The organism is Nocardia aegles, from assembly GCF_052545135.1.
Genome location: NZ_JBQWRI010000009.1, coordinates 57027 through 114252, shown reverse-complemented (window position 1 = coordinate 114252; position 57226 = coordinate 57027). Strand labels below are relative to the sequence as shown.

Genomic DNA, 57226 nt, shown 5'->3' with positions numbered 1-57226 from the left:
TCCGCAGGAACTGGGCGACTATCGACTCCCCCCGCCGGCGTTCGAACGCCGCGTGACCGGTCAACAAACAGAACAGGGTCGCGCCCAACCCGTAGATATCCGCGACCGGTGTCGGGTCCGCGCCCCGGAGCACCTCCGGGGCGGTGAACGCCGGGGTCCCCGCCACCAACCCGGCGCTGGTCTGGAAGGCGCCGCCGATACGGGCGATGCCGAAATCGCCGAGCTGCGGCTCACCATAGTCGGAGAGCAGGATATTCGATGGATTCACGTCCCGGTGCACGATCCCCGCGGCATGCGCTACCGCCAGCGCGCCCGCGATCTTCACGCCGACCGACAGCACCTCCTGCCATGGCATCGGGCCGTTATCGCAGACCCTCGACCGCAACGACCCGCACGCGTAGAACGGCATCACCAGGTAGGGCTTGCCGGTGGCGGTGATGTCGGCGCGCAACACCTGCACGATATGCGGATGTCCGGCGAAGCGACCCATCGCCCGCTGTTCCCGCAGGAACCGAGCCCGCTCGTCCGCGCCGCTGTCGGACTCCAGGACCTTCACCGCTACTGTGCGCTCGAGGGCGTGCTCGACACAGCGGTAGACGACGCCGAACCCACCACGCCCGATTTCCTGCGCATCATCGAACCCCGCCGCGGCCAGTTCCGCGGCGACGTTCAAGCTCAGGTCGCGCTGTGTTCCTTCTAGGTCCTGATCGGCCATCGCCCGCTCATCCGCTCGCCGCGAGAATAGGCCCCGACACCTCGATCGTAACCCCGGACAAAACGTGGAGCAGAAACTTCGCCCGCCGCACTCGGGTGCGGATCGTCCGCCGATCTCGGCACGGTGCCGCACAGCGCGGACAACCTGGATCTCCACCTGCGACGGGCTACCTACTCGACGCGCACCCCGCGTCGCCGTCGACCGGTCGCGGCGGCCGGTAGCCGCCGCGGGCGGCGCTCATCGCAGGCTGTTGCGATACTCGCGGGGCGGTACGCCGAACTCTTCCTTGAAGATCTTCGAGAAATGCGAGGAGTCGGCGAGTCCGTGCCGAGCGCAGATGGCGCCGATACTCAGGTGCGCGAGCCGGCCGTCGGCGAGGTCGTGACGACATCTCTCCAGCCGACGCCGCCGAATCCAGCCGGCCACCGTCGCGCCATCTTCCTCGAAGAGCCGCTGCAGATAACGTGGGGAAATATGGTGCCGATCGGCGATCATCCGGGTATTCAGTTCGATGTTGCTGAGGTGCGCGTCGATGAACGACTTCGCACTCGCCAGCAAGACATCCCCGGAATGCCGCTTGTCATCCGAATTGCTGTCTTCCAACACTGCCGAAGCCAAATCGAAGACCGCACTCTCGAGCAGCGGGGAGTCCCTGACTGCATCGTCGACCAGACTTCGGCGCAGACCGCGCAGGAATGGGGACACGACGCCGCCGATCCCCTGCTCACTGTGCATCCCGCGGGCGACACCCGCAGCCAGATCTCTTTCACTGGCACGGATTTCCGCCCGCGGGAACATCACGACGAACATGGTGAACGGCCCGTCGAATTCGAGCCGATACGGCTTGGCCGTGTCATAGATGGCGAAATCGCCGGGCATGAGCACTGCCGTACGGCCCGATTGGTGGACGACGCCCCGTCCCTTCACCTGCATGCCGAGCTTGATCAGTCCCGGATCTGATCGGCGGATGGTCGCGGCTGTGCGCCGGACCACGACCTCGTCACCGGACACCTCACTCAGCTGGACACTGCCGATGGTGCGTGATCGCAGCCCACCGCTGAATTCCGTGCCCACTGCACGCCTCATCGGTACGGCGGTGAGCGGTAGGAAGCCGGCGGTGATGGCTGTGCACCACGGATCGAACGCGAGCTTGTTCAGCTGGTAATTGCCCGTTACCGCGGGCACCGCGTCGACAATGTCAAGGCTGGTTCGGGACATCGCGCACCTCAGGGCCGCCGGTTGTCGATCAGCCGCTTGGCCTTGCCGATGGACCGTTCGAGTGCACCCGGCGCGAGCACCTCCACATCGACCGACACGCCGATCCGGTTCTTGATCCTGGAACGCAACTCCGCCCCCGCCGCATCCCGCTGCTCGGGAAGGGTGTCGGAGCGAGCCTCTACCCGGACGGTCAGCGTGTCCATGCGCGACGGACGGTCCAAGACGCACTGGAACTGCGGTGCCAGAGCGGGCACAGTCAGGATGAGCTCCTCGATCTGGGTCGGGAAGAGGTTCACACCACGCAGGATGATCATGTCGTCGCTGCGACCGGTGATCTTCCGCATCCGCCGCATCGACCGCGCGGTACCCGGCAGCAGGCGAGTCAAATCGCGGGTGCGATACCTGATGACCGGCATCGCCTCCTTCGTGAGAGAGGTGAACACGAGTTCTCCTTCTTCGCCGTCGGGCAGAACCGCACCGGTCTCCGGGTCGATGATCTCCGGGTAGAAGTGATCTTCCCAGATGTGCAGACCATCCTTGGTCTCGGCGCACTCCATGGCCACACCCGGCCCGATGACCTCTGACAATCCGTAGATGTCGACCGCGTCGATCGCCAACTGCTGTTCCAGTTCGGTTCGCATCTGCTCGGTCCACGGCTCGGCGCCGAAGATCCCCACCCGCAGCGAGGTGGCCGCGGGGTCGATGCCCTTGCTGATCATGGCGTCGAGGATGGTGAGCATGTACGAGGGGGTCACCATGATGGCGTTCGGACGGAAGTCCTGGATGAGCTGGACCTGGCGGTCGGTCATCCCCCCGGACATGGGGATCACCGTGCAGCCGAGCCGTTCGGCGCCGTAGTGCGCGCCGAGGCCACCGGTGAACAGGCCGTACCCGTAGGCGATGTGCACTATGTCGGAGGGACGCACACCGCTCGCACGCAGGCTACGCGCGATCAGGTCGGCCCAGTTGTTCAGATCGTTCGCCGTGTATCCGACGACGGTCGGCTGTCCGGTGGTACCGGACGACGCGTGCACTCGGGAAACCTGTTCCCGCGGGACGGCGAGCATCCCGAAGGGGTAATTGGCACGCAACTCCGCTTTGGTGGTGAACGGGAACTTGGCCAGATCCGACAGCTCCACCAGATCGGACGGATGCACACCGGCCTTGTCGAATGCCTCGCGGTAGTGTGCAACATTTTCGTAGGCGTGCCGGAGCGACCATTTGAGCCGGTCCAGCTGCAATGTCGATATCTCGTCGCGGGAAGCGAATTCGATATCCGTGTTCGGCGTCTGCGGGGAGGCGGGGGCAACGCTGCTCATCATGGCTCCGATAGGGTGGATCAGGCGTCGAAGTCGATTGTGACCGACTCGCTGAGTGGATAAGTTTGACAGGTCAGGACGAAACCTTCGGCGATCTCGGCTTCCTCCAATGCGTAATTGCGCCGCATATCCACCTCACCGGAGGTGACCTTGGCGCGACAGGTACCACAGACGCCGCCCTTGCAAGCGAAGGGAAGATCGGAGCGAATCTGCTCTGCCGCGTCGAGAACATTCTGGTCCCGCGGCAGTTCTCCGGTGGTGCTGCGTCCGTCGAGGGTGATGGTGACGGTGCTCGTCGGACCGGTTGCGCCCGGCTCCTGGTGGGTCTGCTGCGCGGGCGGCGCGTCCTCGACGAAGAACAATTCGTGGTGGATGCGCTTCTTGTCGACACCGAGCTCCGTCAACACGGTCTGCGCGTCGGTCACCATCCCGAACGGGCCGCACAGCCAGACGTCGTCGATGTCGTCGATGGGCACCAGCGCGGTCAGGATGGCGCGCAGCCGCGCGGCGTCGAGCCGTCCGCTGAACAACTCGACATCCCGCGGTTCCCGCGAGAGCACATTCACGACATCGAGTCGCGCCCCGAACCGGTCCTTCAGATCGGCGATCTCATCGGCGAACATCACCGAGCGCACCCGCCGGTTTCCATACAGGAGAACGACTTCCGCGTCGGAGTGGGCCAGCAATGACGAGGCGATGGACAGCATCGGTGTGATGCCGGATCCCGCCGCGATCAGCAGGTGTCGGCCGCCGGCCGCCGGATCCGCGACGAAGGTGCCCGAGGGGCCTTGCACCTCGATGCGATCGCCGACCTTGACGTCATGGACCAGCCAGGTCGAGAACAGTCCGCCAGGCACCTCCCGCACGCCCACGCGCGGCGCGGCGCCCACCGGCGCACAGATCGAATACGAGCGCCGGTGTTCCACGCCCGCCACGGCACGCCGCATGGTCAGCGACTGTCCCGGCTCGAAGGCGAACTCCTCGACGAGGTCGTCGGGGATCTCGAAGGTGACCGCCACCGCGTCGTCGCACAACTGCTCGACGTCGGCGACGACCAGGGACCGGAACGGCCGGTTGCGGGCCGCCGCACGCGTCCGGTCACCGCGAACAGGTGCACTCACGTCAGATTTCCTTCACATGGTCGAACGGTTCGAGGCAGGAGCGGCAACGGTACTGGGCTTTGCACAGGGTCGCGCCGAACTCGGACACCAGCTGCGTCTCCCGGGATCCGCAGTTCGGGCAGGCCAGATCGCGCGGACGGGCGCTGAGAGTCAGCGGGATCGGCCCGGCGTCGCGGCGAGGCGCGGGGCCCGGCAGGGAATAACCGGCATCCCGCAATTTGCGGCGCCCGTCCTCGGTGATCCAGTCGCTGCTCCAGGCGGGCGACAGACTCGTGTCGACCCGGACCTCTCGGAAGCCGTGCTGACGCAAGGTCCTGGTGATGTCGTCCCGCATCGTCGCGACGGCCGGACAGCCGGAGTACGTAGGTGTGATGGTGACCGTCACCCGGTTGTCCGCAGCCACCGCGACCGCACGCACGATGCCCAGGTCGGCAAGGGTCAACAGCGGCATTTCCGGGTCGGGCACCACCTCGACCAGGGCGCGTGCGTTCGCCTCGGCGGGGGCCGCCACGGTCACCACTTCCCTTCCGGATGCGCTCGCGCCACGCACTGCATCTCGGTCAGCAACGGCCCCAGGGCCTCCGTGTGAACGCCGTGGCGGCCGGACCGGCCGCCGACCGCACCGATCGATCGGCCGGTCGGGGCAGTCAGTTCCGCGGCGCGCAGCACCTGCTCGAGCACACCGTCGAATTCGGCGCGGAGCGTACGGGGATCGACACCGACCCCCACGGCGGCCAAGGCCAGCTCTTCCTCGGTCGGGACGAACAGCTCGGGGACGAAGGGCCAGACGAATTCCAGCGCCTCGACCATCCGCCGTCGCGATTCCGCCGTGCCGCACCCGAGTGTCACCGCCCAGCGCGCCGCGTAGTCGCGGTGGTAGGTCAGCTCTTTGACGCCTTTGCGAGCCACCGCCGCGAGCACGGGATCTCGCGAATCACGCAGCCGGTCGAACAGTGCCAGGCGCCACGTCGAGAAGACCAGCGACCGGACGATGGTGCGGGCGAAATCGCCGTTGCCGACCTCGACCAATCGCACGCAGCGGAACCCATCCTCGGCACGGAAGAACGCCAGCGCGTCTTCGGCGGGCACCGGCGAGGTGTCCGAGATGCCGGGAACGATCGTCGGATCCGCCGCGGCGGCCCGCGCCAGCAACAGTCTGGCCTGGCCGAGGAGGTCCAGGCCGATATTCATCAGCGCCACCTCCTCCTCCAACTCCGGCGCGCGCGTGCTCCACTCGGCGAGTCGCTGGGCCGAGATCAAAGCGTCGTCACCCAGCATCAGGCAGTAGCGAGCCAGCGCGGGCAGATCGACATCGGCGGGGACGGTGGTGTCGACACCGGCGAGCGGATCGTCGAAACTCGTTCCGAATGCCCACTGGCCGTGGCCGTCGCCTTCGAGGAGTCCACTGAAGGCGTTGTCGTGATCGATCATGGCTTCGCCTTCACATATGCGGGACGTTGTCGGGGATGTCGTAGAACGTCGGATGCCGGTACACCTTGTCGCCGCTCGGCGCGAAGAACGGATCCTTCTCCGACGGGCTGGACGCGACGATCGATGCGGACGGGACCACCCAGATACTGACGCCCTCGTTACGCCTGGTGTACACATCGCGTGCGTGCCGCAGTGCCATTTCGTCGTCGGCGGCGTGCAACGATCCGACGTGGACATGGTTGAGGCCGCGCTTGCCGCGTACGAACACCTCGTACAGGGGCCATTGCGCCCGCACGCGCACCGGCTCTGCCGCGGACTGTGTGTCGGTCATAGTTGCGTGCTCTCTCGTTCTCGCGCCGCGAAAACCATCGCGGCTTCGCGCACCCAGGCGCCGTTGTCGTGTGCTGCGCGGCGATTGGTGATCCGTTCGACATTGCACGGTCCGTTGCCGCTGACGACCTCGGCGAATTCGCGCCAGTTCGGCTCGCCGAAATCGTGGGCTCGACGCTCCTCGTTCCATGCCAGATCCGGATCGGGCAGCGTCACGCCCAATGCCTGCGCCTGCGGCACGGACATGTCCACGAATCGCTGGCGTAGTTCGTCGTTGGTGTGCCGCTTGACGCGCCAGGCCATGGACTGCTCGGTGTTGGGCGACTGGTCGTCGGGCGGGCCGAACATCATCAGCGCGGGCCACCACCACCGATCGACCGCGTCCTGCACCATCCGGCGCTGGTCCTCGGTGCCGCTCATCATGGTCATCAGCAGTTCGTAACCCTGGCGCTGGTGGAAGGACTCTTCCTTGCAGACGCGGATCATGGCGCGGGCGTATGGGCCGAAACTGCTGCGGCACAGCGGAACCTGATTGCAGATCGCGGCGCCGTCGACCAGCCAGCCGATGACGCCGACATCGGCGTAGGTCAGCGTCGGGTAGTTGAAGATCGAGGAGTACTTCTGCTTTCCCTCGATCAGCTTGTCGGTCAGGTCGTCGCGGTCGGCGCCGAGTGTCTCGGCCGCCGAGTACAGATAGAGGCCGTGGCCTGCCTCGTCCTGCACTTTGGCCATCAAGATGGCCTTGCGGCGCAGGGACGGCGCCCTGGTCAGCCAGTTCCCTTCCGGCTGCATGCCGATGATCTCGGAATGCGCGTGCTGGGCGATCTGCCGGATCAGCGTCTTGCGGTAGCCGTCGGGCATCCAGTCCCGCGGCTCGATGCGCTGGTCCTTGGTGATCGTCTCCTCGAATGCCTGCTGAAGTTGCGGCACTGGGCTTGCCGTTGTCATTTCGCCCTCTCTTCGGATCGAAGTGTTGGTGCGCTGCGACGGTCGATGTACTGCATCCGGCTCACCGCCCCTGGAAGACCGGCTGCGTCTTGGTCAGGAATGCTTCGACCGCCGCCCGGTGGTCGCCGGTCGCTCCCAGCGCCTCCTGCGCGAGCCGCTCGCGTTCGAGGGCATCGGGCAAACCCGATGCCTCGGCTCGCAGGAGCTCCTTGACTCGCCGATACGCCTCGGTCGGTCCCTGAGCGAGGGACCGCGCGAGTTCGCGCGCGGTGGTCTCCACCTCGTCGTCACCGACTACGCGGTGGACCAGACCCCACGCGTGGGCTTCTGCCGCCGTGAACCGGTCGCCCAGCAGCATCAGCCCCGCCGCACGGCTGTAGCCGAGCGCATGTACCAGCGCATAGCTGAGCCCGGAGTCGGCGGCGAGGCCGATTCCGGTGAAGGCGGTCGCGAATTTGGCCCCGGTGCCCGCCACCCGGATATCGCCGGCCAGCGCGATGCCCAGTCCCGCGCCGACACACGCACCACGAATCGCGACGACGACGGGAACCGGGATCTCGCTCAACGCCTGGATGAGCGGGTTGTAGTGCTCGCCCACGGTCCGCATCGCCGTACTGGGGTCGGCCCGCAACGCCGCTACGTGTTCGGCCAAATCCTGTCCGACGCAGAAGTTCTTGCCTTCGGAGGTGAGTAGCACCGCGCGTACCGCGGTGTCCGAGCCGACGGCGCGGACCGCCTCCCCGAGCTCCCGCTTGGTCTGCACATCGAGAGCGTTCGACGCCGCGGGGCGCGCCAGGGTGATGGTGGCCAGGCCGTCTGCTACGGCCGTGCCGACGGTGCTGCCGGTCGTGGTCACGATTGTCCTCCTGTCGGTGTGGTGTCCCAGCTGAAGAACCCCTGCCCGGTCTTGCGTCCCAATTCGCCGCGGGCGACCTTCTCGCGCAGCAGCCGGGGCGGCTCGAATCGCGGTCCCAGCGTCGCCGCGAGGTGTTCGGCGATCGCGAGCCGGACGTCGAGACCGACCAGGTCGGTGGACCGCAAGGGGCCCATCGGATGGCGGTATCCGAGCTCCATGGCGCGGTCGATCGCATCGGCGTCCGCCACGCCCTCCTCGAGCATGCGGATCGCTTCGAGTCCGAGGGTTACGCCCAGGCGGCTGGTGGCGAATCCCGGCGAATCGTTGACCAGGATCTCGGCCTTGCCGAGCCCGGCGACCCAAGCCCGCACGCGCTCGACGACCGCATCCGCGGTGGCCGGGGCCCGGACGATCTCCACCAGCACGGACGCCGGAACCGGATTGAAGAAGTGCATCCCGACGAACCGGCTCGGATCCTGCAGCGCGGCGCCGAGTTCGGCGATCGACAGCGAACTGGTGTTGCTGGCGATCACCGCCTCGGGGCGGACGATTTTGTCGACCGCCGTCAGCACGTCGACCTTGAGCGCCGGGTTCTCCGGAACCGCTTCGATCACCAGATCGAGGTCGACGGGCAACTCGGTGGGCGCCGCGACGGTGGAGACCCGCGCCAGGATGTCGGTGGGCTGCGCCGCGCCGAGCTTTCCGCGCGCCTGGGCATGGTCGAGACCACGTGCGACGCGGTTCAAGGCCGCCGTCTGGTCGGCCGCCTCGGCGATGACGACGCTGCTGCCGAGCGTCGCGAACACCTGCGCGATGCCCGCGCCCATCCGGCCGCCGCCTACCACGGCGATCCGGGCCGGAGTCTGTGTTTCGGTCATGCCTTCTTCTCCAGGAATGCGGTCATGCGGGAGTGTTTGTCCTCGGTCTCGAACAGCACCGCCTGGGCGATGTCGTCGGCGAACGGATGCGATCCCGGCGCGTCGACGATGGTCTTCGTCAATCGCAGCGCCAGCGGCGCGGAGCGGGCGATGCGGTCGAGGAGGCGATGCGCGGCGGTCAGGTGCTCGCCGGGTTCGGTGACTTCCAGGACCAGTCCCGCGCTGAGGGCGGTCGTCGCGTCGAGGATGTGTCCACCGAGCAGCACCTGTTTCGCGATGGAGACGCCCACCAGCAGCGGCAGGCGATAACTCGCACCGGCGGCGGCCATGATGCCCAGGCCCGGTTCCGGGTTGCCGAACTTCGCGGTACTCGTCGCGATCCGGATGTCGCAGGCATAGGTCAGTTCCGCGCCGCCGCCCAGTGCGTAGCCGCTGACAGCGGCCACCGTGGGCAACGGAAGGCGGCCGATCCGGTCGAACAGGTTGCGATTGATCCCGGCCAGCGCGTCGTCCCTGGTCCGGGCGCGCAGCTGGGCGATATCGGCGCCGCCGGCGAAGTGCTCGCCCCGGCCGGTGAGCAGCAACAGCTTCGGTGTCCGCTCCAACCGATCACAGACCTCGTGCAGCTCGGCGATCATTTCGGCGTTGATGGCGTTGCGCTGCGCCGGGCGATCGAGCGTCACGACCATGCGGTCGTCGCGCTCCTCGACGTCCAGCGTGGTGTAGGTGCTCATGGCGCCTCGATCAACATCGCGACACCTTGCCCGACACCGACACACAGGGTGGCCAAACCACGCCGCGCGCCCTCACGCTCCATCCGGCCCACCAGGGTGAGCAGGATGCGCGCACCCGAACAGCCGAGCGGGTGCCCCAGCGCGATGGCGCCGCCATCGGCATTGACAATGCTCTCATCGAGCTTCAATTGCCGCATCACCGCGAGGGACTGGGCGGCGAACGCCTCGTTCAGCTCGACCGCGCCCACATCATTGATCGACCACTTCGCACGTGCCAATGCCTTGTTGGTGGCCGGCACCGGACCCAGGCCCATGACATTCGGAGCCACGCCCGCGCTCGCGCTCGTCACGATCCGGGCGCGCACTCGCAACCCGTAACGCTCGACTGCTTGCGCACTGGCGACGACCAGTGCGCTCGCACCGTCCGACAGCGGTGACGACGATCCGGCGGTGACGATGCCGCCCGCACGAAAGACCGGTGTCAGTTTCGCCAGCTTCTCCAAGGTGGTACCGCGCCGCGGCACCTCGTCGACGTCGAGAATCCCGTCCTTGACCGGCACCCCCACGATCTCGCGATCGAAGTGCCCGGCGTCGGCGGCCGCGACGGCACGCTGCTGGCTGCGCAGCGCGAAGGCGTCGCTCTCGGCTCGGGTGATGCCTTCCAGCGCGGCGACTTCCTCGGCGGTCTCCCCCATCGTCAGGGTGATCTTGCGCGTCCGCGGGTCGGCACCCACCGGGATCGCCTGGTCCGCGGCGGCGAATTTCGGATTGGTGAAGCGCCAGCCCAACGAGGTATCGGCGACCTCGCCGGGACGCGCCCACGGGGTGCCGGGCTTGGCCATCACCCAGGGTGCACGAGTCATCGACTCGACACCACCGGCCACGATCACCTCGGCCTCGCCGCCACGAATCGTCGCGGCGGCGGACGCGACAGCCGTCAGCCCACTCGCGCACAAGCGGTTGACCGTGTAGCCGGGGACGCTGTCGGGCAGCCCGGCCAGTAGCACCGCCATCCGAGCGACATTCCGGTTGTCCTCACCGGCTTGATTGGCCGCACCCAGCACGACCTCGTCGACGGCTTCGACCGGCACACCGGCTCGGCGCACCGCTTCGGCCACGACCAGACCCGCCATGTCGTCGGGCCGGATACCGGCCAGGGCACCTCCATACCTGCCCTGCGGTGTCCGCGCACCGTCTACGAGGAAGACTTCGCCCATCCCTGCTCCTTGTCCGCTTGTCCCCTGAATTATTAACCGAACATTCGGTCAGTATCAAGCCCCGGGACGGCACCTGTGGCCGATGGGTCAAGATGGACGAATGACAACGGCACGAGTGGTTCACCGAACGGGTCGCCCCGGCAGACCCGGATACGACCTCGACTCCCTCCTGGCGGTCGCGGTCAAGGTGTTCAACGACAAGGGCTATGACGGCACCAGCATGGAGGTTCTCGCCAAGCGCCTCGGCATCACCAAATCCGCCATCTACCACCATGTTTCGAGCAAATCAGAGCTGCTCGACCTGGCACTGGCACGCGCGCTGAACGGACTGTTCGCCGCCACCACGGAGGAGCGGGCGATCACGGGACGCCACATCGACCGGCTCGAATACGTGGTCCGCCGCAGTGTCGAAGTCCTGGTCGCGGAACTTCCCTACGTAACCTTGCTGCTGCGGGTGCGTGGGAATACTCCGGTCGAGAAGCGCGCACTGGCGCGCCGTCGCGAGTTCGACGCGTTCGTCAGCGAGCTGGTCCGCGCCGCCGCGGACGAGGGCGATCTCCAGGCAGGCATCAATCCAGGCCTGATCAGCCGCTTGATCTGGGGCATGATCAATTCGATCGTGGAGTGGTACCGCCCCCGCAACGACGGCTCGGCCGACGATCTGGCCGACACGGTGGTCACGATCGTCTTCACCGGACTGCGCCGCGCCGAATCAAACGCTTCCTAGCCTCGGCCCTTGACACACGCCACACTCTCGCGGATCGTGATTACTGACCGAATGTTCAGTTGAACGGAGAGTTGATGAGCGAACTGCTGCAGAGCTATGTGGGTGGGCGCTGGTACACGGCGCCCGATGCGGGCACGCCGTTGCTCAGTGCCGTGGACGGCAGCGAGGTGGCTCGGATCTCGGCTACCGGCCTCGACCTCGCCCACATGGTCGACTACGCGCGCACCGTCGGCGGCCCCGCGCTGGCCGAGCTGACCTTCCACGAACGCGGCGCCGCGCTGAAGGCGCTGGCTTTGGCACTGATGGAGGGCAAGGACGAGTTCTACGCGCTCTCGTCCGCCACCGGCGCGACCGCGCGGGATTCCGCCGTGGACATCGACGGCGGTTTCGGCACCCTGCTCAGCTACGCCAGCAAGGCCCGACGCGAGCTGCCCAACGACACCGTCTACCTCGACGGCGCCCAGGAGCAGCTCGGCAAGAAGGGCACGTTCTTCGGCCAGCACATCTACACCTCCCGCCGCGGTGTGGCCGTGCAGATCAACGCCTTCAACTTCCCCGTATGGGGCTTTCTGGAAAAGCTGGCGCCGGCGTTCATCGCGGGCGTGCCGTCGATCGTGAAGCCGGCCAGCCAGACCGCCTATCTCACCGAACTGGTCGTGCGAAGGATCATCGAATCGGGCCTGCTGCCGGAAGGGTCGCTGCAGCTGCTGTGCGGCAGTGCGAACGGCCTGCTCGATCACCTGTCCGGCCAGGATTCCGTCGCGTTCACCGGTTCGGCCGACACCGCGGCCACCCTGCGCGCCCACCCGAAGGTCGTCACCGAGGGTGTGCATTTCAACGCCGAAGCCGATTCGCTGAACGCTTCGATCCTCGGCATCGACGTGGCCGTCGGCAGCACGGAGTTCGACCTCTACATCAAGCAGCTCGTCACCGAGATGACCGCGAAAGCCGGTCAGAAGTGCACCGCGATTCGCCGCGCGTTGGTGCCCGAGGCACTGGTCGACGATGTCGTTGCGGCCGCATCGGCCCGGTTGTCGAAGGTGGTCGTCGGCGATCCCGGCGCCGAAGGAGTGACCATGGGCGCTCTGGCCGGCCTGGAACAGCGCGAAGAGGTGCGCAAGGCGGTCCGCGGCCTGACCAAGTCCGCCCGCATCGTCTTCGGCGATCCCGACAGCGTCGACGTCGTCGGCGCGGATGCCGCGACCGGCGCGTTCCTGTCGCCGATTCTGCTGCGCTGCGACGACCGCGACGCCGTCGAACCGCATGAGATCGAGGCTTTCGGACCGGTCAGTACCGTCATCGGCTACCGGGACACCACCGACGTCATCGAACTGGCCGCGCGGGGCAAAGGCAGCCTGGTCGCCTCGCTGGTCACCGCCGATTCGGCCATCGCCCGCGCGATCGTTCTCGGCATAGCCTCCCACCACGGCCGGATCCTGGTACTCGACAGCGAGGACGCCAAGGAGTCGACCGGACACGGCTCCCCGCTGCCGGTGCTGGTGCACGGAGGCCCCGGGCGCGCCGGCGGCGGCGAGGAACTCGGCGGCATCCGCGGCGTACTGCACCACATGCAGCGCACGGCCGTGCAGGGCACTCCGAATGTACTGACCGCGGTCGGGCGACGGTGGGTGACCGGCGCGGACCGGTCCTCCGGCGAAGTCCACCCGTTCCGGAAGAACCTCGCCGAACTCCGTCTGGGCGACACCATCGTCGGTGGACCACGCCGCGTGACCCACGCCGATATCGCCCACTTCGCGGAATTCACCGGGGACACCTTCTACGCCCATACCGATCCGGAGGCCGCGGCCGCCAACCCGCTCTTCGGCGGCATCGTCGCACACGGCTACCTGGTGGTATCCCTGGCGGCCGGATTGTTCGTCGACCCCGCGCCCGGACCGGTCCTGGCCAATTTCGGCGTGGACAACCTGCGTTTCCTCACCCCGGTCAAGCCCGACGACGAGCTGACGGTGACCCTCACCGCCAAGCAGATCACTCCGCGCACCAGCGTGGACTACGGCGAAGTCCGCTGGGACGCGATCGTCACCAACCAGGGCGGCGACGCAGTGGCCACCTACGACGTGCTGACCCTGGTCGCCAAGCCGAAGGAAGACGCCGAATGACCTACCAGATCGCGGTCTGCTACGGGCGGCCGACCGACACCGCCGCGTTCGACGAGTACTACCGCACGACTCATGTCCCGATCGCTGACAAAGTGCCCGGTCTGACCGGCTTCACCTTCGCCAAATGCCGGTCCTTGGACGGCACCGAGCCCGCGTACTACGCCGTCGCGCAGCTGCAGTTCGACACCGAAGAAGATCTGCAGAATGCCCTGTCCTCGGCAGAGATGAGGGCGGCGGGCAAGGATGTGCGTAACTTCGCCACCGGCGGGGTCACCATGTACATCCAGAACGTCGAATCGGTTCGGTCGTAGCGCTTACCGGCCGCGGGCTCGAAGCAGCCCGCGGCCGCAGTGCTGCGCCCGGCACAGAGAATCCAGGAAAGTGGAGATGACCGCGATCGACGCAGATTCGTTCGAACTTGCCCGTCGGATGTTCGCCGACGACATCGCCTCCCGCGCCGCGGGCATCGAGATCACCGATCTCGGCAAAGGGCATGCGACAGCCACGATGACCGTGACCGAAAGAATGGTGAACGGTCATGGCATCACCCACGGTGGGTACATATTCCTGCTGGCCGACACCACATTCGCCATGGCCTGCAACAGCCACGGCCAGCGCGCTGTGGCGGCCCGGGCAGACATCCGCTACGTGCGCCCGACCCGACTCGGGGAAACCCTGACCGCTGTCGCGCGAGAACGTACTCGCTTCGGCCGCAACGGGATCTACGACGTCACGGTCGTGGACGACCAGCAGCACATCGTCGCCGAATTCCGTGGCGACAGCCGTGTCGCTCCGGTGGGGTAGGTTTCGCCAGCGTATTCACCATCTTGTCGTAGGGGAACGCCGGCCCGCACGGAGAGTGCGCTATCGACCAAGCGACTGTGCGCGCAGCGACAAGTAATTCCGGAGGCGAGTCATCAAAGTTATGACCCAGGTCACTACGTGTGGCCTGGCTCATACGTAGCCACCGGACCGGCGCGGCCGGCCCCAGCGAAGACAAGGAGCATCATGAGCACGTTGCCCGAGCCGACGATCGCCTCGGCACTGCCGGACGGGACCGCGACATCGCTGTTCATCGCAGGCAAGTGGCGTGACGCCGCCGACGGCGGAACCTTCGTCGACATCAACCCCGCCACGGAGGCCGAACTCGTGACGGTGGCGGCGGCGACCGCGGAGGACGTCGACCAGGCGGTTGCGGCGGCACGGACCCAGCTCGAGGGGGAATGGGGCGCCCTGCCGGGCGTGACCAGGGGCCGAATCCTCAACAGGATCGCCGACCTCATCGAACGCGACGCGGATATCCTGGCCCGGTTGGAGGCCCTGGACATCGGCAAGCCGATCGGTCAGCCCAGCGTGCTCGACATCCCCAACGCCGCGGCGACGTTCCGGCACTTCGCGGGCTGGGCCGACAAGGTGACCGGAACGGTCATCCCCACAGCGGGAAGCATGGGCAGGCCGACGCACTCGTTCACGGTGCGCGAACCGATCGGTGTCATCGGCGCGATCATCCCGTGGAACACGCCACTGATGATCGCGGCCTGGAAGATCGCGCCGGCTCTCGCGACGGGCAACACCATGGTCGTCAAACCGCCGGAGGACGCGCCGCTGTCGATCCTGCACCTGGCCAAGCTGGCGCAGGAGGCCGGACTGCCCGACGGTGTCCTGAACGTCGTGCCCGGATTGGGTGAGGTGGCCGGTGACGCCCTGGCTCGCCACGCTGGCGTGGACAAGATCAGCTTCACCGGCAGCCCGCGGGTCGGACGGCTGATCGCCAAGCTGGCCGCCGACACCTTCAAGCGGGTCACCCTCGAACTGGGCGGAAAGTCCCCGCAGATCATCCTGGCCGATGCCGACGTCGAGGCCGCGATCAACGGCACCGCCATGGGGCTGTTCTTCAACCAGGGCGAGGTGTGCGCGGCGGGCACCCGCGTGTTCGTGCATCGTTCGCTGTATGCACAGGTAGTGGACGGACTGGCCGCGGCGGCCACCGCGCAGGTACTCGGCGACCCGCTGGACCCGGCCACCACCATGGGCGCACTCGTCAACGCCAAACAGCGGGAGAGCGTGCTCGGCTACATTCAGAAGGGCCGCGACGAAGGCGCCCGACTCGTGGCGGGCGGCGCGGCCGGCGGCAACCGCGGCTATTTCGTCCAGCCCACGATCTTCGCCGACGCGACCAACGAGATGACCATCGCCCGCGAGGAGATCTTCGGCCCGGTCGGCACTGTGATCCCGTTCGATGATGTCGACGAGGCCATCCGCATGGCCAACGACACCGACTACGGGCTCGCTGCGAGCATCTGGACCCGGGACGTCTCCTACGCCCATACCCTCGCGCGCAAGGTCCGCGCCGGTGCGGTTTGGGTGAACGGCTGGGCGGCCATCGATCCGGCGCTGCCCTGGGGTGGCATGAAGACCAGCGGGATCGGCCGGGAACTCGGCTGGGCGGGCATCGAAGCCAACACCGAGGAAAAGGTAGTCACCGTCATCCTGTGACCGGCCGCCGGGAGCCCCGTGAACTCGCTTGCGTCCCGGCGTCCGAGTACGCCGGACGCAAGCGAGGCCTCCCGATTCCGGACAGTCCGATCAGTATTCGAACCATTCGTTCAATTACTTTACGATGTCTTTTACTTTTTTGTAACTGATTTCGTATGTTTCCGATCCGTTCATGAACTAGCCTCTGTCTCGCGCGACGGCACTGCCGAACCCCCACGCCACCACGTCCGTAGCCGGTGTGAACGCTGCCGGGTCGCGCCAGAGCCATCGCGGATACGACTTCTCCATACGCTCGACGAAAGAAGAAACACCATGTCCTCGTACACCGGCACCACCGACCCCCACCAGCTCTCCGTACTGTTCGTCGAATACTTCGACGCCGGCGATGTCGACGGGCTGGTCTCGTTGTACGAGGACGACGCCATTCTCGTTGTCCCGGGCGTGACGGCGAACGAGCCCGACGCCCGCCGGAAGACGTTCGAACAGTTCTGCGCGATCGGGGCAAAGGTGCGGGTCGTCAACAAGACGTTGCTGGTCGGCGACGATCTGGCACTCTCGCACGGGCACCTCGTCATCGAAGCGGCGGGGCAGGACCCGCTGGAAATTCGGACCGCCGAGATCCTGCGGCGCCAGGCGGACGGCACCTGGAAGTACAGCATCGACAACGCGATCGGTTCGGCGATCCTCGACTAGGACCCAGGTCACCGAGCCCGCGCAGACGTTCCGTTCCCACCCTGGAAGTGCTCATGTCCCAGATCACCCGAAGCCCGAGTTGGGTGCAGCGCGGCGTGGACCGCGCCGTAGCCGCGGCCCTGAAGTTGCCCGCCGCCTCAGGCGGCTACACAGTCACCGAGGATATCCCGGTCGAGATGCGCGACGGCGCGAAGCTGCTCGTCGACCACTACGCACCTGTCGGAGCCGCGCAGGGGACGATCCTGGTGCGTTCCCCGTACGGGCGCAACCAGATGCAGACCGCGCTCTACACCCGCCCGTACGCTGCACGCGGATACCACGTCGTGCTGGCTCGGTGCCGGGGCACATTCGGTTCCGGCGGTACCTGGGAGCCCATGGCCGACGAGGTCGAGGACGGCGCGGACACCGTCGCATGGTTGCGCCGACAGCCCTGGTTCGACGGCCGATTCGCCACCCTCGGCGCTTCGTATCTGGGATTCACGCAGTGGGCCTTGCTGCAGGACCCGCCACCGGAACTGGTGACGGCGATCGTTCAGGTGGGTCCGCACGATTTCGCCCGCGTCGCGTACCAGGGCGGCGCTTTCGCGCTCAACGACCTGCTCGGCTGGGCCGAGGTCGTCGCGCACCAGGAGGAATACGGGCTTGTTCGCGGTGCGCTGCGCATGGTCACGACCGCCAAACGCATCGAACAGCCGCTGCACAGCCTGCCCATCGCCGACTGCGGCGCCGACGTGCTCGGCGATCTCGACGGGTGGTTCAGGAAGTGGGTCGGCAACCGCGATATCACCGGCGGCCACTGGCCGAAGGTCCGGCTGACTGACGCACTCGACCGAGTCGAGGTCCCCGTGCTGATCCATACCGGTTGGCAGGACATTTTCTTCCAGCAGGCCATGGAGCAGTATCACCACTTGCGGGAGCGCGGCGTGGACGTGGCCATGACCGTCGGCCCGTGGGAGCATCTCGACATCGAGGGCAACGCCTCCCCGACGCTGATGGCAGAGAGTCTCGACTGGTTGAAGGCGCACTTCACCGGTGCTGCGCTGCAACGATCGGCAGCGGTGAAGGTCTTCGTGTCGGGTGCGGGGCAATGGCAAGACCATGCGAGCTGGCCGCCCGCGACGTCGTCGGAAACCCTCCACCTGCACCCGGCCGACGGGCTGCGGGAGCAACCCTGCGAAGCACCGGCTTCGGCGTCGTTCACCTATGATCCGAACGATCCCACGCCGAGCGTCGGTGGGCGTCTGATGTTCTCCCGGGGCGGTTACCAGGACGACCGGGAACTCGCCGCGCGCGAGGACACCCTCGTCTTCACCGGTTCCGCGCTGGAGGCCCCGCTCGAGATCGCCGGGGCGCCGGTGGTGCACCTCGCGCACGACAGCGACAATCCGCACGCCGACGTCTTCGTTCGCCTGTCGGATGTCGATCCCAAGGGACGATCCACCAACGTCAGCGAGGGCTTCGTTCGCCTCGGGCCGTCCACCGGCAGCGGTGCGCTTCGACTGGAACTGGACCCGGTAGCACATCGGTTCGCGGCCGGGCATCGGATCAGACTCATCATCGCCGGCGGCTCGCATCCACGCTTCGAGCGCAATCTCGGTACCGGCGCGGACCCTGCCACTTCTACCGAAATGGCTCCCTCGCATCGGACGATAGACCTCACCCAGTCGCATGTCGTCCTCCCGGTCATCTCCTGAGCACAGCCTCCGACGGCTCCGGATTCGGGGCACCGCGCCGAGCGGGTGATGCGCGCCGCACCAGCACGCCTCCCGCGCGTCCTCAGTTCGCCCAGAAGACTCGAAAGGAGAGATACCGTTGGAGGCGACCATCCTGGCCGTAGGGACCTCCGCCGAAGTCGACCGTGTCGAGCGCGAACTTCCCTCGGCCCGGCCAGGCGGCAACGGAGCACATCGGATCGCTCGCCGTCGGCAAAAAGCCGACCTGATCACGGTGCCGATCAACGACTTCCGCTATGTCGGATTGCGACGCCCACTGCAAGCGTTCCTTTCCGCCGGCAGCAGCGGGGACATCAATATAGTCATCGCCGACGGTCGTGTCTTGGTCGAGGACCGGAAAATCACCTTCGTCGACGAGCGGGAACTCGCGGAGGCATTCCTGGCGGCTTCGTCCGATTTCGCCCGTCGCGCTGGGCGCCGATATCCCACAAACCAGATGACCCACGGCTGCCCCACTAGTGGGCCGATGCACAGTAAGCGTTACTGATATGTAAACAAATGAACGTATCGTTAAATACGCGTCCGTTCAGTATTGACTGCAATCTATCCGCCTGCGTAGATTGCAGAGGCAACCCACTGCATGAGCACCCGCGAAGCCCGGTAGTGGATTCCTGCCGCAAGTCGCAGAGAGAGGGCAATACAGCATCATGATTTCCGATATCGATTCCGCGGCCCGAGTCGCACGCCGTGCGCTGCACAACTATGCCGCTGCGGATGATGCTGTGCTCACGTTTGTCAAATACCGCGAGAACTATGTGTTCAAAGTGGAAATGGCGAGCGGAACTTGCGCCCTGCGAATCCACCGCTCGGGTTACCGCAGCGACGACGAGATCGCCGAAGAACTCGACCTGCTCGGCGCCCTGGAAAATGCCGGTGTCGCCGTGCCACGGGTCCGCGCGTCCGCCAATGGCGCTCCCCTCTGCCTGGTCGCCGACGACGACGGCGAGCTGCATCAGGTGGATATGCTGGACTGGGTGGAAGAAGCCGAACCGCTCGGCGACATCGGCACAGCGTTCTTCGGCGAAGCGCCGGTCGACGAGAGCCAGTTCCAAGCCCTCGGCGCGCTGATCGGGGAATTCCACAATGCGGTGTCCTCGATCGAGGGGACCGGGCGATCCACCCGGCCGGCCTGGGACGCACACGGCCTGGTCGGCGACCGGGCGGTGTGGGGCGACCCGCGACGCGCTTTCACCGGCGAAACCCGCGAGAGCGCAATCGTCGAGAAGGCTATTCCACTGCTGATCGCCACGCTGGAGGAGTACGGCCGGCTGCCCGGACGGTACGGTCAGATCCACGCGGACTTCACGCCGGAGAATGTCCTGGTCGACACGCAGCGGATGACCATCATCGATTTCGACGACAGCGGCTACGGATACTACTTGTTCGACCTCGCGACCGCGTTCTTCTTTTACCAGCCGCATCCCCGGGCCGACGCCGTCCTCGACGCACTGTGCGAAGGCTACCGGAGCGTGCGGGAACTGGACTCCTCCGACTGTTCGGCACTGCGCCCGATGCTTCTCGCTCGTGGTCTGACCTATCTGGGCTGGGCCGCGGACCGTCCCGGCGACGAGACCTCCGATTTCATCCTCGAGCATATCCGCCCCCTGGTCGTGGACCTCGCGGCAGAATTGCTCCAACGGCCGGTTCCGCGGTAGGACGCGGTCGCCGACCATTTCCCGGCGGTGGCGGTCCGAGCGCCGTCCGGCGAGCCATCCGCACCATTCGTCGAGTCAACAGGTTGTCCAGCGGTGATCCGCTGGAGCCGACGTCCACACATCTCTCAACCAGGAGCGCAAGAATGATCACCCTTGGACTCGAAGGACGAAATGTCCTCATCACCGGCGGAACGTCGGGGATCGGCCTGGCGGTCGCGGACCTGTTCGCCGGCGAGCAGGCGCGCGTAGGAATTGTCGGCCGCTCCCCCGAACGGATGGACGCGGCTCTGAAGACGCTGCGCGCCGCGCACCCGGAGGCGACGATCGTCGGAGTCGTGGCCGACGTAGCCGACGAGGATTCGCTGCAGAGCGCGGTCACCTCGATCGCCTCCGAACTCGGCGGACTCGACCATGTCGTCAACAGCGCCGGTATCGCGGGGGCCCTCGGCGAAACCGTCGATGAGATCCAGGCGGACGACTTCCTCGAAGTCCAGCGAATCAACGTCCTGGGTGCGTTCTTGACGGCCAAAACTACACTGCCGTATCTGAAGGAGGGCGTCGACCCGACGTACACCCTGGTCGGAAGCGACTCCGGCTTCGTCACCGCGCCCGGTATGCTCGCCTACAACGCGTCCAAAGGCGCGGTCGTCCAACTTACCCGGGCACTGTCCGTGGAATTGCACGAGCCGCATGGCATTCGAGTCAACAGCGTATGCCCGTCGATCGTCGACACACCGATGTCGCGTGATGGGATGGGGATCGAATCCTTCGCCGGGGTGGACTATCCGGTGAGCACACCGGAGAACATCGCGTGGCTCGTGCTCAGCTTGGCTTCACCGAAATCCGTTGCCGTCAATGGTGTTTCGCTTCTCGCGGACTACGGCTACCACGCCCGCTCCTCCTTTCCCGCCTGACCCCGGCACCCGACGCGCCGTTTTCGCTCTGCCGTAGGCGGGATCGGCTCATCGTCGCCTGTGCACCGGCTCCGAGCGGGGCCGGTGCAGAGCGCACCGAAGATACCGCCCACTGCCCATTGGGATCCGGAGTAGCTGTATACCGCCGCGCGACCGGTTCGTGGTTGGGGTAGGGTCGGCGCCGACTGATCGCCGACCTGGTAGCGCTCGCGGCAGTTGTCAAGGCACCCGAAGGCGGCCCGCGCGATCGCGTAGCTCACCGAGAATCACGCGATCGCGCGGGAAACCGCGCGGACGCTGCGGTTCGGCCCGCAATGTCGATCGTCGCGTCGAATCCAGGGGACCTGCGACGATCTCGACTCGGGTCAATAGCGCACGTGCAATCCGTCGATGTCGGGTACGTATCCGGGCAACTCCCATGCACCCGACAGCACGTTCTTGACCATCGCTTCATAGGCCTGCACTTGCTGCGCGAGCCGTCGCCATAGACGTTGTAGCCGCGCCGGAGCTGTCCGCGCCTGCGTCGCTTCGGTTCGGTCCGCCGGCGGGGACCAATCCCCCAGTTCCTGTAACGCCAGAACATCCGCCTTGGCCAGCTTCGCTATCACCAATCCCAGCGACTCGAGCGCCATCTCACGGCCACGGTTGGGTAGCGCGTAGACCGCCCAGTCATCGATCTCGCCGATCACCGCGTCTATGCGGCTACTCAGCTCCGTCGGCTCCAAGGTGTGGCGGCTGCAGAACAATCTGCCCAATTCATGCGCCAGTCGTGCCAACTTCGGCCATGTCGTATCCACGTCGCTGCTACGGATGGCACACTGAAGCACTGTGACCGCCGGGAACAAGCATTCCGATCGTGGCCGCACGCTCGACGGGGAGTCAGCTGTCCATACGTCCTCGCGCAGCACGATGTCGGAGAACTCGATATCGGGATTTTCCAGGTACACCGTGCCAGCCACCTCCATGTCCATTCTGATCGGGGCAGCTCGAGCACGGCGACAATGCCGAACGGTCGCAACACTCCCAGATGGTCTGTGCCGACAGCCGCTCACCCAGAGAGCGACCTACGGCTTATACTAGCGATTAGCTATTTGTACTATCCGTTCACTATTCTGTCAATGGCATTCCGGCTGGTCGCGGCGTTCTTTTCCCTCTCGGGGGTCGAGCAGGTGTGTGCATTTGTCATCATCAGGGCTCGAAGAAGTTCAGTAGCGCCTCGGCGGTCCGACCAGGAGCCTCTTCCGCCGGGAAGTGCCCAGATGGCAGGGCGCAACCACGAACATCGGCCGCTACTTCCCGCCAGGTCCCGAGCGGATCATAGTGGCGACCGACGAAGCTACGCTCACCCCACAGAACCAAGAGCGGACAGCCGATCCTGCGATCGAGGTCGGCGGCATCGTGATCGAGATCGATCCCTGCCGCGGCTCGGTAGTCCTCGCACGTGGCGTGGATCGTCTTCGGATCCCGGAAGCAGCGCCGGTACTCGGCGATCGCCTCGACATCGAAGAAGTCGTCCTCGGCACCGACATTCATCAGCCGGTCGAGCCACAGGTCGGATTCGGCCCCGATGAGCCGCTCCGGTAGGTCGTAGGGCTGGATGAGGAAAAACCAATGGAAATACGTCGCGGCCATGACCTTGTCGACCGTACGGTAGGCGTGTCGCGTCGGGACGATATCCAGCACGGCGGCTTGCTCGATCCGGTCGGGATGATCGAGGCACAGGCGATGCACCACACGGCCACCTCGGTCGTGCCCCGCGACGCGGAAACGCGGATACCCCAGGGCGCGCATCACCTGCACTTGATCGGCTGCCAGCACGCGCTTGGAATAGGCGAGGTGGGTGGCGTCACCGGGCGGCTTTCCGCTGTCGCCACAGCCACGCAGGTCAGGTATCACCAGGGTGAAGTGCTCGCTGAGAATCGGAGCCACTCGGTGCCATGCGACATGTGTCTGGGGGTAGCCGTGCACAAGCAGCAGAGGTGGACCGCTGCCTCCCGTCCGGAGATTGATCTCGACGCCATCGACTTCGATCCGGTGATGGCCGAAGCCTTCGAACATCACCGCCGCGGTCGCGCGGTCGCCACGGCGAAGCCGGCGATCCACGCCGGAATGGCCTCGTAGAAACGATAATTCAAGTCGTAGCGCCCGGTTGCGGCGAGTGAGGCGAAGGCGGCGATCCAGGTGCGCACCTCGTGCGCGGAGCCACCGCCCTGCTGCCCCATCCATTCGACAGTCCACGTATCGAATTCCGCCAGATCGTTCTCGGCGAGCAGGTCGAGCAGCTGGTTGTCCCAGGCGGTGTTGATCGGGGTCATCGAGCTGGTTCCGCTGACGTAGTCGCGTCCCGCCTGCACGACTCGCTCCTCTCCGCGAGCGCGCTGTTGCGGTGTCGGTGGATGTCCCTCGATGAGCGCATCGGCCACGCGCGGCGGAGCCCCCTGCAGCACCGGCACCGGCGGATCATGCGACAGTCCACCGGAGGCCAGATACAGCACCCGCAGGTCCAGCTCGCCTGCCGCTTCTCCGATCGCGGTGCCCAGCGCGCGGATGCGGCTCATCGGGCCGAGCGGTGTCGCGACTCCGTTCACGAACACCGGGACGACCGGCACCTGGTCGATGCCGCCGAACAGCACTTCGAGCGGCTGGGCGAAGCCGTGGTCGACGGTCATGCGCGCGGAGATGGTCAAGTCCACGCCGCGGTCGAGAACGCCTCGCGCGATCGCTGTCGCGGCGGCGCTGTCGACCGACAGCGCGCCTGCGACGGTGCCGAAGTCGCCCACCGCGTGCGCCTCGGTGGCCAGGCAGAACGGTGGCATCTCCTTATAGAAGAAGCCGTTGTAGTGGTCGGGGGCGTAGAGCACGACCAGCTCGGGATCGAAATCGCGGATGAAGTCCCGCGCGATCGTCACGGCTTCGTCCACCCGCGCGAGAACCTCCGGCGCCGGGTCGTTCTTGCCGATGAGCGGTGAGTGGGACAGGCCGACTGCTGCTGCTGTCATGAGAGTTGATCCTCGAAGTCGTTCAGTGGGCGGGGGCGGGCGGATGAATGACGAGCTTGCCGGTCAGGCCTCCGTCGATCATGAGCTGGAATCCCTTGTGGATGTCGGTGAGCGGCACTGTGCGATCGATCGCCGGGCGCACCCCCGTCGACTCCAGCATCCGCAGCAGCCCGACGAGTTCGGCACGGGTGCAGCCGGTGGAGCCGAGGATGCGCTGCTGCAGGTAGAAGATGCGGTTCAGGTCGGCCGAGGGGTCCGCGCCGCTGGTGGCGCCGGCGACGACGATCGCGCCGCCGGGGCGCAGCGATTTCAGCGAGTGCTGCCAGGTCGCCGCCCCGACCGTTTCGATGACGACATCGACCCGCTCGGGTAGCCGCTCGCCGGTCGGCACGGCGGCATGAGCGCCCCAGGCCAGCGCTTCGGCTCGCTTGTCGGCGCTGCGGCTGCTGGCGTAGACCACCGCGCCCGCGGCCGAGGCCAGCTTGATCGCGGCCGAGGCGACCCCGCCTCCGGCGCCTTGCACGAGGACGCGGTCACCGGGGCGGATCCCGGCCTTGGTGAACAGCATCCGGTAGGCCGTGGTCCAGGCCACCGGCAGGCACGCGGCCTCGTCGAAAGACAGCCACGCCGGCTTCGGCAGTACGTTACGAGCAGGGACGGCCACGTACTCGGCGAAGGTGCCATCGTATTGTTCGGACATCAGCGCCCGATTCGGATCGAGGGTCTCGTCGCCGCCGCCGGCGTCCGGGTCGGCGATGACCGGGTGGACGATCACTTCGGTGCCGTCCTCGTCGTAGCCGGCGGCGTCACAACCCAGGATGATCGGCAGTCGCTCCGGCGGATGCCCGACCCCGCGCAGCGTCCACAGATCGTGCATGTTCAGCGACGAGGCCACGACGCGAACCAGGGTCCAGCCCGGTTTCGGTGACGGCACGGGGACGTCGTGTACCACCAGACCGGCCAGCGGGTCGGTCGGACTCTGAGATACGGCCTGTGCAGCGAGCATGGCCTCACACTCGTGGGCGTCCGGGTGCCGTTCCAGCTGTCGTGCCGCCCTGCGGAACACGCGGTGGCTGTCGGCCCTCGATCACGGGTTCTGTAGGTGCCATGACCTCCACCATCGAACCTGCCGGTTCCGAGAGCGCGACGGCCACTCCGTGCGGTGCGCTGCGGCGTCCGGCGGATCTGGCCCGCGATATCGATGTCTCCGGGCTGGTCGATGCCGAAGGCGGCCTGCTGGACCGGGCGATCTTCACCGACGAACGGCTCTATCAGCAGGAGCTGCGCCGGGTGTTCGCCCCGAGCTGGCTGTTCCTGGCGCACATCGACCAGTTCCACAAGCCGGGTGACTTCTTCACCACCTATATGGGTGAGGACCCCGTCATCGTCACCATGGACAAGAACCGCCGGATCCGCGCCTACCTGAACTCCTGCCGCCACCGCGGCGCCCGGGTGTGCCGCGCCGACGTAGGGGCGACCCGCAACTTCACCTGCACCTACCACGGGTGGGCCTACGACCTGGACGGCAAGCTGGTATCCATCCCGAATCAGGACGGCTACCCGGCGTCGTTCGACACCAAGGACTGGGGCCTGGTCGAGGTGCCGAATATCGAGTCCTATCACGGCTTGATCTTCGGGACCTGGAATCCCCGGCCGGTCGCGCTGCGCGAGTACCTCGGGGATATGGCCTGGTACATGGACGCGATGCTCGATCACGACGAAGCCGGGACGGTCGTCGCGGGCGGCGTGCACAAGTGGGAGCTGGAGGGCAACTGGAAGCTCGCGGCCGAACAGTTCGCCACCGACTGGTACCACGTCAACATGAGCCACGCGTCGGCTCTGATGGTGCTGTCCCCCGACAAGAAACCCAAGACCGAGATCGTGCATCGCACCGGTCGCCAGTATGTCGATGCGAACGGGCACGGCGCCGGTTTCCCGGTGCATCCGCGCAACCGCTTCAACGCGCAGACAGTGCACGAGTGGACCGACTATGCCGCGCTGCGCGAACGCCTGGGTGACGCCCGGGTCGAAGGCCCGCTCACCGACGGCCACGCCACTGTTTTCCCGAACTTCTCCTACTTGCCGGTGATCGGCACGATCCGCGTCTGGCACCCCAAGGGCCCCGACCGCATGGAAGTGTGGGCGTGGACGATCGTCGACAAGTCCATGCCTCCGGAAGTGCGGGAAGCGCAACGGCTTTACAACCTGCGCACCTTCGGTCCCAGTGGCATCTTCGAGCAGGACGACGGCGAGAACTGGAGCGAGGTACAGGCCATCTCGCACGGGTTCATCACCAACCGCGTGCCGCTGAACTATCAGATGGGCTTGGGCTCCGAACGTGCGGACGGCCGCCACCCCGGCAAAACCAGCGAACTCTACAGCGACGCCGCGGGCCGTGCCTTCTACAACCGCTGGCGCGAGCTGATGAACACACCCGCGTGGCACGAAAAGGACAACCGATGAACACCACCGGCATTCGCGTCGCCGCTCTGGACGACATCCCCGTCGGCGAGGGCATCGCCATCGAAAAGTCCATCACCGGTACCGAGGACGACATCGCACTGCTGCGTGACGACGACGGCAGCGTCTACGCGCTCGATGACACCTGCACCCACGAGACCGCCTCGCTGGCCGAAGGCTGGGTGGAGGACGGATTCGTCGAATGCCCGATGCATTCGAGCCGGTTCTGCCTGAAAACCGGGGAAGTTCAGGGCCTTCCGGCGACGGTGAATGCCTGCCCGCACCGGGTCGAAGTGCGCGACGGCGAGGTCTTCCTGTTCCCCGGCCAGAAGCCGTGATCGGCGGCATCGCGATCGTCGGCGGAGGTATCGCCGGCGTCAGCACAGCGGCCGCGCTGCGCGGCGGCGGGTATCTCGGAGAACTCTTCCTGGTGGATGCGGGCAGGTTGCCCTACGACCGGCCACCGCTGTCGAAGGAGTTCCTCGCCGGGACCAAGGAACTCACCGACATCGCACTGCAGCCGCAGCGGTGGTACGACGACAACAAGATCCGCTTGATCAGCAACACGACCGCCATCGCGGTGCGACCGCACCTCGGCAGTGTCGAACTCGCCGACGGCACACTGCTTTCCGCGGACCGCGTGGTCCTCGCGACCGGAGGCCGCGCGGCGCGCCCCCCGATCCCCGGTAGCGACAGTTCCCGCGTGCACGTCCTGCGCACCGCCACCGACGCCGAACGGCTGCGCGCCGATCTGCGACCCGGCGCACGTGTTCTGGTCGTGGGTGCGGGACTGATCGGCGCGGAGGTCGCGTCGACGGCTGTCGATCTCGGCTGTGACGTGGTCCTGGTCGACCCGGTGCGGCCACCGTTGCTGGGCGCCGTCGGCGCGGAGATCGCCGCCTGGCTGCACGACATGCATGCCGAGCGTGGCATCGAGACCATCAGCGCCGGCGTGGAATCGATCGCGAGCATCGCATCCGGCATCCAGGTGCAGCTGACGAACGGCGCCGAACCGCGGCAATTCGACCTCGCCGTCTTGGGAGTCGGCATGGTCCCGGAGACCGCGCTCGCCGAGACAGCCGGGCTGGAGGTCGATCGAGGCATCGTTGTCGACCGCGGTCAGGTCACCTCCAACCCGGCCGTCCTGGCGGTCGGCGACACCACCCGCGTCCGCCGGGACGGCGTGCTGCTGCCGCGGACCGAGCATTGGGAAGCCGCCCAGCACGACGGACAGCGCGCCGCCGCGACCATCCTCGGCACCGCACCGCCCGCCGAGACCGCCGCCTGGTTCTGGACCGACCGGCATCACCTGCACGTAGAAGCGGTCGGCGACATGGCCGCCGCCGAAACCACCGTGCTGCGTGGCGGCCTGGGCGAACCACCGTTCGCCGCGTTCGGGCTGGTCGGCGACCGGGTGGTGGGAGCGGTCGGTGTCGGCGACTCCACCGCCATCCGCGCGGCCCGACGGCTGATCGATCGCGGCATCGCCGTCCGGGCGACCGCACTCGCCGATCCTGCCACCGACCTCCGCAAACTGTTGCGCGGCTGACGTGCCGCTCTACGGAACGACCCTTCGGCACCTTTCTTCAGAAGGGATGGAATGACACTGTGAGCACCACAACGCAGTCCGCCGCAACTCTGCGGGCCGACCGCGAGATCCACTTCGAGGTCGAGCAGTTCTACTACACCGAGGCCGAACTGCTCGACGACGGCCGCTTCACCGACTGGCTCGACCTGCTCGCCGACGACCTCGACTACTGGATGCCCACCCGCACCAACCGGCTACGCCGCCAGCAGGCGCTCTCGATCGCGGCGCGGGGCGAGGCCGCCTACTACGAGGAGACCAAAGAAAGCCTGACCTGGCGCATCCGGCGCTTCGACTCCGGCATGGCCTGGGCCGAAGATCCGCCCTCGCGCACCCGCCACCTGGTCACCAATGTCGTCGTACATCACGTAGACCCGGAAGAGCACGCCGGTTTCACGCCCGACGATCTGCTGGTGCGATCGGCGTTTCTGGTCTACCGCAACCGCCTCGAGCGTGAGGAGAACATCTTCGCCGGTAAGCGCACGGACGTCCTCCGCAGGAGCGAGGGCCGCCTGCAGGTCGCCCGCCGCACCATCCTGCTGGACCAGAACATCCTGCAGTCGAAGAACATCTCCACCTTCTTCTGACCCGACCTACGAGGGGAAACGACCCGTGTCCACCACCGACCTCGACAGTGCAGTGCACAACGACATCCGGCTCGACCATCACACCGTTACCACTGCTCTCGGTGAAATCAGCATCGCGGAGTGCGGCCAAGGGCCGGCACTGGTCATGCTGCACGGCGGCGGGCCGGGTGCATCCGGCATCAGCAACTATCACCAAAACCTCCCGGCCCTGGCCCAGCGATTCCGCGTGATCCTGCCCGACCAGCCAGGATTCGGCGCGAGCTACCGGCCCACCGAGGCCGACCTCGACGCCCGCTCGATCACCGAGATCACCATCGACGCCCTCGGCCAAGCCCTCGACGCGCTCGGCATCGAACGATTCCACCTCCTCGGCAACAGCCTCGGCGGCGCCGCCGCGATCGCGATGGCCCAGACCCAGCCGCGTCGCGTAGCCAAACTTGTGCTCATGGCGCCCGGCGGCGGCTGGCTGCCCTTCGGCCCCACCCCCACCGAAGGCCAGAAGGAGATGTTCCGCTACTACAACGGCGGCGGCCCCAGCGAGAAGAAGATGGCCAACTTCATCCGCACCATGGTCTTCGACCACAAACAGTTCGGCGAAGACGTCGTCAGAGCCCGCTACGAGGCATCCCTCGACGCCAGTCACATCGAGTTCTATCACCGCTACAACGCCGCCTTCGCCAAACGCCACGGCATGGACCCACTGTGGCGTGACCTGCACAAGATCACCGCACCCACCCTGCTGCTGTGGGGACGCGACGACCGCACCATCACCCTCGACGGCGCCCAGATCATGCTCAAGAACATCCGCGACGTCCAACTGCACGTCTTCGGCAACTGCGGACACTGGGTCCAGCTGGAACGAGCACGGGAATTCGAACGCCTGGTCACCGATTTCCTGGCGGAGCAGGCATGACCGGCTGGCTGCCGGGCTACGTCGCGCTGGTGACCGGCGGCGGATCGGGAATCGGCCGTGCCGTCGCCGAGCGATTCGTCAGCGAGGGTGCCTCGGTGGTGATTCTCGGACGCCGTCTGGACCAACTGAAGACCGTCGTCGAGAACTCGCCCGACCCGTCGCGCATGCACGCCGTGGAAGCCGATGTCCGATATTCCGACCAGGTACACGCGGCTGTCGCCGAAACCGTCCACCGCTTCGGAAAACTGGATACCTTGGTCGCCAACGCCGGTATCTGGGACTACCAGCGACAGCTGACCCGCCTGACCGCCGCGGAACTGTCCGACACCTTCGACGAGATCTTCGCGGTCAACGTGAAGGGGTACTTCCTGGCCGCCGAAGCGGCGTGGCGCGAACTGGTCAAGACCCGCGGAAGCATCGTGATGACGCTGTCCAACGCCTCCTTCTACGTCAACGGCGGCGGACCGGTGTACACCGCCAGCAAGCACGCCTGCCTCGGTTTGATGAAGGAACTCGCCTACGAGCTGGCGCCCAAGGTGCGCGTCAACGGTGTCGCCTGCGGCGGCATGAACACCGACCTGCGCGGCCCGGAGTCCCTCGCCCTGCAAACTCGTTCCCTCGCCGCGTCTTTCGCCAAGAAGAAGCCCGACAACCCGCCGCCTCCCATCCCGCTGCATGACGCCAGCACCGACCCTCGCGATTTCACCGCCTCGTATGTGCTGCTCGCGTCCCGGGAACAGAGCGGTCCCATTACCGGACAGGCCATCTCGGTCGACGGGGGAATAGGCGTGCGCGGCTTCGCGACCGCTGCCGGCGGCGATCATCTGTAGTAGCTCACGACCAGGATCCGAGGAAACCGATGAGCATAAACGCCCCCATTGGAGTGGCCGTCGACATCAACACCGCGGCCGCGGTCCAGCGGAGCGCGCGCTATCAACCCGACTCCGTGGCGATCCACTACACCGGTGGCGACCTCACCTACGCGCAACTCGACGACCGCGCCGCCCGGCTCGCCACGGTCCTGGCCGACCGCGGCATCGGAGCGGGCGATCGGGTCGCCTACGTCGGCCTCAACAGTCCCGCCTTCCTCATCACCCTCTTCGCCACTTTCCGTCTCGGCGCCATCTTCGTGCCGGTCAACTTTCGGCTGGCCGGCCCGGAGCTGAAGGCGGTACTGCACAGCAGCGGTGCCGTTGGCATCGTCTGCGAGGAAGGCCATCGGGCCGCCGTCGACGCGGTACGCGACGCGACCGCGCTACGGCACTTCCTGCTCATCGATGACGACTCGTCGGTGCCTGCACCCGCGGACGTGCCCGCAGGATGGGAGTTCTGGGCCCCGCTGCTGGATGCGGCGGCACCTTCCTCCGTCCTCGCGGCGCGCGCGTTCGACGACCCCGGCATTCTCATGTTCACCTCCGGCACCACCGGACTGCCCAAGGGAGTGATCCTCACCCACGGGAACATCTGGTGGAACGGCATCAACGTCGACTCCCGGCTGGATACCCGTCGCACCGACGTCACCCACGGCGTCGCCCCCCTGTTTCACATCGGCGGACTCAACGCGCTGCTGTTACGTACCTTGGCCCGCGGCGGCACCGCGGTGGTGCGTCGCGGATTCGAACCGCAGCAATTCCTCCAGGATCTCGTCGAGTTCCGCGTCAACTCGTTCTTCGCGGTACCCGCGATGCTCGCCGCGCTTGCCCGCGTCCCCGGCGTCTTCGACTCCGATCTGTCGAGTGTGCACAGCATCGTCGTGGCCGGCGCACCGGTGCCGCCCTCGCTCATCCGTCTCTACGCCGAGCACGGGATCGTGCTGCAGCAAGCATGGGGGCTCACCGAAACCGCCCCGTTCTCCACCCACCTCCCCGTCGAGCGCACCCTCGACAAGCTCGGTTCGGCCGGAATCCCCATGCCCTATACCGAAGTCCGTGTGGTCGATCCGAGCACAAACCGCCCCGTGGAACCGGGAACCAGCGGCGAAGTCGTGGTGCGCGGACCGAACGTCACCCCGGGCTACTGGAACAATCCGGAGGCGACCCGCACAGCGTTCGACGACGAGGGCTGGTTCCACTCCGGAGATATCGGCTACCTCGACCCGGATGGCTACCTCTACATCGTGGACCGGCTCAAGGACATGATCATCAGCGGCGGCGAGAACATCTATCCGGCCGAGGTGGAGAACGCTCTCGCCGATCTCCCCGGTCTGGTGGATGTGGCCGTGGTCGGCGCCCCCGACGAGCAGTGGGGTGAAACTGTGGTCGCCGTGCTCTGTCTCGCGGACGGGGGCACGACCACACTGGACGACGTGCGGGAGCACGCCGCCCAAAAATTGGCACGCTACAAGCTGCCGCGGCAGCTGACGATCCTCGACGCCATGCCGCGCAACGCGTCCGGCAAACTCGACAAGATCAATATCCGCCGTATCGTCACCGACGGTCTCCGATGACCGCCCCGCCGATTCCACCGCTCACTCTTCCAGCACCGTGGACTTATGCCATCAGTGCGCGTACCCGCACTACGACGAGGCTCACCCTCGGTCGTCCTGGCGACCGAAAGAGCACCGTCGAATTGCAACGATGCTGTACCGGCCGGCTCGCGCGCAGCTATCCGGCCAACACGCACGACATCGAGATCCGGACCGCGGGCGACCTTTCCGGGCCGGAGCTGACCGATGTTCTCGCCGTACTCGTCCACGCCATCCTGCAAGCCGATAAAGCCTGTCGCCGAATCGTTTTCGCGGCGACGGCGGGTGACCAGGCCACCATCGCCGCCGCCGAGGCCGCCGATTTTCGCCCCGTCGTGGACGTGGATCTCCCCGATGCGGAACTGACCCTGCTGATCGCCGAGCCGAACTGGGTGACGGCCCTCGACCGAAAGCTGGACCACGTACCCGGTACCTGAAATCGGTCCCCGAATGCCGGGTCACCCCTGACCAACTCCGTAGACCCAGGAGCGGCATTCGAGCCGATGTCGCCGTTCCTCACGGTGGGCCGAACTGCCGCACCTGGGGCACCGTAGTCACCATGTGAGCGACCACCCGCTCGCTGAGACACACATACCGATGGGGTATGTCGCCGGGAAACCGCACGAAATCGCCACCTGCCAAGTCGACCGAGTCGTTCACCGGCCCGGTGCGTAGCTTTCCGGTGACGACGTACAGATGATGCAGCGTGCCGGGCGCGTGCGGCTCCACGATCTCGCGCTGGGCACCGGTGCGCTCGAGCCGCAGGATCAGGGTGCGCACGTACCCCGAACCGTAGACCTCGTCGAGCAGCCGCTCCGACCGATCCGCGTCCTCGTTCCATCGACCTTCGGCAGCGCGCTGTACGTAGACCGGGGTACCCCATTCGGTCAGCAAACGTCGCGCCGACACATCGAGGGCGCCGCCGAGCAACGCCAACGTCTCCACCGTCGGGTTACCCATGCCTTGCTCGATCTTCGACAGGGTCTGCTTCGAGAGTCCGGAACGCCGCGCCAGCTCGCCGAGCGACATGCCCCGCTCCTGCCGATAGCGGCGCACGTTTCGCGCCACGAGCTCGTTCTCGTTCGGCCGACCGTCACTTTTGATGAGCATAGTGTCATTCAACGTAGCGACAGCTTTCCGCACTCGCTCACGTCCGCATAATGGCGGATCGGCCCAGAACGCCGGAAATCCAGGCCGGATACGACGGAACCCACGCTGAAAGGGTCGTCGGCCCAGCGGCCAGGTGTCACTTTTAATGTACATGTCGTCACGTTGACTAGAGTACCCGCAGCTCGGATGATTGCACTCAGAGTTCCGTCCAGTAAGAAACTCTTACGGTCCGGAAAGGAGTCCGCATGACCACTTCTGTTGCCGAACCGGTGCGCGACGACCGAGCAGCCGTCGACAAAGCAATCAGCCTTCTGATCGCGCTGGCCGAGCAGGCGAGCACCGGCGTCGGCGTCAGTGAGCTCGCTCGCCGCACCGGCCTCAGCAAGTCCACCGCCTTTCGCGTACTGGGCCTGCTCGAGCGCAACGGCGTGGTCGAACGCGTCGGCACGGCTTACCGGCTGGGAGCCCGCCTCCATCAACTCGGCCGGGCCGTCTACTCGCCGGAACATGAACGGCTGCGCGACCTCTTACTACCGTTTCTCACCGATCTCTATGAACTCACCCGCCACACTGTGCACCTTGGCGTACTGCACGGTACCGACGTGGTGTATCTGGCCAAACTCTACGGCCATCACACCACCGCGGCACCATCCCGAATCGGGGGACGTCTGCCCGCCCATAGCACCGCGATCGGCAAGATTCTCTTGGCCTACCAGCCCACCGCCGCACACTTCGCACTGCCCGAACCGCTTCCCGCGTTGACCACACACACGATCACCGACCCGAAGTACCTCATCGAGGAACTGGCGGCCACCCGCCGAACCGGCCTCGCCATCGACCGACAGGAAAGCCGAATCGGCCTGACGTGCCTGGCGGGTCCGATTCTGGACCGCCGCGGCCGCGCTGTCGCGGCCTTTTCCGTTTCCGGCGCGCACGGCCGGCTCGACTCGCCCAGACTCGGCCCCATTCTTCGACAGGTCTGCGCCTCCGCGTCGCGAGCCATCCCCCGCGCCGACTGATCGCGGGCGCAGCACCGCGGCAAATAGACGAGACCTGCCGCGGCACCGACGCGACAAGAGCCGCGATTCTCACCGCAGGCGGCGATGCAACACGCCCCGCATCTATCTGTACTTACAGTGAAGAAGGTGTACTCTTAGTTCAAATATTTTCCTCGGTCGACCAGGAGACGTCATGAACACCGCCACCAAGTGGACAGCGAGGGCTCTGATGGCCCGCCGGAAGGCCACGCTCGGACCACACTCGCCCACGTTCTATGACGAACCACTGCACGTATCGACCGGGCAAGGCGTGTGGCTGCGCGGCACGGACGGTACCGAATACCTGGACGCGTACAACAATGTGCCACATGTCGGGCACTGCAATCCCGTCGTCGTCCGGGCGATCGCCGAACAAGCGGCACGACTCAACGTGAATACCCGCTACCTGCACGATTCCGTTGTGGAATATGCCGAGGCGCTGCTTTCGACCTTCGCCCCGCGGCTGGACAAGGTGCTGTTCACCAACAGCGGATCCGAGTCCAACGAGCTCGCCCTGCGCATCGCCCGGCAGCACACGGGTAACACCGGAATCCTCGTCACGGACTTCAGCTACCACGGCAACACCATCAGCCTGGCCGAGATCACCACAGGTCTCCAGGTCAAGGAACAGCTCGGCGCCCATGTCCGGGCCCTGCGAGTTCCCGATCTCGACGCCGACGATCGGCCGGCGGATCTCGTGCTGAACGACGCCTTACGCCAGGTCGAGGCGGCACTGGCCTCGTTGCGGGACGCGGGCCACGGTGTCGCCGCCTTCTTGTTCGACCCGCTCTTCTCGACCGAGGGGCTGCTTCGTACGCCGCCGGGCTACGTCGAAGCGGTCGCGGCCATGGTCCGGGCAGCCGGCGGCGTGATCATCGCCGATGAGGTGCAGTCCGGGCTGGGCCGTTCGGGATCGCACTTCTGGGGGCACGAACTCTTCGACATCGCACCAGAACTGGTCACCATGGGCAAACCCCTCGGGAACGGCCATCCGATCGGTGGCGTTGTGACCACGACCGAGCTGTTGGACGAATTCGGGTCCGAAAACCTCTACTTCAACACATTCGCCGGTAATCCCGTCTCGGCAGCGGCGGGTATCGCGGTCTTGGGTGAGATGGCCGACCGCGAGTTGCAGAGCAACGCGCTGGCTGTCGGTGGCCGCGCGCGCGAACTCCTGCAGAAGCTCGTCGAACACCGGCCGCAGGTCAAGACGGTACGAGGAACAGGCCTGTTCTTCGGTCTCGAATTCGTCGACGCGGATGGACGGCCGGACGGCGCACAGGCCAAGTGGATCGTCGAGGATATGCGGCGCAAGGGGGTGCTGATCAGCAAGATCGGCCGCAACGACAATGTGCTCAAGATCCGCCCGCCGCTGGTCTTCGAACACGAGCATGTCGATCTCCTCATCGATCGTCTCGGCACCAGCCTCGATGAACTGGAGACCATCGAAACGCACCCGACATCCCGGGCAGTTCCCGTCACGACAGGCGGACGTTCGACCGCGGTGCCGAGTTTGCCCCCCACCGGGCTTTTCATCGATGGCACCTGGCGCTCCACGGTCAGCACCTTCGACAATGTGAACCCCGCGGACGGGACACTGATCGCTCCCATCGCAGCGGGTGACGAGACCGCGGTGGACGAGGCGGTCCGTGCGGCCCGCCGTGCTTTCGACGGGCCTTGGTCAGGGGTCCCCGGCGCCGAACGGGGCAGGCTACTCAACCGGCTCGCCGGCCTGATCGAGCGGGATGCCGACCGGCTGGCACGTCTCGAGGCACTCGACGTCGGCAAACCGGTGACGCACGCCGCCGCGCTCGACATACCCAACGCAATCGCGACTTTCCGCCATTTCGGCGGGTGGGCCGACAAGATCCAGGGCAGCTCCGTGCCGACCGCCGGCTACCAGGGACACCCGACACACTCCTATACCGTGCGGGAACCGATCGGCGTGATCGCCGCGATCATCCCCTGGAATACGCCGCTGATGATCGCCGCGTGGAAGCTCGCGCCGGCGCTGGCCGCGGGCAACACACTGGTCGTCAAACCCGCTGAGGATGCTCCACTGTCGGTGCTACACCTGGCCGCGCTGATCGACGAAGCCGGGTTCCCGCCCGGTGTCGTCAACGTCGTCCCAGGACTCGGCACCGTCGCCGGAGCCGCGCTGGTGCGTCACCCAGGTGTCGACAAGATCAGTTTCACCGGCTCGCCCGCGGTCGGTCGCGAAGTCCAGAAGGTCGCGGCCGACTCCTTCAAACGGGTCACCCTGGAACTCGGCGGCAAGAGCCCGCACATCGTGCTCCCGGACGCCGATATCGATGCGGCGGTCCAGGGTATCGCGATGGGTTTGTTTTTCAACCAGGGCGAAGTATGCGCTGCCGGTACCCGGATCCTCGTGCACCGCTCGCTCTACGAGCGCGTGGTCAAGGCTCTGGGCGAGGTGGCGCGGGCACAGGTGGTCGGCGATCCTTTCGACCCCGCTACGACAATGGGCGCGCTGGTCAGCCGGAAACACTGGGAGCGGGTCCTCGGCTACATCGAGCGAGGTAAAGCCGAAGGCGGGCGGCTCGTCGCCGGCGGTGGCCGTCCGCGAGCCAACGGCTTCTTCGTCGAGCCCACGATCTTCGCGGACGTCAGCAATGACGCCACCATCGCTCGGGAAGAGATCTTCGGCCCGGTCGGAACCGTCATCGCGTTCGATGACGCCGAGGAAGCGATCCGCATCGCCAACGACACGGAATACGGACTCGCCGCCACGATCTGGACCCGGGATGTGAGCCTCGCCCATCGGCTCGCCGCTCAGGTACGTGCAGGTGCGGTCTGGGTCAACGGCTGGGGTGCCATCGACCCCGCCCTGCCGTGGGGCGGCATGAAGGCCAGCGGCATCGGCCGGGAGCTGGGCTGGAGTGGCATCCTCGCCAACACCGAAGAAAAGGTTGTCACCATTGTCCTCTGACGGATACCACTTGTCCTAACGGGTATCGTCAGAATCTCGGATCATCAACGTTGTATCGAAGGAGTTGGGTCGTGGCTGCGAAGGCGACATCGGACGAGCGCCCGGCGCGAATGTCGCTGCGGGAGCGGAACAGGCTCAGGACACGCCGGGAGCTGCTCGACGCGGCTCTCGAGGTGTTCGCCGAGTCCGGATACGGCTCTGCGGTCGTTGAGAACATCGCAGCCCGAGCCGGCGCCTCCAAGGTCACGGTCTACACCTACTTTCCGCAAGGCCGTGAAGAGTTGTTCCGGGAGCTCTACGAGGAGATCAACGACGAGTTGATCGAGAAGGTCTCCGCCGTCTTCACCGGCGACGGCGACCTCACCTCCCGCGTGCTCGCGGTGACGGAAGTGATACTGGAGGTCGCCCGACGGCCACTGGTCGGCCGCTTCTATTCGATCGACGATCCCGTATTGGATGAAGCGCTCGCTCCCGTGCGCGGCCACGCCTCCCAGGTGTGCGCGGAATTCATCTCCGAGGAACTCGCGGCCGCGCAGAAGGCGGGCACCGTCAAGACCAAGGCCTCACCGAGAGCGATCGGCGAGTTGCTGGTGGGGGCGATGCGCTCAGCCCTGACCGAAGTGGCTCGTGAGCGCGCTGATTCCGCGGATATCCTCGAGGCGATGAAGGCTCTCGTCAGCGGCCTGTGAACCGGCCCGGCCTTCGGCCTTATCCGCATCCGTCAGTTCACGAGTAAACGATGTGTGGGCAGCGGCGTCCTGACCAATGGGCGCCGCTGCCACCGCAGTGCGGTATCGAAACGTGCCGCCGCGACCGTGCGATCATTCCGCAAACGTTGTCGCGGCGGCACTGCCATTCTGTCAGTCCGTGTCGACCAGACGGGCTGTCAGAACTCCGATCACAAGACCCCAGAACGCCGCGCTGATCCCGGCGAAATTGTGTCCCGCGATCGTCACGAGAAACGCGACGAGCGCACCAGTGCTCGCCACACCGGAGAACGCCGCCGTGAACGCGCCTTTCAGCGCGGCGAGCATCGCCAGCCCCGCCAGTGCGGCGATGAACGCGGCGGGCAGGGCCAACACCACGCCCACCGAGATTCCAGCGAAGAGTCCTACTGCGATGGCCAGTACCCCGCAGACGATTCCGGCGGTGTACTGACGCTCCCGCTCCCCGGACGCGGTGAGCAGCGCGTTGCTCGGACCCGTCAGGCAGGTCGACACCGCCCCCACCGCAGCATTGAGCGCCGACCACAATCCGCAGAACACCGTGGCCGCGGTGATCGGCACCCGATGCCCCGCGGCCTCGAGCACCACGATCCCCTGGCCGTTCTGTACCACGATCACCGTTACCGCCAGCGGGATGACGAGTTCGGTCATTGCGGCGATGCTGAATTCCGGCGCTGTGAACACCGGCGCGACCACCGGACTCAGGCCGGTGGTGACGGCGGTGAGGTCACCGGAGAGAACAACTATCGCTGCGCCCATCAGCAGCGCTCCCAGTACCGGCGGCATGATCGCGCCGATGCGCTGGGACCAGGACAGGAACACGAAAACCGCGATCATCGGTGCGGCAATCACGGCTGCCTTGGTGACCGAGTCGATGAGGCCGACGCCGAACTGCACGAAGACTCCCGCCACCATCGCCATGACCACGGGCGTGGGAAGCAGGTTCATCACCCGGGAAACGGCTCCGGACAGACCGAGGATCAGGATCAGTGCGGCGGTAACCAAATAGGCTCCGACGACCTGCGCCCACGGCAGATGTGTGAGCGCCTCACCCACCAGAACGGTGCCAGGAATCGTCCACATGAACGCCAGCGGGCGCCGGTAGGTCCACGAGGCGGCCACGGTCAGCAAGCCGTTCAGGAGGAATGCGCCCAGGATCCAGGAGGCCAGTTGTGCAGCGCTGAGACCTCCGCGCTGCGCGGCGGTAACGATCACCGCCAGCGGGCCGGTGCAGGAGAAAATGATCGCGATCAGCCCGTTGGCGGCGGTGCGCGGCGTGAGATCACGCAGAACCTGCCGCGGGGACGGGACCGGCTGCTCCGGCCGCCACGAGTCGGCCCGAACGCTTTCGACACTCTCGGCCCGCACCACCGCGGTTCGGTCGCTCATCGCAGTCCGCCCGGAGTGAGGTCGCCGGGTGCGGCAGTTCGGTCGAGTAGCTCGATCATGGGTTCCTTCGGAAACGACTGGCCAGTAAAGCTTCACCATGTCAGTCGGTCGCCGCGGTCACACCGGGCAAATACCCAGTGCTGACCTAGGTTCGGGGCTGCACGACCTGCCGGTCAGCCATCGAGTTTTCTCAGATCGACGCTTTCATCGGCGAGCTGAGCCGACACAAGGCATTGCTTCGAGGCGATGTACTTCGTTGTCCGCTTCACATCCCGGGGGCGATTGACCGCCACCACCGCACGCAGCGATTTCTCGCGCAGGAAGAAGGCACTGAATGAATCGGATCTGGGGTCCCCCCGGTAGACGATCGCATCTGTGGGATCGGGTTGTCCCGCCATTTGTATGTTGATGTCGTACTGGTCGGACCAGAACCAGGGAACGTCGTTGTACGCCTGCGGCTTCCCGAGCATCGACTTCGCGGCCGCGGCCGCCTGCTTTCGCGCGTTCTCCCAACTCTCGAGGCGGACCCGATTCCCCAGGATCGCGTTCGGGTGGTTCGCTACGTCACCCGCCGCGTAGATACCCGGCACCGAGGTTTCACAGAACTCGTTGACCAGAATTCCGTTACCGACGTCGACGCCGGCACCTTCGGCCAGCTCGGTCGCGGGGTTGATGCCCACTCCGACGACAACCGTGGATGCGTCGATTCGCTCGCCGTCGCTCGTCCACACAGCACTGACGCTTCCGTTGCCCTCGATCCGTTCCACCGTGACCTTCGTCTTGATGCGGACTCCGCGGTCACGGTGGATGTCGGTCAGGATGCCGCCGAGTTCCTCTCCGAGCACCCGCCACAACGGCACCCGCTCCGACTCCACCATGGTGACTTCGGCCCCAGCGAGTCGTGCGCACGCGGCGACCTCCGCCCCGATGAACCCGCCTCCGATAACCACCACGGGCGCACCGCCCGTCAGTCGATCACGCACACTGAGGGCGTCCTCGATCGTCCGCAGGTACTCGACCCCGTCGAGCTCCGCCCCCGGCAGAGGCAGCCGCCGAACACGACCGCCGGTGCACAAGAGCACCTTGCCGGCCTCGAGGAAGCTGCCATCGGAGAGCTCGAGCCGGCGCGACGAACGGTGGATCCGAGTCACCGTCGTGCCGAGTCGGAGTTCGACGCCCTGCTCGGCCCACGCCTCTTCGTTCTGGAGGTAGGTCTGCCTCGGCTCGTAGTCCCCGAGCAGCAACTCCTTCGAGAGTGCCGGACGCTCGTATGGCGGATGCGGCTCCGAGCCGATCAAGTGGATCTCGCCTTCGAAGCCCTCTTTACGAAGAGTTTGGGCAGCACGGCCACCCGCGAGATTCGCGCCCACGATGGCGACGCTATCGCTCATTTCCCTCACCTGGTGATTTCGATCCCGCGACTAGCCGGCGGGGCCGACGACAATGTCATCGCCGATGACCTTGACGGCATATACGTCAACCGGATCCTCAGCGGGCTCGTCGTCCGGGGTCCCGTCGACCAAGCTGAACTTGCTGTCGTGCAGCGGACACTGCACCGCCATCTCGTCGGAGCAGAGTTCACCATCGCTCAAGCGAGTGGCGAAATGGGTACAGACATCGTTGATCGCGTAGTAATCACCGCCGATACGAGCCAGGCATATTTTGAGGCCCGCCACTTCGACGCCGATCATCTCGCCCTCCGGCAGATCGTCCTTGCTCGCCACCTTGTTCCACTCGGTAAGGGACATTCGACCGGGACCTTCCAACTCGCCATTCCGCTTGAAGCACATCGAACACACCCATATCGCGAAGCCGGGCGTCTCAGGACACCCCACCTGCAATTGAGGCTGATAGTTTCCTATACAGGACACGATGTTTAACAGAGAAGACTACTCGTGACATGTCGCCCCGTCAACGATGCCCCGAGTCACTACTCCTGGCCGCGCGACGAGGCGTCGGCCAAGCCGATCCCGCCGTGCCGCCGACGGCTAAGCCGCGCCCGCGCCACATGACCGGGAGCACCGGAGTCGACCCTGCCGCACTCGAGGGGTGCCACAAACCGGGGCGGCGGCCACGATCGAGGGCCGGCCGTAGACCACCCGCACCGCAGGTCGAACCACTTTCCGACCCCGCGCACCGATATCCGATCCGCCCGACCGGGCAAAGTGCTCGTTGACCAGAGTGATGCACACCACTAGTCTCTTCTAGGCAACACAACGTCCTGAATAGAGGACTACGCGCGGGACGTCACTGGATGCCCACGCGAGCCGTCTCGACCGCTACAGCACGCGGTCCTTCCGGACATCACGCCCATAGTCGGAGGAAGACATGACGACCGTTGGTCAGCCGACCGGTTCATTCACACGATACGTAGATCATGAGAATGGACTCATCAGTCGCGCGGTCTATTCGGATCCAGAGCTGTACAAAATGGAGCTCGAACGGATCTTCGCGAGATCGTGGCTCTTCATGTGCCACGAGAGTCAGATCGCGAAACCCGGCGATTTCTTCCAGACCTACATGGGCGAAGCCAAGGTACTCGTGACGCGCGCGCGGGACATGTCCATCCAGGTGCTGCTCAACACCTGCATGCACAGAGGAAATTCTGTGTGCAAGGCGGACTCGGGCAACGCCAAGACATTCATGTGCACCTACCACGGCTGGACTTACAACCTGGAAGGGAAGCTGGTCGGGGTCCCCGGGGCAAAGAAGCTCTACAACGGAGATTTCGACAAGGAAGCCTGGAGCCTACGGCGAGCCGCGCATGTCGACAGTTACCGCGGTTTCGTCTTCGCGACTCTCGACCCCGCGGCACCCACTCTCGACGAATTTCTGGGCGCGCCGGGTAAGTTCATCATCGATCGGCTCGCCGGCCGCGGCGAGATGAAGGTCCGCCCCGGGATCATCAAGCATCGCATGCGAACCAACTGGAAGGTTGCCGTCGAGAACGACCAGGACTACTACCATCCAGCGATCACGCACGCCTCGTATGTCACCCAGCTCGGAACGTCGGTCGACGAGATCAACAACATGTTCTGGGCTCAGGAAGGGCGAATCATCCTGGGCGAGTACGGCCATGTCGCCGACAGTCTGACCGAATACGATCATTCCAGTATCTTCCCGCACATGACGCTGTTCACGTCGTCCTTGCAGATCTTGGAAATCCGTCACCCCAAAGGCCCGATGGAGACGGAGAACTGGTACTTCTGCTTCACGGATGAAAACGCGTCTGCCGAGGAAAAAGAAGCCGCGCGCATGAACCAGCTGCGACGGGTGGGACCGGCCGGCCTGGTGGAGCAGGACGACGGCGAGAACTTCGAGCTGAGCACCCGAGGCACGGCCACCGCGGCAGTGCGTGATTCGTGGTTGAACTTCAGCATGGGTCTCGGGCTCGGCGAGATGGTCGACGATCCGCAACTGGGTTTCCCAGTCATGAAGTCGCCTTTCACGACCGACGCCTACGTCCGCTGGTCGCGCCGTGCCTGGGTGGACTGGATGAACGCGGCGGACTGGCCCAGCTTGATCGACAACCACGCCCGACCCGGAGAGGCCCGGTAACCGAAGCCATGTCTACCGCTGCGCAGAACAACACGACCGAGTTCCCGAAACCACTCCTGGACCAGGAGACCGGACTCGGGTCGACCGCTTCCCACGATTTCACGCCTCGGTTCCGGCTGACCTCCGCGGACGAGCAACACGAGATCGAGCAGTTCTACTACTACGAGGCAGCACTGCTGGATTCGCACAAGTTCACCACTTGGGTGGAATTGTTCACCGACGACTGTCGCTATTTCGTGCCGATCAGGCAGACGCGACTGACGGGCCAGCTCGACGAAGAGTTCAGCAAACCCGGCGAGATGGCGTTCTTCGAAGACGACAAGGAATTGCTGAGGCTCCGGGCGCACAAGCTGGAAAGCGAATATGCGTGGGGCGAGAACCCCCCGGGCCGGACCAGGCATTTCATCGCCAATGTTCGTGTCGTCGCACGCGATGGCGATTCCCTCGATACCAGCTGCAACTTCTACTTCTATCGCGGTACCTACGAACGCCATTCCGACTGGTGGGTCGGGCGCCGGGACGACCATCTCGTGCGGGACAACGGTGAACTGAGGATCGCCAACCGGACGGTACTGCTCGACCACACGGTGATCCTTTCCCAGAACATGAGTCACTTTTTCTGAGCAGTAACCACCATTGCAGCCCGCGCATTCGGTGCCGACCGGCACACGGCATTCTGTGCTGACCGGCGCACACGCCCCGAAGCCGCAGGGCATCTCGAATAAAGCACGGCCGGATCTGCTGGCGGTCACCGCCTTCCGAAGCAGATCCGGTCGGGCAGTCCCGGTCGGGCAAACCCACAGAACGACCGGAAGGTGAATACGCGGCAACACAGCGCGGCGAGTTCGTCATCGCTCGCGCAGGCGCACTCCGGTAGACCCACCAGGTGGGTCTACCGGGGTGCCCTGAACCGGCGGGTGCATGGTTTCGCCGGGAGGCCCGCGGCTGACGAGAGCAGCCGAAACAACCCGAATCCGTTCGCACCGGGCAGCTGGACCAGCACCCGGTCTCCCGGCAGACATGCCCGCGACGCGAGACTCGTAGCCCGATCGACCAGGTCACACCGCTGCCATGAATGGCGGTGCCGAGTCGGATACACCCGGACCGGCGTGAATCGCGGCATCGCCTTCCTTGAGCGGCCGACCTGATCTCCCCTCCCGGGCGCAGATGATCTCGGCGGCGATGGAGACAGCGGTTTCGAACGGAGTCCGGCCACCGATGTCGAGGCCGATCGGTGCGTGCAAACGCGAGAGTTCGACATCGGTCAGGCCGCGTTCGCGCAATTCGCTCTCGCGGCGGCTGGTGGCGCGCCGCGATCCCATAGCACCGATGTACGCGGCCGGTAGCCGCAGCGCCTTCTCGAGCAGCGGGATGTCGAACTTCGTGTCGTGGGTCAGCAGGCACAGCACGGTACGTCCATCGACCGCCACCGAGTCGAGGTACCGGTGTGGCCAGTCGATGACGATCTCGTCGGCGTCGGGGAATCGAGCCCGGGTGGCAAACCGCGGCCGAGCGTCGCACAGGGTGACGAAGTATCCGAGCATCTTGCCGATCTGGACGAGCGAACTCGCGAAATCGATCGCGCCGAACACGATCATGTGTGGCTTGGGGGCGAAGGTGCGCACGAACAGCGTCACCTCCTCCAGGCAGTCCTGTTCCGGCCCTCCGCATCGGACCACACTGTCGGTGCCGGTGTGTAGCACGCCGGCGATCTGCGTGAGCACTGCGCGATCCAGCTCTGCCGACCCGAGGGTGCCCTCGAGCGTGTCGTTCGCGAGAAATATGTGGCGTCCGATGGAAACACTCCCCGCGATGACCGTTGCCATCGCGGTCGGTGTACGGGTGTCCGCTGAACGACGCAGCGCCTTCAGGTAGGTTCCCCACTCGTGTGACGCCCGTTCGACGAACACCTCGATGGATCCGCCACAGGTGAGGCCGACCGCGAACGCGTCGTCGTCGGAGACACCGAACCGCTGGTGGGCCGGGATCCCGGTGCGCAAGACCGATTCGGCCAGCTCCACAACGGCTGCTTCGACGCACCCGCCGGAGATACTGCCCACCACCTCCCCGGTGGCCGACACCGCCATGACCGCACCGGGGCTTCGTGGCGCACTCGAAAAAGTACGGACCACGGTCGCGACGGCGAACGGCACCTCGCCATCGTGCCAAGCGATCAGCTGGTCGGCGATCTCGCGCATCTCGGAACTCCTGACGGCCGATGGGTCATAACTGTTGTGCGGCAGCAGAACGCCTTACGGAATACTGCCGCGCGAATCGGCTCCCGACGACGCGCATCCGGCCGAGGCTGCCACGGGACTCCGGACGGCCGGCCTCGTCGGGTCAGCCGACGGATTCGTCCGAGAGGCTCGCACCCGCGCGGAGCGGGAAAGCCAGCGGACGCATCGGCGAGGCAGTCGCGCCGCGCAATCGCAGGCCGGCTCCTACCATGACGAACTCCCAGAGCCGAGCCGCGGCAATTTCCTCGAGATAGGCGTTCTCCATGATCGGAATGCCGCACTCACCCAGGAGGTACGTGTGCACGGGGTGCCAATTGGCCGGGTCGACACTCGGCATCACCTCGAGAGCGACATTGTCGGCACCGATGATCATGGCGCCTGCCTCTGCGAGGAGGGCGGCGGCTTCCCGATCGAGGCCCGCCTCGTTGTGCAGATAGCGTGACCCGTCATGCCAGAGCTGCATGCGCCCGGTCCGGATAAGGACGACGTCTCCGAGACGAATCTGCGATCCCTGTCGCTCGATGACCGACGCGAGCTCGTCCGCGGTGATCCGATGGGAATCGGGCAGGACGTCCACACCGGCCGCGGCGGCGACATCGAGCAGGACACCGCGGGCGATCACCGGCGGCAACTGCTCGGCGCCGTTCTTCAGCCAGTGACGGCTGCCGAGGTCTCGGTCGGCACGAACCTCGTTCCAGACCATCCCGTCCAGGCCGAAGTGGTTGAGCGCGTCGAGGTGCGTACCCGTGTGGGTGTACATCGTGATGCAGTCGCCGGAGTACGTCACGTGTTGGTTCTGCGTTTCACCGACACCGAGAACATTTTCGTTGACGCTGCCCTGCGGGGTATGGGACATCCAGATCTGGTAGGTCGGATCGCCGAGACCGGCCCAGGACGGCATCCCGACGTGGTAGTCGACGGAGAGGTCGTACATCGTGGTCGGGTCGACGGCCGCCCAGGCGGCGGCCCGGGTCTCGTCGGTCATCAGGTTGAGCATCCCGATTTCGTCGTCGGGCCCGAACGGGCTGCGACTGACCTTGCCCGGCGTCACTGTCCGCGCCGCGACTTTTTCCACTACATCTTGCCCTTGCACGTTTACTCCTCTGGTTGGACTGAACGGGCCGACGCCCTCTGGTCACGCCCCCAGGCGCGGTGGCGGCACCAAGTACTGTGCTGGGGTCCGCGCCATACGAAGGGGGTTGCGGGTCAGTTCGATCCCGCCGACATCGACGGTCGGTTCCAGTCCCAATGACCGTGCGTAGTCGAATGCTTTGGCGATGTCGTTCACCGGTCCGGCGGGTACGCCCGCGTCGTTGAGCCGCTGTGCCCACTTCACCGCACCGTCGCCGGACAGCCGTGTCACCAACTCCGCGCGCAGGTCGTCTCGGTGTGCTACCCGCGCGGTATTGGACACGAATCGTGCGTCGTCGACGAGCTCCAGGGCATCGAGCACTTCACACATCGCTTGGAACTGCTTGTCGTTGCCGACCGCGACCGCAAGTTCACCGTCGCCGGTCGGCAGCGTCTCGTACGGTGCGATCGAGGGGTGCTGGTTGCCCATGCGTCGCGGCACGACCCCGGCCGCGGTGTACCCGGTCGCCTGATTGGTGAGGGCCGCCAACGCACAGCTCAGCAAGTCGACTTCGACGCGTTGTCCCTCGCCCGTGCGCTCACGATGACGTACGGCCGCCACAACTCCGAGAGCAGCGAAAAGCCCCGTGATCACGTCGATCAGCGCTACGCCGACCTTCTGCGGCTCCCCATCGGGAGCGCCGGTGATGCTCATCAAGCCACCCACGGCCTGAACGATGAGGTCGTAACCCGGCAGATCAGCACCCGCACCAGACCCGAACGCGCTGATCGAGCAATAGATCAAATCCGGACGACGTTCGACGAGTTCTTCGTAGCCGAGACCGAGACGGTCCATCACCCCGGGGCGGAAGTTCTCAACGACGATGCCACTCTCCACGGCGAGGTCCTGGGCGCGCCATCGTCCTACCTGGCTGGTCAGATCCAGTACCAGGCTGTGTTTGTTCCGGTTGACGCCGAGGAAATAGGTGGCACTGCCATCCTCCGCGTACGGCGGACCCCACGATCGCGTGTCGTCCCCGCCACCCGGTCGTTCGATCTTCACGACTTCGGCACCCAAGTCCGCCAGCAGCATCGTCGCCAGCGGGCCGGCCAGGATGCGCGAGAAATCGGCGATGCGTAGTCCGCTCAGCGCTGTCATCGGCCCGTGAACTCCCCTGGCCGCTTCGCCGCGAACGCTCGGTATGCCTCCACCGAGTCGCTGGTCGTACGGACGACTCCCATGTGCGACGAGATCAGATCCAGGCTGGTCCGGAAGTCCAGCCGCTGCGATTGGTAGGTCGCGCGTTTGATCATGCGCAGCGCCACCGGAGGTTTGGCTGCCAACCGGCCCGCCAGCTCGTAGGTCGCGTCCATGAGCTCATCCGGGTCGTGGACCGAATTGAGCATGCCCAGCTGTTCGGCACGCTCGGCGGTGATCATGTCACCGGTCCACAGCAACTCCAGTGCGCGTGGCATGCCGATCAATCGTGGGAGTAGCCAGCATCCGCCGTCACCGGGAACGAGACCGACGTTGACGTAGGACATCGCCATGCGCGCCTGAGTGGAGGCCAGGCGCAGGTCGCACATGAGCGCCATGTCCAGCCCGGCGCCCATGGCGTCACCATTGACAGCGGCGATGACCGGCTTGTCCACGGACTCCAGGGCGAGCGGAACGCGATGAATGTGCTCGGTCAGGTCCTGCTTGAATTCGAGCGAGCTCCGGTCGTGGTTCTCGACCCAGGACAGGTCGATACCGGAACAGAATCCGCGACCTTCGCCGGTGACGACGATGACCCGCACCCGCGAGTCGGCTTGGGCCTCGATCAATCGTTCCGCCCATGCGTCGACCATGGGCAGGGTGAACGCATTGCGTTTCTCGGGACGATTGAGTCGAATCGTGGCCACGTGATCGGTGACGTCGTACTCGAGATCGCTCATGGAAATTGCGGGTTCCTTATCAGGGTGTGTAGTGGTGCCGAGTCCGCGCGGCGGTGTCGCCAGGCCATCTGCGGCGGGTTGCTCCGGGCAGCGAGGCCGGCAGTTTTGCGGATGGCGGCCCGCCGCGGCCGACCGGTGTCGGCCGGCCGGCCGCGGCGGGCCGCCGGATACCTATGTGCCGTGCCGGCCGAGCGCGCTCACGCGTCAGATCGTCGCGAATCGCAGCCGGGTGGGCAGCTGGTTCAGCTCCTCGTATCCGCTGTCGGTCACGATGACGTTCCCCCCGATATTGACCTGATGCCGCCCGAACACCGCGTCGGGTTCGAGCTGGATCGTCATCCCTGCCTCGAGGACCACATCCAGGTCCGTTCCCGGCAGTTCGTCGACCTGCTTGAACCTGTCGGTGATGCTCCGGTCGGTGCCCTCGGTCACCGGCCCGACCATCGTCAGGGGCGTCAGGCTGTGGATGAGCGGGGTCAGGTGCCATGCGCCGGCGCGCCTGAGCGGTTCGTTCATGGCGTCGGCGACCTCACCGAACTTCACGCCCGGCCGCAGCGCCTCGAGTCCCCGCTCATAGGATTCGCGGGCCACCTCGGCGGCGCGATGGAACGGTTCGGCGATGTCGCCGACCGCGATACACATCTGCGCCTGCGCTTCCAAGCCTCCGACCATGGGCATCATCTCGGCCAGCACCATGTCTCCGTGCTGCACGATGCGCGGTGGCTGAGTCCGATACAGCCATCGAGGAGCGTCCCAGCTGAGGTTGTCCGGTCCGGAGTGCACGAACAGGTCGTGCGCCATGCTCGCGCCGTTGCGATGGAACTCGTGGAGGACCGCCGAATAGATCTCGACCTCACTGACACCGGGCTTGGTGACGTCCAGCATCACCTCACATGCCTGCTCGGCCAACTTCGCCGCGTGCCGGAAGAGCGTCAGCTCCTCCTCGCTCTTGACCAGCCAGATCCGAGTGAACTCATCCAGAAGATCGACGAAGGTCGCATTCGGGAGCTGCTCACAGAGGTAGGACCACATCGGTTGCGGGGTCCACCCGTACGGCAACAGGTTCGGCCCGCTGAGGATGCCGATGGTCCCGATCCGGGATCCGGTCAGGCCGCGTTCCTCGAGCACCTTGACGATCGTCGAGGCGCGCGGCCCGAATCGCATGTCCTCGATCCAGGTCGCCTCCCCCCACTCCTGCGCCTGGAGCCAGGAACCCGCCACCGAAGCGCCTCGCTGGATCGCCACGGGCTCACCCTCCAGCGGGAGGATGACCGCGGAACCGGGAATGTCGTTGGTGAAGTAGGTATCCGCCGGGTATCGCAAAGGAGCCGGGGGAACCAGGAGACACTCCACGTCGTTGCGCCGCATCATCTCGCGCAGCAGGCGCCAACGCCGATCCCGCTCCGACAGGGACAAGGTCGGCGGGAACCACGGTTCCGTCGAGTCGATCACGAAGCTGCCTTTCAATTCTGGTGGTGTCGCGTCGGGCGGGGCACGGCCGGCAACCGATCCTCCGGCGCCGGCCGAACATCGCTGGGCGCGGTCAACGCCACATGTCGATAGTCACGTTCTTCAGGTAGTCGGTCTGCATCTCCTGCGTGAGGACCTCCACGTGCAGCCGGTTCTCCACCCAGAACTCGATGACGTCGAAGAACTCGCCGCGCGGCGACCGCACCACCCGCCAGCCCTCGCGTTCGGCGAGCGCGACGATCTCGTCCTGAGACTTGGTGGTCGCGGTTGCGAAGTGGAACGCCACATACTTGGACGGCGACTCGTCCAGCAGCGGCCCGACCGCACCATTGGGCCCTTCGCCCGGGGCCATCGTCTGCTCCCGCGGGTACACCTCGCACGTTGTTCCGCGATCGTCCCCCGCGATGGCTACCCACCCGCCCGGCCACGGCGGGAAGGGAAACGCCTCACCACCCCAGATCTCGGCGATCGCCTTGGCCACACGCTCAGGGTCGTCTGCCGGTATGGAAACGTGAAAGATCATCGCTGACCCTCCGATGTTCGAAAGTGGGAATGACTTCAGTAGAAGACATATTGTCTTCTCATGAAGATAATTTGCTGATAGCGTCGCGTCAAGAGTTGACTTTCGGCGCGACATCGCATCCATCACTGCGGTTGCGCTCCACGTCCTACATAGAGGACAATTTGTCGCAGAAGCTCTACATCGAGAGCTCCGACATCCCGAGGAGGGGCAGTGGCAAATGAGGTTCCCGCTGTGGGTGCCGCTATTCGCCTGATCGAACGCATCGCCGCCGAGGCACCCCGCGCGGTCTCAGCGGGCACCTTGGCCAGCGAACTCAATCTGAACCGCTCCACCTGTTACAACATCCTCGCGACGCTCCAGCAGGCCGGCTGGGTCAACAATCTGGGCAATCGCTCGGGCTGGACCTTGGGGCCCGGACTATCCGTACTCGCCGGGGTCAGTGACGGATTGATCCACACCGCCGTGCAGGAGGAGATCGATCAGCTCTGCCGGCGCCTGGGCTACGTGGTCTTCGCCGCAGAGGAGGACGGGTCCGGCGGCTACACGGTCGCCGCTGTCGGAGATCCGGGCCGAGGTCTGCGTGTCACCGTCGACGTGGGCGACCGGTTTCCCTTCTCCACGCCCGGGCTGATGCACGCGTTCTGGCCGTACCGGCCGTGGGAAGAATTCGTCGAGATGACCCGCCACCAGCGGCTGGAACGCTTCACCGAGTTCACCGAGGTGGACCTCGATCGGCTCGGTGAACTCTTCGCGCGCGTCCGTCAGCGCGGATACGGCGCCAGTATCCGCCAATTCAACCTAGCTCAGAGCGCCGCGTCCGCGACAGTGTTCGGACCCGATGGCCGTCCGAAGCTCGCCCTGGTGACACTTGCCTTTTCCAGCGAGCTGGATTGGGAGAATCTCGATCACGTGGGATCGTCGATCCGCGATGCCGCCGCACGCGTCAGCGTCCGGATCGGAGGGGCCGCACCGAGCAACCACGACAGCCCTACTTTCGTGCGGTGACCTGGCTGATCCAGCCCCGGTCGGCGGCGGCCGACCGGGGCTGGATCGGCGCAGGGGCCGTCGGCTACCGGTGCCCTGCACTGTGTTCGGAGCAGCCGGGCCTGCTTGCGTTCGGTTGTGGCGGTGCGAGCAGATGTGCCGTGGGCGAACCCGGCACGTTTCGGGCGGCGTTGGTCACCCGAGGTGTTCGGACAACAACTGGCGGGCCTCCGCGCTTTCGATCAGCGACATGTGGCGCACCTTCGGCAGCACGTACAGCTCGGCCCCGGCGATGCCTTTGTGAAGTTCCTGCGCCATCGCCGGTGGGGTGGCGTAGTCGTCTTCACCTACCAGCACCCGGGTGGGCACGACCACTTCGCCGAGGCGGTCGGCGTCGCTGTACGCGCCCATCGCACGGCACGCGGCGGCATGCGCCCGAGAGTCGGTCGCGACGAAGATCGCCGACACCCGGTCGACCTCCGCGGGGTCCCGGTCGACGAATGCGGGCGAGAACCACCGGGATACCTGGAACGCGAGCTGCTGGTCCCGGGGAACGGACACCGCCTTGTCCGCCCGGTCCGCCCAGGCTGATTCCTTCTCGGGCCCGTAGTCCGCGGTCGTGTCCGCGAGCAGCAGGCGACAGACCCGGTCGGGGTGGCGAATGGCCAGAGCGATCGCCGTGCACCCGCCCATCGACAACCCGGCGACGCGCGCCGGTCCAACCCCGATGTGCCCGATCAGCGCCGCCACGTCATCGGCGAGCTCCGGGATGGTGAACGGCGCACCATCCCAGCGCGAAGAGCCGTGCCCTCGGGCGTCCGGCGCGACAACCCGGAAGCGGGGCGCCAGTTCATCGATCACCGTGCGCCATATCTCCCCCGACTCGGCGAGCGGGTGCAAGAGCACGACCAGCGGACCCGAACCTTCATCGAGATAATGGCAGGTGCCCCAAGGGCGTTCGAGCGCAGGCATCAGGCCACTCCCCCCGTCCGCTGCGCGGCCAGCCGAACGGCCTTGATGATCTCCGGGTAGGAGGCGCAGCGACAGATGTTGCCCTCCAGGTGATCCCGGATCTCGTCATCGGACGGCGCGGGGTTCTCCGCCAGCAGTTCCTTCGTCATCAACACGAATCCCGGGATGCAGTATCCGCATTGCATCGCATTGCACTCGACGAAGGCACTGACGACCACGTCGTCCGCCGCGAGACCGTCTGCCGTGGTCAGCGCCTTCCCGTTGTAGCGCGCGGCGTTCACCAGACACGAGGACACACTCATCCCGTCGCACAGCACCGTGCACGCGCCACACGCACCTACGCCGCAGCCCTCCCGGGCACTGGTGACGCCGATTCGCCCGCGCAACGCGTCCAGCAGCACCTCCTGATCACCTACCGAGACATGGTGCGCGGTGCCGTTGACCTCGAGGTCGATCGATTTCACGCCGCCCCTCCTTTGTCCATTGCGTCGAGGATCGATTCGGGGGTGAGCGGCAGACGGGTCAGCCGGACACCCAGCGCGTCGCGAATGGCGTTCGCGTAGGCGGGAGCCACCGCCAAGATCCCGGTCTCACCGACACCCTTGGCGCCGAAGGGACCGTCGCGGTGCGGGTCTTCGATGATGATCGGCGTCAACCGCTCAGGTGTGTCTTTGATCGAGGGCAACTGGTAGTCCAGCAGGGTGCCGTTCACCATTTGCCCCTTGTCGAAGACCAGCTGGTCGAAGAGTGCGTGCCCGATGCCCATGATCGCCGAACCGGTCAGCTGCTGCTCCACGAGAACGGGATTGATCGCCTTGCCGACGTCGCCGGCGACGGCCATGTGCTCGGTGGTCACGCGGCCGGTCGCCGTGTCGACCGCGATCCGGACGCCGACCGCACCGGCGAACCAGTGTTCGGTGGCCTTCTCCGAGAGGCCGGTCACCTTGTCGTAAGGGTGCCACCAGCTGGTGAAGTTCGCGGTCGAGGTCACCGTGGCGCCGCGCGCCCCGAACTTGCGGTGGACGACCTCGGGCAGGGTCAGCAGCAGCTTGCCGGCGCGGTCGCAGACACCTTCGGCGGTGAGCTGAAGATCGGCGACCGCACGGGTCAGCTGCTCCGCGGCGACGGCGAGCAACTTCGCGCGCATCTCCTCGGCCACCAGCCGCACCGCGTTGCCGGTGTGGTAGGTCGAGCGACTCCCCGCCGTGATGGTGTCGTACGGAGTGGCGTCGGTATCGGCCTGCACGACGTAGATGCGCCGCGAGGGGATGCGCAGGACCTCACCAACGATCTGCGACATGATCGTGTCGGCTCCCTGCCCCATGTCCACGGTGCTGATCAGCAGGGTCGCCGAGCCGTCCTGATTGAAGTTCAAGGTCGCGTTCGCCACGGTCGGGGTGAGCACAGCCTTCATGCCCACCGCGATTCCCTTGCCGTACCGGATCCGCCCGTCGCTGTCCGGCGCAGGCCGCGCCCAGTCGATCGCTTCGGCGACCGCGTCGAGGCACCGCACGAAGTCGGCGCTGTGGATCTTGGTGCCCATGCTCGCGACGTCGCCCTCGCGCAGCAGGTGACGGCGACGAAACTCGTACGGGTCCTCGCCGAGTTCACGTGCCAGCTCGTCGATCACCGTTTCGTGGGCCCAGGTGACCTGCGGGACACCGAAACCCCGGAAGGGGCCGGCCGACACCTTGTTGGTGTAGATGCATCGCGAACGGACTTCGACATTCTCGATCCGGTACGGACCGGGCACGACCATGCCGGATTTCGCCGCGATGCGCGGACCGACGTCCGCGAAAGCTCCGGTGTCGTAGCGCACGTCCGCGGTCGAGGCCACCAGGTTGCCCTGGGCATCGGCGGAGAGCTGGGCGATCACCTGCGCTCCGTGACGCGTGGTGAGCTGGAAGGCCTCCTCACGGGTCGTGGGAATCTGCACCCGGCGCTGGAACTTCCAGGCCAGGGCCGCGGCCAGAGGCTCCAGCCGGTCGTACATCTTGCAGCCGAATCCACCCCCGAGCGCACGCGTCCGGACCCGGACGTGGGACAACGGCAGATCGAGTAGGTCCGCGGCCATCTGCCGCACATAGGAGGGGGTCTGCGTCGTAGTGAGGATTTCCAGTCGCCCGCTCTCCACCCAGGCCGCCGTGGACGGGAGTTCGATGGTGACGTGATGCGTGGGTGGCGCGTACACCGTGGCCTCGACCGACGTCGCGGCTGTGGCGTGGGCGGCCGGCGCGTCACCTTTCACCTGACGGTACTGGTACGCCACGTTCGTATCGCGGACGCCGGAAAGATGCGCCAGGTCGGCGAACACGGACGAAGGACGCAGCTCCTGGTGGACATAGACATCACCGTCGAGGGCATCGGCGACATCGTAGACCGCGGGAAGTTCGTCGTACTCGACCACGATTTCGTCGGCCGCGGTGCGCGCCGTGGCGATGTCGGCAGCCAGCACCGCGGCAACCGGCTCTCCCGCGTAGCGTACTTTCTCCACCGCGAGCGAGGGCTGATCGGCGAAAGCGGGTCCGGTGAACAGACGGTCACCGAACTCCTTGTAGAGGTCCTGCCCGGTGACGACGGCGATCACGCCGGGGACACGTTCGGCCGCGGTCACATCGACACGAACGATATTCGCGTGCGGCTGGGTGCTGCGGTGCACGGCGACGAAGGCGGTTCCGACCGGGACGGGCTCGTCACCGACGTAGCGAATCGTCCCGCGAACGCGGCCCAGGGCGTCGAAACGCTTGCGCTCGGCTCCGACGCCCTCGATCGGGTCCAGCAGGGTGGCGTTCGGCTCGCCCGCGTCGGGTTCCGGCCTCGATCCAAGACTCGTCTGAACCTCAGACATCGTGTAGCTCCTTCATCACTGCGCGAACGGCCTCCTCGACGGCGACACGACCGAGCCGGGCCTTGTACGCGACGCCACCCCGGATGTCCTCGATGGGGTCGATGGCTGTGTTCGCGATATCGATGGCCGCGTCCACGATCTGCTGGTCGGACATGTCCGGCTCGACATCCAGCGCCAGGTAACGGGTGGTGGGCGCGAGCGCACCGAGCCCGAGCCGCAGCTCGATGAACTCTTCGCCGGGAACGGCCAGTGCGGCGGCCGAAGCGCACGGCCAGTCGTTCTCGGCCAGGCTGCTGTATTTGACGAACGAGCCCGCGGCGCCGGCGGGCTGGCGTGGAATGCGGATAGCGGTGATCATCTCGTCCGGCTGCACCGCGGTGACCTGGAAGTCGACGAAGAATTCGCGTGCGTACACTTCGCGCGTCCCGCGAACGGAGCTCAGCAGCACAGTCGCATCCAGCACGAGCAAGGCGGTGGGCGGATCGAGCCGGTAGTCGCCGTGCGCGATGTTCCCGCCGACACTCGCGGTGTTGCGTACTCGCGGGTTCGCCACCTTGGCATACGTCGAAGCGGCCAACGGCGCGGCGGACACGATCCGCTCGTCTCGCTCCATCTGCCGCAGCGAGACCAGCGGGCCGACGGTGACGGCGTCGGGCGTCACGGAAATCTCGCGCAACCCCGGCACGGCACTGATGTCGATGAAGTCCTCGGTGAACAGAATGCCCTGCTTGAGCAGGATCTGGATCGCCGTGCCGCCGCCGTACACCATGGTGTCGTCGAGCTCGTGCAAAAGACCGAGCGCCTCGTCGAGCGTGCCGGGAATGTGGACGGTCGACATCAGCGGGCGCGCCTCCATCCACCGATCACGACGCCCCACGCGAAGGCTGCGGCCGCCACCGCCACCAGGAAGGGCAGGTCGTTGCCACGGCCGGAGGCGAATGTCTCCCGTGAGGCCACCGGTCCGGTGAGTTCCGCGGGCTGCGCGGCGACCGCCGTCGTAGCGCTGGACACGCCCGCGACCGGCGCCTGGTTCTTGGCCGGCTTGGCACCGGTGTGCGGCACGGGACGCCCGGCGCAGACCGCCGCCACGTTTTCGGCGAACTGACGCTCCACTTCGATACTGCGACGCCGGATGACGGCTTCGCCCAGGCGACCGAGCTTGCCCCACATCGCCATTTCCAGCTCGTAGTCGACAGCCGACGCCTCGCCCTGCGGTGTGATCCGGAGGCGCGCGTCGATCTTGATCGTGCTCCCCAGCCTGCGGTCCTCGCCCTTGAGGATCGCGCTCACGGTCGAGGCGCCGTCGCCGTCGCCCGCTTCCTCGACCGAGGTGATGACCGCGGAGAACACGGCCTTGAACTTCACGTGGGCGATCTCGTTGACCAGCGTGCCGCGATAGGTCGTCTCGTCTACCTGCTCGAACTCTTCGCAGCCGGGCAGACACTCACGCATGGTGGCGGGATCGAAGAACAGAGCGACGACCTTGTCGGGCGGCGCGGGTACCTCGAAGCGAGAAGTCAGTTTCATGCACAAATCCATTCCGGGCGGCGATGTCTCTACATAAGGACGATATGTCTTCTATAAAAGACAGTCAATATGGCTGCGCAGACAACCGTCGTCCACCCGCGCAGTTCGCGCGTACCAGCGAGTCAAGTGCGCACCCAGGCCGACAGGCCACCGATCCCAACATCCGAACGGCCGCCCGCCGAAGGCGATCCGGGCGAGCCGGACCACCGCCGCGACACATGGCCCTCATGGTGCGTAACCGACGGGAGGCAGTACTGTGAGGCTTGACACAAAGGCCCGGTGTTGCACAGGATGGACATCATGTCGCCTATACGGGACATTGATCATCCTTTTTCGTAAAGAAGGGCAACGAGTGGGCACTTCACTTGCAGCAGAACTCGACGCCACGCCGTCCGAAGACGAACTTCTCGAGCGTGCTCGGGCGCTGCGTCCAGCGCTTGCGGCCCGGGCCAGAGCGACCGAGAACGCAGGGCGAGTCGGCGAGGACGCCACGCGCCTGGTCAAGGACGCGGGTCTGCACCGTCTCTGCCAGCCGCGCCGCTTCGGAGGATTCGAGGCCGGACCGACGACCTGGCTCAAAGTCGGTTTCGAGCTGGGCAGGGCTTGCGGCAGCACGGGATGGGCAGTGCTGGTAGGGAACTCGTGTTCCTGGTTCGCCAGCTACTGGCCGGTCGAGGTCCAGGAAGAGATTTGGGGGGAATCGCCCGACAACCTCGTCTGCCTATCGGGAATCCCGACCGGCAAGGCGCAGAAGGTAGACGGGGGCTACGAGAT

Annotated in this window: 56 protein-coding genes and 1 pseudogene (2 of these 57 only partly in view); 25 read left to right on the top strand and 32 right to left on the bottom strand. The window is 66.1% G+C overall.

All coding sequences use genetic code 11. From position 1 onward, the window contains the following. The 12 genes from ACT89H_RS23220 to ACT89H_RS23165 all read right to left on the bottom strand — a co-directional run. Positions 1–715, bottom strand: partial view of a protein kinase domain-containing protein gene (locus tag ACT89H_RS23220; protein ID WP_445110760.1) — the beginning only. 2756 nt of this gene lie to the left of the window's left edge; 715 of the gene's 3471 nt are visible here — the first part of the coding sequence; it begins with the start codon at positions 713–715; the stop codon falls past the left edge of the window. A gap of 237 nt (positions 716–952) precedes the next feature. Next, positions 953–1933 carry an AraC-like ligand-binding domain-containing protein gene (locus ACT89H_RS23215; RefSeq protein ID WP_445110759.1) on the bottom strand — a complete coding sequence of 327 codons (981 nt, stop codon included), beginning with the start codon at positions 1931–1933 and terminating at the stop codon, positions 953–955. Positions 1934–1941: 8 nt separating this feature from the next. Then, complete coding sequence (gene paaK / locus ACT89H_RS23210) at positions 1942–3252, bottom strand: phenylacetate--CoA ligase PaaK (RefSeq protein WP_445110758.1); 1311 nt, start codon at positions 3250–3252, stop codon at positions 1942–1944. 20 nt (positions 3253–3272) lie between these two features. Further along, on the bottom strand, positions 3273–4373 hold the full coding sequence (gene paaE / locus ACT89H_RS23205; protein WP_445110757.1) for a 1,2-phenylacetyl-CoA epoxidase subunit PaaE: 1101 nt from the start codon (positions 4371–4373) through the stop codon (positions 3273–3275). A 1-nt stretch (position 4374) separates the two neighbouring features. Next, positions 4375–4884 (bottom strand): 1,2-phenylacetyl-CoA epoxidase subunit PaaD, encoded by a 510-nt coding sequence (paaD, locus tag ACT89H_RS23200; RefSeq protein ID WP_445110890.1) that lies wholly within the window; start codon positions 4882–4884, stop codon positions 4375–4377. A gap of 2 nt (positions 4885–4886) precedes the next feature. Continuing rightward, positions 4887–5804 carry a 1,2-phenylacetyl-CoA epoxidase subunit PaaC gene (gene paaC, locus ACT89H_RS23195; RefSeq protein WP_445110756.1) on the bottom strand — a complete coding sequence of 306 codons (918 nt, stop codon included), beginning with the start codon at positions 5802–5804 and terminating at the stop codon, positions 4887–4889. Between the two features lie 10 nt (positions 5805–5814). After that, a complete protein-coding gene (gene paaB / locus ACT89H_RS23190; RefSeq protein WP_445110755.1) occupies positions 5815–6135 on the bottom strand; it encodes a 1,2-phenylacetyl-CoA epoxidase subunit PaaB in 321 nt (106 codons plus the stop codon). Next, complete coding sequence (gene paaA, locus ACT89H_RS23185; RefSeq protein WP_445110754.1) at positions 6132–7082, bottom strand: 1,2-phenylacetyl-CoA epoxidase subunit PaaA; 951 nt, start codon at positions 7080–7082, stop codon at positions 6132–6134. Before paaA ends, paaB begins: the two co-directional genes overlap by 4 nt. Positions 7083–7143: 61 nt before the next feature. Then, positions 7144–7938 (bottom strand): enoyl-CoA hydratase/isomerase family protein, encoded by a 795-nt coding sequence (locus ACT89H_RS23180; RefSeq protein ID WP_445110753.1) that lies wholly within the window; start codon positions 7936–7938, stop codon positions 7144–7146. After that, positions 7935–8816: a 3-hydroxyacyl-CoA dehydrogenase family protein gene (locus ACT89H_RS23175; RefSeq protein WP_445110752.1), complete on the bottom strand. Its 882-nt coding sequence runs from the start codon at positions 8814–8816 to the stop codon at positions 7935–7937. Before ACT89H_RS23175 ends, ACT89H_RS23180 begins: the two co-directional genes overlap by 4 nt. After that, positions 8813–9550 carry an enoyl-CoA hydratase/isomerase family protein gene (locus ACT89H_RS23170; RefSeq protein ID WP_445110751.1) on the bottom strand — a complete coding sequence of 246 codons (738 nt, stop codon included), beginning with the start codon at positions 9548–9550 and terminating at the stop codon, positions 8813–8815. Before ACT89H_RS23170 ends, ACT89H_RS23175 begins: the two co-directional genes overlap by 4 nt. After that, positions 9547–10767 carry a thiolase family protein gene (locus ACT89H_RS23165; protein WP_445110750.1) on the bottom strand — a complete coding sequence of 407 codons (1221 nt, stop codon included), beginning with the start codon at positions 10765–10767 and terminating at the stop codon, positions 9547–9549. Before ACT89H_RS23165 ends, ACT89H_RS23170 begins: the two co-directional genes overlap by 4 nt. A gap of 100 nt (positions 10768–10867) precedes the next feature. Between ACT89H_RS23165 and ACT89H_RS23160 the strand changes: the two genes are divergently transcribed. The 7 genes from ACT89H_RS23160 (at position 10868) to ACT89H_RS23130 (ending at position 18497) form a co-directional block, all read left to right on the top strand. Next, the gene (locus ACT89H_RS23160; protein ID WP_445110749.1) at positions 10868–11494 is read left to right on the top strand and encodes a TetR/AcrR family transcriptional regulator; all 627 of its coding nucleotides are present in this window, start codon (positions 10868–10870) and stop codon (positions 11492–11494) included. Positions 11495–11568: 74 nt separating this feature from the next. After that, a complete protein-coding gene (gene paaZ / locus ACT89H_RS23155) occupies positions 11569–13614 on the top strand; it encodes a phenylacetic acid degradation bifunctional protein PaaZ (protein ID WP_445110748.1) in 2046 nt (681 codons plus the stop codon). Continuing rightward, the gene (locus tag ACT89H_RS23150) at positions 13611–13925 is read left to right on the top strand and encodes an EthD family reductase (RefSeq protein WP_445110747.1); all 315 of its coding nucleotides are present in this window, start codon (positions 13611–13613) and stop codon (positions 13923–13925) included. Before paaZ ends, ACT89H_RS23150 begins: the two co-directional genes overlap by 4 nt. 76 nt (positions 13926–14001) lie before the next feature. Beyond that, positions 14002–14418 (top strand): hydroxyphenylacetyl-CoA thioesterase PaaI, encoded by a 417-nt coding sequence (gene paaI / locus ACT89H_RS23145; protein WP_445110746.1) that lies wholly within the window; start codon positions 14002–14004, stop codon positions 14416–14418. A 204-nt stretch (positions 14419–14622) separates the two neighbouring features. Next, positions 14623–16110, top strand: coding sequence for a phenylacetaldehyde dehydrogenase StyD (gene styD / locus ACT89H_RS23140; protein WP_445110745.1), 1488 nt, complete (start codon positions 14623–14625; stop codon positions 16108–16110). 312 nt (positions 16111–16422) lie between these two features. After that, entirely contained in the window at positions 16423–16803 is a 381-nt protein-coding gene (locus tag ACT89H_RS23135; protein ID WP_445110744.1) for a YybH family protein, read from the top strand. Between the two features lie 53 nt (positions 16804–16856). Further along, positions 16857–18497 (top strand): CocE/NonD family hydrolase, encoded by a 1641-nt coding sequence (locus tag ACT89H_RS23130; RefSeq protein ID WP_445110743.1) that lies wholly within the window; start codon positions 16857–16859, stop codon positions 18495–18497. An 82-nt stretch (positions 18498–18579) separates the two neighbouring features. On the opposite strand, the gene ACT89H_RS23125 is transcribed toward ACT89H_RS23130, so the two are convergent. After that, on the bottom strand, positions 18580–18981 hold the full coding sequence (locus ACT89H_RS23125; RefSeq protein ID WP_445110742.1) for a hypothetical protein: 402 nt from the start codon (positions 18979–18981) through the stop codon (positions 18580–18582). 277 nt (positions 18982–19258) lie between these two features. Here ACT89H_RS23125 and ACT89H_RS23120 point away from each other — a divergent pair, with 277 nt between their 5' ends. After that, positions 19259–20191 carry a phosphotransferase enzyme family protein gene (locus ACT89H_RS23120; RefSeq protein ID WP_445110741.1) on the top strand — a complete coding sequence of 311 codons (933 nt, stop codon included), beginning with the start codon at positions 19259–19261 and terminating at the stop codon, positions 20189–20191. A gap of 143 nt (positions 20192–20334) precedes the next feature. Continuing rightward, the gene (locus ACT89H_RS23115; RefSeq protein WP_445110740.1) at positions 20335–21105 is read left to right on the top strand and encodes an SDR family NAD(P)-dependent oxidoreductase; all 771 of its coding nucleotides are present in this window, start codon (positions 20335–20337) and stop codon (positions 21103–21105) included. A gap of 365 nt (positions 21106–21470) precedes the next feature. Here the strand turns inward: ACT89H_RS23115 and ACT89H_RS23110 are convergent, their stop codons facing one another. The 4 genes from ACT89H_RS23110 to ACT89H_RS23095 form a co-directional block, all read right to left on the bottom strand. Further along, positions 21471–22076 carry a hypothetical protein gene (locus tag ACT89H_RS23110; protein WP_445110739.1) on the bottom strand — a complete coding sequence of 202 codons (606 nt, stop codon included), beginning with the start codon at positions 22074–22076 and terminating at the stop codon, positions 21471–21473. 217 nt (positions 22077–22293) lie between these two features. Beyond that, a complete protein-coding gene (locus tag ACT89H_RS23105; protein WP_445110738.1) occupies positions 22294–23163 on the bottom strand; it encodes an alpha/beta fold hydrolase in 870 nt (289 codons plus the stop codon). Beyond that, on the bottom strand, positions 23163–24104 hold the full coding sequence (locus tag ACT89H_RS23100) for a 3-carboxyethylcatechol 2,3-dioxygenase (protein ID WP_445110737.1): 942 nt from the start codon (positions 24102–24104) through the stop codon (positions 23163–23165). The genes ACT89H_RS23105 and ACT89H_RS23100 overlap by 1 nt, the downstream gene beginning before the upstream one ends. Before the next feature lie 22 nt (positions 24105–24126). After that, positions 24127–25110, bottom strand: a complete 984-nt coding sequence (locus tag ACT89H_RS23095; protein WP_445110736.1) for a zinc-binding dehydrogenase — start codon at positions 25108–25110, stop codon at positions 24127–24129. A 284-nt stretch (positions 25111–25394) separates the two neighbouring features. Between ACT89H_RS23095 and ACT89H_RS23090 the strand changes: the two genes are divergently transcribed. Genes ACT89H_RS23090 through ACT89H_RS23055 form a run of 8 tightly spaced genes read left to right on the top strand, consistent with a single transcriptional unit; the run spans position 25395 to position 32550 of the window. Continuing rightward, complete coding sequence (locus ACT89H_RS23090; protein ID WP_445110889.1) at positions 25395–26567, top strand: aromatic ring-hydroxylating dioxygenase subunit alpha; 1173 nt, start codon at positions 25395–25397, stop codon at positions 26565–26567. Then, on the top strand, positions 26564–26902 hold the full coding sequence (locus ACT89H_RS23085; RefSeq protein WP_445110735.1) for a non-heme iron oxygenase ferredoxin subunit: 339 nt from the start codon (positions 26564–26566) through the stop codon (positions 26900–26902). Before ACT89H_RS23090 ends, ACT89H_RS23085 begins: the two co-directional genes overlap by 4 nt. Continuing rightward, entirely contained in the window at positions 26899–28113 is a 1215-nt protein-coding gene (locus ACT89H_RS23080; RefSeq protein ID WP_445110734.1) for an NAD(P)/FAD-dependent oxidoreductase, read from the top strand. Before ACT89H_RS23085 ends, ACT89H_RS23080 begins: the two co-directional genes overlap by 4 nt. Positions 28114–28172: 59 nt before the next feature. Next, entirely contained in the window at positions 28173–28736 is a 564-nt protein-coding gene (locus ACT89H_RS23075; protein WP_445110733.1) for a 3-phenylpropionate/cinnamic acid dioxygenase subunit beta, read from the top strand. A 25-nt stretch (positions 28737–28761) separates the two neighbouring features. Continuing rightward, complete coding sequence (locus ACT89H_RS23070) at positions 28762–29649, top strand: alpha/beta fold hydrolase (protein WP_445110732.1); 888 nt, start codon at positions 28762–28764, stop codon at positions 29647–29649. Then, entirely contained in the window at positions 29646–30479 is an 834-nt protein-coding gene (locus tag ACT89H_RS23065; protein ID WP_445110731.1) for an SDR family NAD(P)-dependent oxidoreductase, read from the top strand. Before ACT89H_RS23070 ends, ACT89H_RS23065 begins: the two co-directional genes overlap by 4 nt. Before the next feature lie 29 nt (positions 30480–30508). Then, positions 30509–32095: an acyl-CoA synthetase gene (locus tag ACT89H_RS23060; RefSeq protein WP_445110730.1), complete on the top strand. Its 1587-nt coding sequence runs from the start codon at positions 30509–30511 to the stop codon at positions 32093–32095. Continuing rightward, complete coding sequence (locus ACT89H_RS23055) at positions 32092–32550, top strand: hypothetical protein (protein ID WP_445110729.1); 459 nt, start codon at positions 32092–32094, stop codon at positions 32548–32550. Before ACT89H_RS23060 ends, ACT89H_RS23055 begins: the two co-directional genes overlap by 4 nt. A gap of 79 nt (positions 32551–32629) precedes the next feature. Here the strand turns inward: ACT89H_RS23055 and ACT89H_RS23050 are convergent, their stop codons facing one another. Next, entirely contained in the window at positions 32630–33223 is a 594-nt protein-coding gene (locus ACT89H_RS23050; protein WP_445110728.1) for a helix-turn-helix domain-containing protein, read from the bottom strand. Positions 33224–33468: 245 nt separating this feature from the next. Here ACT89H_RS23050 and ACT89H_RS23045 point away from each other — a divergent pair, with 245 nt between their 5' ends. From ACT89H_RS23045 to ACT89H_RS23030, 4 genes and pseudogenes are all read left to right on the top strand, one after another. Continuing rightward, on the top strand, positions 33469–34242 hold the full coding sequence (locus tag ACT89H_RS23045; RefSeq protein ID WP_445110727.1) for an IclR family transcriptional regulator: 774 nt from the start codon (positions 33469–33471) through the stop codon (positions 34240–34242). A 172-nt stretch (positions 34243–34414) separates the two neighbouring features. Beyond that, positions 34415–35665, top strand: a pseudogene (locus ACT89H_RS23040) (aspartate aminotransferase family protein); the annotation flags it as partial. A gap of 99 nt (positions 35666–35764) precedes the next feature. After that, the gene (gene styD / locus ACT89H_RS23035) at positions 35765–37210 is read left to right on the top strand and encodes a phenylacetaldehyde dehydrogenase StyD (RefSeq protein ID WP_445110888.1); all 1446 of its coding nucleotides are present in this window, start codon (positions 35765–35767) and stop codon (positions 37208–37210) included. 71 nt (positions 37211–37281) lie between these two features. Then, complete coding sequence (locus tag ACT89H_RS23030) at positions 37282–37899, top strand: TetR/AcrR family transcriptional regulator (RefSeq protein ID WP_445110726.1); 618 nt, start codon at positions 37282–37284, stop codon at positions 37897–37899. 171 nt (positions 37900–38070) lie between these two features. On the opposite strand, the gene ACT89H_RS23025 is transcribed toward ACT89H_RS23030, so the two are convergent. The 3 genes from ACT89H_RS23025 to ACT89H_RS23015 form a co-directional block, all read right to left on the bottom strand. Further along, on the bottom strand, positions 38071–39324 hold the full coding sequence (locus ACT89H_RS23025) for a benzoate/H(+) symporter BenE family transporter (protein ID WP_445110725.1): 1254 nt from the start codon (positions 39322–39324) through the stop codon (positions 38071–38073). Positions 39325–39497: 173 nt separating this feature from the next. Next, positions 39498–40715 (bottom strand): NAD(P)/FAD-dependent oxidoreductase, encoded by a 1218-nt coding sequence (locus ACT89H_RS23020; protein ID WP_445110724.1) that lies wholly within the window; start codon positions 40713–40715, stop codon positions 39498–39500. Between the two features lie 30 nt (positions 40716–40745). Further along, entirely contained in the window at positions 40746–41072 is a 327-nt protein-coding gene (locus ACT89H_RS23015) for a Rieske (2Fe-2S) protein (protein ID WP_445110723.1), read from the bottom strand. A 580-nt stretch (positions 41073–41652) separates the two neighbouring features. Here ACT89H_RS23015 and ACT89H_RS23010 point away from each other — a divergent pair. Both ACT89H_RS23010 and ACT89H_RS23005 read left to right on the top strand, forming a co-directional pair. Beyond that, positions 41653–42882 (top strand): aromatic ring-hydroxylating oxygenase subunit alpha, encoded by a 1230-nt coding sequence (locus ACT89H_RS23010; RefSeq protein ID WP_445110722.1) that lies wholly within the window; start codon positions 41653–41655, stop codon positions 42880–42882. A gap of 8 nt (positions 42883–42890) precedes the next feature. Beyond that, complete coding sequence (locus tag ACT89H_RS23005) at positions 42891–43505, top strand: aromatic-ring-hydroxylating dioxygenase subunit beta (RefSeq protein ID WP_445110721.1); 615 nt, start codon at positions 42891–42893, stop codon at positions 43503–43505. A gap of 435 nt (positions 43506–43940) precedes the next feature. On the opposite strand, the gene ACT89H_RS23000 is transcribed toward ACT89H_RS23005, so the two are convergent. The 6 genes from ACT89H_RS23000 to ACT89H_RS22975 all read right to left on the bottom strand — a co-directional run bounded on the left by ACT89H_RS23000 (position 43941) and on the right by ACT89H_RS22975 (position 50079). Next, positions 43941–45080 carry an XdhC family protein gene (locus ACT89H_RS23000; RefSeq protein WP_445110720.1) on the bottom strand — a complete coding sequence of 380 codons (1140 nt, stop codon included), beginning with the start codon at positions 45078–45080 and terminating at the stop codon, positions 43941–43943. A gap of 142 nt (positions 45081–45222) precedes the next feature. Then, a complete protein-coding gene (locus tag ACT89H_RS22995) occupies positions 45223–46212 on the bottom strand; it encodes a cyclase family protein (protein ID WP_445110719.1) in 990 nt (329 codons plus the stop codon). 42 nt (positions 46213–46254) lie between these two features. Next, entirely contained in the window at positions 46255–47349 is a 1095-nt protein-coding gene (locus tag ACT89H_RS22990) for a CaiB/BaiF CoA transferase family protein (protein WP_445110718.1), read from the bottom strand. Beyond that, positions 47346–48128: an enoyl-CoA hydratase/isomerase family protein gene (locus tag ACT89H_RS22985; RefSeq protein ID WP_445110717.1), complete on the bottom strand. Its 783-nt coding sequence runs from the start codon at positions 48126–48128 to the stop codon at positions 47346–47348. Before ACT89H_RS22985 ends, ACT89H_RS22990 begins: the two co-directional genes overlap by 4 nt. A gap of 204 nt (positions 48129–48332) precedes the next feature. After that, positions 48333–49580: a M24 family metallopeptidase gene (locus ACT89H_RS22980; RefSeq protein ID WP_445110716.1), complete on the bottom strand. Its 1248-nt coding sequence runs from the start codon at positions 49578–49580 to the stop codon at positions 48333–48335. Between the two features lie 91 nt (positions 49581–49671). After that, positions 49672–50079: a hypothetical protein gene (locus ACT89H_RS22975; RefSeq protein ID WP_445110715.1), complete on the bottom strand. Its 408-nt coding sequence runs from the start codon at positions 50077–50079 to the stop codon at positions 49672–49674. Positions 50080–50331: 252 nt separating this feature from the next. On the opposite strand from ACT89H_RS22975, the gene ACT89H_RS22970 reads away from it, so the two are divergent. Beyond that, complete coding sequence (locus ACT89H_RS22970) at positions 50332–51126, top strand: IclR family transcriptional regulator (protein ID WP_445110714.1); 795 nt, start codon at positions 50332–50334, stop codon at positions 51124–51126. A 174-nt stretch (positions 51127–51300) separates the two neighbouring features. Here the strand turns inward: ACT89H_RS22970 and ACT89H_RS22965 are convergent, their stop codons facing one another. Genes ACT89H_RS22965 through ACT89H_RS22945 form a run of 5 tightly spaced genes read right to left on the bottom strand, consistent with a single transcriptional unit; the run spans position 51301 to position 56452 of the window. Further along, the gene (locus ACT89H_RS22965; protein WP_445110713.1) at positions 51301–52077 is read right to left on the bottom strand and encodes an alpha/beta fold hydrolase; all 777 of its coding nucleotides are present in this window, start codon (positions 52075–52077) and stop codon (positions 51301–51303) included. Beyond that, positions 52077–52541, bottom strand: coding sequence for a (2Fe-2S)-binding protein (locus ACT89H_RS22960; RefSeq protein WP_445110712.1), 465 nt, complete (start codon positions 52539–52541; stop codon positions 52077–52079). Before ACT89H_RS22960 ends, ACT89H_RS22965 begins: the two co-directional genes overlap by 1 nt. Then, positions 52538–54925 (bottom strand): xanthine dehydrogenase family protein molybdopterin-binding subunit, encoded by a 2388-nt coding sequence (locus ACT89H_RS22955; protein ID WP_445110711.1) that lies wholly within the window; start codon positions 54923–54925, stop codon positions 52538–52540. The genes ACT89H_RS22960 and ACT89H_RS22955 overlap by 4 nt, the downstream gene beginning before the upstream one ends. Beyond that, complete coding sequence (locus ACT89H_RS22950) at positions 54918–55763, bottom strand: FAD binding domain-containing protein (RefSeq protein ID WP_445110710.1); 846 nt, start codon at positions 55761–55763, stop codon at positions 54918–54920. The genes ACT89H_RS22955 and ACT89H_RS22950 overlap by 8 nt, the downstream gene beginning before the upstream one ends. Beyond that, positions 55763–56452 carry an SRPBCC family protein gene (locus ACT89H_RS22945; RefSeq protein WP_445110709.1) on the bottom strand — a complete coding sequence of 230 codons (690 nt, stop codon included), beginning with the start codon at positions 56450–56452 and terminating at the stop codon, positions 55763–55765. Before ACT89H_RS22945 ends, ACT89H_RS22950 begins: the two co-directional genes overlap by 1 nt. A 352-nt stretch (positions 56453–56804) precedes the next feature. Here ACT89H_RS22945 and ACT89H_RS22940 point away from each other — a divergent pair, with 352 nt between their 5' ends. Continuing rightward, positions 56805–57226 carry the 5' portion of an acyl-CoA dehydrogenase family protein gene (locus ACT89H_RS22940; RefSeq protein WP_445110708.1) on the top strand. Its footprint extends 790 nt past the window's final position, so 422 of the gene's 1212 nt are visible here — the first part of the coding sequence; its start codon is at positions 56805–56807; its stop codon lies beyond the right edge, outside the window.

Excerpts from the sequence above, each read along its gene's own strand:
- ACT89H_RS23165 (WP_445110750.1), bottom strand. The coding sequence starts at position 10,767 with ATGGGCGAAGTCTTCCTCGTAGACGGTGCGCGGACACCGCAGGGCAGG.
- paaC (WP_445110756.1), bottom strand. The coding sequence starts at position 5,804 with ATGATCGATCACGACAACGCCTTCAGTGGACTCCTCGAAGGCGACGGC.
- ACT89H_RS23100 (WP_445110737.1), bottom strand. The coding sequence starts at position 24,104 with ATGACAGCAGCAGCAGTCGGCCTGTCCCACTCACCGCTCATCGGCAAG.
- ACT89H_RS23150 (WP_445110747.1), top strand. The coding sequence starts at position 13,611 with ATGACCTACCAGATCGCGGTCTGCTACGGGCGGCCGACCGACACCGCC.
- ACT89H_RS23110 (WP_445110739.1), bottom strand. The coding sequence starts at position 22,076 with ATGGACATGGAGGTGGCTGGCACGGTGTACCTGGAAAATCCCGATATC.
- ACT89H_RS23085 (WP_445110735.1), top strand. The coding sequence starts at position 26,564 with ATGAACACCACCGGCATTCGCGTCGCCGCTCTGGACGACATCCCCGTC.
- ACT89H_RS23050 (WP_445110728.1), bottom strand. The coding sequence starts at position 33,223 with ATGCTCATCAAAAGTGACGGTCGGCCGAACGAGAACGAGCTCGTGGCG.
- paaZ (WP_445110748.1), top strand. The coding sequence starts at position 11,569 with ATGAGCGAACTGCTGCAGAGCTATGTGGGTGGGCGCTGGTACACGGCG.
- ACT89H_RS22955 (WP_445110711.1), bottom strand. The coding sequence starts at position 54,925 with ATGTCTGAGGTTCAGACGAGTCTTGGATCGAGGCCGGAACCCGACGCG.
- ACT89H_RS23055 (WP_445110729.1), top strand. The coding sequence starts at position 32,092 with ATGACCGCCCCGCCGATTCCACCGCTCACTCTTCCAGCACCGTGGACT.
- paaI (WP_445110746.1), top strand. The coding sequence starts at position 14,002 with ATGACCGCGATCGACGCAGATTCGTTCGAACTTGCCCGTCGGATGTTC.
- ACT89H_RS23015 (WP_445110723.1), bottom strand. The coding sequence starts at position 41,072 with ATGTCCCTTACCGAGTGGAACAAGGTGGCGAGCAAGGACGATCTGCCG.
- styD (WP_445110745.1), top strand. The coding sequence starts at position 14,623 with ATGAGCACGTTGCCCGAGCCGACGATCGCCTCGGCACTGCCGGACGGG.
- ACT89H_RS22950 (WP_445110710.1), bottom strand. The coding sequence starts at position 55,763 with ATGTCGACCGTCCACATTCCCGGCACGCTCGACGAGGCGCTCGGTCTT.
- ACT89H_RS23060 (WP_445110730.1), top strand. The coding sequence starts at position 30,509 with ATGAGCATAAACGCCCCCATTGGAGTGGCCGTCGACATCAACACCGCG.
- ACT89H_RS23010 (WP_445110722.1), top strand. The coding sequence starts at position 41,653 with ATGACGACCGTTGGTCAGCCGACCGGTTCATTCACACGATACGTAGAT.
- paaK (WP_445110758.1), bottom strand. The coding sequence starts at position 3,252 with ATGAGCAGCGTTGCCCCCGCCTCCCCGCAGACGCCGAACACGGATATC.
- paaA (WP_445110754.1), bottom strand. The coding sequence starts at position 7,082 with ATGACAACGGCAAGCCCAGTGCCGCAACTTCAGCAGGCATTCGAGGAG.
- paaB (WP_445110755.1), bottom strand. The coding sequence starts at position 6,135 with ATGACCGACACACAGTCCGCGGCAGAGCCGGTGCGCGTGCGGGCGCAA.
- ACT89H_RS23005 (WP_445110721.1), top strand. The coding sequence starts at position 42,891 with ATGTCTACCGCTGCGCAGAACAACACGACCGAGTTCCCGAAACCACTC.
- ACT89H_RS23115 (WP_445110740.1), top strand. The coding sequence starts at position 20,335 with ATGATCACCCTTGGACTCGAAGGACGAAATGTCCTCATCACCGGCGGA.
- ACT89H_RS23130 (WP_445110743.1), top strand. The coding sequence starts at position 16,857 with ATGTCCCAGATCACCCGAAGCCCGAGTTGGGTGCAGCGCGGCGTGGAC.
- ACT89H_RS22990 (WP_445110718.1), bottom strand. The coding sequence starts at position 47,349 with ATGACAGCGCTGAGCGGACTACGCATCGCCGATTTCTCGCGCATCCTG.
- ACT89H_RS23105 (WP_445110738.1), bottom strand. The coding sequence starts at position 23,163 with ATGTTCGAAGGCTTCGGCCATCACCGGATCGAAGTCGATGGCGTCGAG.
- ACT89H_RS23170 (WP_445110751.1), bottom strand. The coding sequence starts at position 9,550 with ATGAGCACCTACACCACGCTGGACGTCGAGGAGCGCGACGACCGCATG.
- ACT89H_RS23160 (WP_445110749.1), top strand. The coding sequence starts at position 10,868 with ATGACAACGGCACGAGTGGTTCACCGAACGGGTCGCCCCGGCAGACCC.
- ACT89H_RS23095 (WP_445110736.1), bottom strand. The coding sequence starts at position 25,110 with ATGCTCGCTGCACAGGCCGTATCTCAGAGTCCGACCGACCCGCTGGCC.
- ACT89H_RS23175 (WP_445110752.1), bottom strand. The coding sequence starts at position 8,816 with ATGACCGAAACACAGACTCCGGCCCGGATCGCCGTGGTAGGCGGCGGC.
- ACT89H_RS23135 (WP_445110744.1), top strand. The coding sequence starts at position 16,423 with ATGTCCTCGTACACCGGCACCACCGACCCCCACCAGCTCTCCGTACTG.
- ACT89H_RS23215 (WP_445110759.1), bottom strand. The coding sequence starts at position 1,933 with ATGTCCCGAACCAGCCTTGACATTGTCGACGCGGTGCCCGCGGTAACG.
- ACT89H_RS23065 (WP_445110731.1), top strand. The coding sequence starts at position 29,646 with ATGACCGGCTGGCTGCCGGGCTACGTCGCGCTGGTGACCGGCGGCGGA.
- ACT89H_RS23025 (WP_445110725.1), bottom strand. The coding sequence starts at position 39,324 with ATGAGCGACCGAACCGCGGTGGTGCGGGCCGAGAGTGTCGAAAGCGTT.
- ACT89H_RS22985 (WP_445110717.1), bottom strand. The coding sequence starts at position 48,128 with ATGAGCGATCTCGAGTACGACGTCACCGATCACGTGGCCACGATTCGA.
- ACT89H_RS23045 (WP_445110727.1), top strand. The coding sequence starts at position 33,469 with ATGACCACTTCTGTTGCCGAACCGGTGCGCGACGACCGAGCAGCCGTC.
- ACT89H_RS23020 (WP_445110724.1), bottom strand. The coding sequence starts at position 40,715 with ATGAGCGATAGCGTCGCCATCGTGGGCGCGAATCTCGCGGGTGGCCGT.
- ACT89H_RS22945 (WP_445110709.1), bottom strand. The coding sequence starts at position 56,452 with ATGAAACTGACTTCTCGCTTCGAGGTACCCGCGCCGCCCGACAAGGTC.
- ACT89H_RS22965 (WP_445110713.1), bottom strand. The coding sequence starts at position 52,077 with ATGCCTGCGCTCGAACGCCCTTGGGGCACCTGCCATTATCTCGATGAA.
- ACT89H_RS23000 (WP_445110720.1), bottom strand. The coding sequence starts at position 45,080 with ATGCGCGAGATCGCCGACCAGCTGATCGCTTGGCACGATGGCGAGGTG.